Origin of the sequence: Nocardia aurantia (assembly GCF_009604425.1) — a bacterium.
GTDB lineage: Bacteria > Actinomycetota > Actinomycetes > Mycobacteriales > Mycobacteriaceae > Nocardia > Nocardia aurantia.
In genome coordinates this window covers 170106-225591 of record NZ_WEGI01000002.1, presented here as the reverse complement: position 1 = coordinate 225591, position 55486 = coordinate 170106, and the positions used below count along the sequence as shown (strand labels likewise).

Sequence of the window (55486 nt, the reverse complement as noted above, 5' to 3'; positions counted from 1 at the left end):
AGCGCCAGCTCGAGGGCCTTGTCGCGGTCGTAGGCCTGTGGTGGCATCGTCTGATCCCCTTTTCGACTGGTGGGTCTGGAGTCTGGTTGCCGCCCACGCTAGCCGGTGGCACCGACAAGTTCTGGCGGCAAGCTTAGACGAACATCTGTTCGAGGCAAGCGACGCGCCTCGCCGATATCTGAATTCGCCGGCGACCCGTGCGCTACCTGCGGGCGGCCGCCGGTGCGGCGGGCACGATGCGATCGGTGCGCAGCATGGACTGGGCCTGTTTGAGCACCCGCAGCGCGGGAGTGACCTCCACGCCGACGATTCCGTCCAGCGCGCCGAGCCGCTCGGTGAGATACCGGTAGAGATGCGCGGTGTCCCGGCAGACGATGGTGGCCACGATATTCGTCGGTCCGGTGGTGGCCGCCACATAGGCGGTCTCGGGATGGCCCGCGATCGCGGTGCCGACCGCGTGCAGGTCGGCCGGATGGGTCCGCAACCACAGGCTCGCGCGCACGGCGTATCCCATGCGCTCGATGGCGAAGTCGACGTCCAGGTACAGCACCCCGGCCGCGGTCAGCTCGGCCATCCGGCGCGCGACTCGGGTTGCGCTCCAACCGGTTTCGGCGGCGAGCCGGGCGTAGGAGGCGCGGCCGTCCCGGGCCAGCACGGCCAGCAGTGTCTCGTCGTCCGACAGGTCCACCGTCACGTCGGGATCGGCCCGATCGGCCTTCAGCCGCCGGCTGGCGCCCAGTTCACGCAGTTGCTCCGGGGACAGCAGGCGGCTGTAGCGCGGCCACTCCTCGTCCAGCGGGAAGCGATGGATGATCTCGTGTGCGATCATCCCGGTCACCTGACTGGCCCGCGGCAGGGTGTCGAGCAGCAGCCGATCCCGTTGCTCCAGGGTGCGCGGCCGGCTGACACAGGTGACCTCGGATCCGGTGGACAGGAGTTGCACCCAGGCGACATCGGGTAGCCGCGTCAGTGCCTCGGCCAGTCGCAGCGCCTTGTCCGGTGTGGACTGCAACCGCAGGATCCAGCTCGGGCTGCCCAGCGGCACCGTGTTGACCAGTCCGGACACGTGGATCATGCCGCGCCGCCGGAGTGCCCCACAGCGCCGCGCGGCGGTCTGCTCGGAGACGCCGAGGATCGCGCCGAGTCGCGCGAACGAGATTCGCGGGTCGGTGACCAGGCCGTGCACGATCTGCTTGTCGAGCAGGTCCAGCACGGAGGATTCGTTGACAGTTTCGATGTTCATAGGAGGAATCGATCGGGATCTTCGCGGCGACTGGGCGGATATTCGAGCGTATCGCAACCTTGGGTGTCGATATCCATCGAACGATACTCGCCGGCCCTCGGCCGGTTCCCGATTCCGGAGGTTCCCGTGCGGAAATGGCTTCCCCTACTCGCGGCGTGCCTGGGCACGCTGATCCTGCTCATCGACATCACCATCGTGAATGTCGCCCTTCCGGCCATCTCCGCCGATCTCGGCACCGGCCTGTCCGGATTGCAGTGGGTGATCGACGGATACGCGCTCGCGCTGGCGGCGCTGCTGCTGGTATTCGGTTCGCTGGCCGACCGGTTCGGCGCGAAACCGGTGTACCTGGCGGGGCTGGCGATGTTCGCTGTGGCCTCGCTGGCCTGCGGGATCGCGCAGTCGTCGGCGGTGCTCGTGGCCGCGCGGGTGGCGCAGGGCGTCGGCGGCGCGGCGATGCTGGCGACCACCCTGTCGCTGCTGCACCTGACCTACACCGGCCGTGACCGCGGCATCGCGTTCGGTGCCTGGGGCGCGGTGGCCGGCGCGGCCGCCGGTATCGGCGTGGTTCTGGGCGGCGCGCTGACCGATCTGCTGTCCTGGCGCTGGATCTTCTTCGTGAACCTGCCGATCGCGGCGCTGGCGATCGGACTGTCGGTGGTGGCGTTCGCGGCCTCGCCGCGCCGGCCGGGGACCGGTGTCGACGTGCCGGGCATGCTGACCTTCGCGATCGCCGCCACCGCGTTCACCTACGGCATCATCCGCGGCGGGGAGAACGGCTGGACCGACACCCGGGCGCTGCTGACGCTCGGTATCGGCGCGCTGGCGACCGTGGCCTTCGTGCTGATCGAGATGCGAAGCGCCGCAGCGATGTTCCCGCTGACGCTGCTGCGCAACCGGGAGTTCACCGCGACCCTGATCGCCGCGGCGGCCTTCAACTTCGCCGCCTTCGCCAGTGTCCCGCTGCTGTCGCTGTGGCTGCAACAGCAGTTGGGGCTGTCGCCCCTGCGGGCCGGTCTCGCGATGCTGCCGCTCGCGGCGACAGCGTTCCTGGTGGCCGCCCTGTACAGCCGCTTCCTGCACGATCTGGCGCCGAAGTGGACCGTCGGCGGCGGCCTGCTGGTGATCGGCGCGGGGAGCGGTCTGCTCACACTGATCGGCGTCGGATCTGATTGGACCGCACTGCTGCTCGGCTTCACGATGATCGGTGTCGGGGTCGGTGTCATGGCGCCGTCGCTGGTCTCGGTCGGCATGGCGGCGGTGCCGCCGCAGCAGAGCGGCATCGCGGCGGGCGCGGTCAACACCACGCGGCAACTCGGCCTGGCGCTGGGAGTCGCGGTGCTGGGCACCGTGTTCCGTGGCAGCGCCGGATCGGCGCGCCGGATTCCGCTGTCGCAGTTCGTCTCCGGACTGGATGCGGCGGTCGCTGTCGCGTCCGGGGTGGGTGTCGTGGCGGCGGTCCTGGTCTTCGCGCTGTTCCACCGCCGCGCACGGACTCCGGAAGCTGCCGCCGCGGTACCGGTGGGATAGCACCGCACGGTGACCGGAGGAACGAGTCACCGCAGCGGCAGCTCCCAGTCCTCGTCCTCCGGCCCGCGCGGACCGAAGATCCGCCGGTCGGCGGCGGTGATGGCGATGTCGTTGATGCTCGCCTCGCGCCGCGACATCAGGCCCGCCGGGCTGAACTCCCACAGTTCGTTGCCGTAGCTGCGCCACCACTGCCCGTCGGCGTCGTGCCATTCGTACTGGAAACGCACGGCCATCCGGTTCTCCCGGAAGCCCCAGAGTTGTTTGCGCAGTGCGTAATCGAGTTCGCGGTCCCATTTCCGGCGGAGGAATTCGACGATCTCGGCGCGACCGGTGACGAATTCGTCCCGGTTGCGCCACACCGAATCCTCGGTGTACGCCTGCGCGACGGTCTCCGGATCCCGAGTGTTCCAGGCGTTCTCGGCGGCGCGCACCTTGACGCGCGCGGAGTCCGGATCGAACGGGGGCAGGGGCGGGCGGGTCATGGTGTCCTTTCCGGGGGAGTGGGCGGAGCGCGAATCCACTTGCCGTGCGGCGCGATCCAGTGGGTGGGCTCGAAGGCGACGACCACGATCAGGACCGAAAGGCCCCGGCCCCGATCACGCGGATCGGGGCCGGGGGCCTTCGGGTGGATACGCCGGTTACGCCGTGGTTCCGGACCGGGTCAGGTCCATCCCCGGCGCGGCGCCGGTGACGACCGTGGCCGCCGGGACCACCGTGCCGCCGCGACGGCGTGACCGCAGTCGCCGCTCCAGCACCGTCGCCAGCTTCGACAGCGCCCAGTTGAGCACGATCATGACCACCGCGACCACGATCAGCGAGGGCACCGTGTTCTGTTGTGCCGCACCGAGTTGCTGACCCTGGCGGACGATCTCCTGGAAGGTGATCTGGTAGCCGAGCGCGGTGTCCTTGAGCGCCACCACCATCTGCGACACGATCGCCGGCAGCATCGCCGTGATCGCCTGCGGCAGCAGGATCAGCCGCATCAACTGGCCCTTGCGCATCCCGAGCGCGACCGCCGCCTCGGTCTGGCCCTTGGGCAGCGACCGGATTCCGGAGCGGACGATCTCGGCGACGACCGAGCCGTTGTAGACCGTCAGCGCGATCACCACCGCGGTGAGCGCCAGCTGATCGGGGACGATCAGGTTGTTCTGTGCGAAGTAGTTGTACAGGAAGATCATCAGGATCAGCACCGGGATGGCCCGGGAGATCTCGACGACCACGCCGGCGACGATCCGCACGCCGAGATGGTCGGACAACCGGGCCAGGCCGAAGATCGTGCCGATGACCAGTGCGAGCACGATCGACAGCACCGCCGCGATGATGGTGCCGCGCAGGCCCGGCAGCAGATAGGTCTGCCAGACCTCGCCCTCCAGGAACGGCTTCCACTTCGCCGCGGTCAACTGGCCGTTGTGCTGGAAGGCGCGCACCACCACCCAGGCGATCGCGAGGATCACCACGGCCGCCACGACCGAATAGATGTTGTGCCGCAGTCGCGTCCGGGGTCCGGGCGCGTCGAACAGGACGGAGGCGTCGGAACTCATCGCTTCACCTCGTATCGCTTGGCCAGCCAGCCGAACAGCAGACCCTGCGGGAGGGTCAGCACCACGAAGCCGAAGGCGAAGATCGCGCCGATCACCAGCAACTGAGCCTCGGATTCGTTCATCGTGGCCATCAGGTTGGCCGCCTCGGCCACGCCGATCGCCGAGGCGATGGTCGAGTTCTTGGTCAGGGCGATGAGCACGCTGCCCAGCGGCGCGATCACCGACCGGAAGGCCTGCGGCAGCACCACATGTCGCAGGTTCTGCCCGAAGGTCAGGCCCAGCGACCGGCCCGCCTCGGACTGCCCGAGCGGGACCGTGTTGATACCGGCGCGCAGCGATTCGCAGACGAAAGCGCCCGTGTAGATGCTCAATCCGAGCACCGCGAACCGGAAGTTGTTGGTGTCCAGGAACTTCTGGCCGCCACCACCGGCGAGTTTGATGTGCAGGGTGGTGTACAGACCCAGTGAGCAGAAGACCAGGATCAGGGTCAGCGGCGTATTGCGGAAGATCGTCACGTACGCCGTGCCGAGCCAGCGCGCCACCGGCACCGGTGACACCCGCATCGCGGCCACGACGGTGCCGAGGATCAGGGCTCCGATCGCCGACAACACGGTCAGCTCGATGGTGGTCCAGAATGCGTGCAGCAACTGGGAGCCGTACTTGGAGAGCAAGTCGAACACGGCGGCCGTGCCCCTCCGATCGTCATGGGCTCGGGAGGGGCGGCGGCGCCGCCCCTCCCGAAACCGGAATCAGTAGCGGTCGACCGCCGGGGCCGGGGCGGTCTGGAAACCGGTGCCACCGAACTCCTGGTCCAGATCCTTCTTCCAGGTGCCGTCCTTGACCATGGCCTCGATCGCGTCGTTGACCTTGTCGCGAGTGGCCTTGTCGCCCTTCTTGATTCCGACGCCGTACTTCTCGGTGGTGAACGACTTGCCGACCACCTTCAGCGCGCCGGTGGACTGGGCGGCGTAACCGGCGAGGATGATGTCGTCGGTGGTGACCGCGTCGACCGCGCCGGACTTCAGCGCCTCCACGCACAGCGAGTAGGTGTCGTACTCCTGCAGCGCCACATCCTGGGCGTAGTTCTTCTGGATGTTCTGCGCCGGGGTCGAACCCTTCACCGAGCAGAGCTTCTTGCCGCCCTTGAGCGACTCCGGACCGGTGATGTCGGTGTTGTCCTTACGGACCAGCAGGCCCTGGCCGGCGATGTAGTACGGGCCGGCGAAATCGACCTTCTCCTTGCGGGAGTCGGTGATCGAGTAACTCGCGATGACGAGGTCGACCTGACCGTTCTGCAGCAGCGTCTCGCGCTGGGCCGACGGTGACTCCTTGAAGGTGATGCCGTCCGGCTTCACCCCGAGCTTGTCGGCGATGTACTTGGCGACGTCGACGTCGAAACCGGAGAACGAGCCGTCCTTGTTGCGCAGGCCGATGCCGGGCTGATCGAACTTGATGCCGATGGTGATCTTGCCGTCCGCGGCCTTGTCACCGGCGGACTTGGAGCTGCCGCCACCGCAACCGGCCACGGCGAGGGCCAGGGCCAGGCCGCCGATACCGAAGCGCAGCGCGCGAGTGATCCTCATCTGATGTGTTCCTTCTCTCTCGTGGAGTGTGCGGAGGGACCGCCGCGGGGTTCGTCGTTCACGATCGTCAGTGGCTGAGAATCTTGCCGAGAAAATCCTTCGCCCGATCGGAATTCGGAGCGGTGAAGAAGGTTTCCGGGTCGCTGTCCTCGACGATCTGCCCGTCCGCCATGAACAGCACCCGTTCCCCTGCCCGACGTGCGAAACCCATCTCGTGGGTGACCACGAGCATGGTCATGCCCTCTTTCGCGAGTCCGACCATCACCTCGAGCACCTCGTTGACCATTTCCGGGTCCAGCGCCGACGTGGGCTCGTCGAACAGCATGACCTTGGGGTTCATCGCGAGCGCTCGGGCGATCGCAACACGCTGCTGCTGACCGCCGGACAACTGGGCCGGGTACTTGTCCGCCTGATTGGCGATGCCGACCCGATCGAGCAGGGCCAGCGCCTCGGTACGCGCCTTCTTCTTGTCGATGCCGCGCACCTTCACCGGCGCCAGCATGACGTTCTCCAGAATCGACTTGTGCGCGAACAGGTTGAACTGCTGGAACACCATGCCGACCTCGGTACGCAGGCGGGCCAGCGCGCGGCCCTCGGCCGGCAGGTCGGTCCCGTCGATGGCGATCGTGCCGGAGTCGACGGTCTCGAGCCGATTGATGGTGCGGCACAGGGTGGATTTGCCGGAGCCGGACGGCCCGAGCACGATCACCACCTGCCCTCTCGGGACCTCCAGATTGATGTCCCGCAGCACGTGCAGCTTTCCGAAATGCTTGTCCACGGCGCGCATCGAGATCATGGGAGGCGCGTCGGCAGCGGTGGCAGCGCCGGATATCGCGTCGGCAGCGTCGGTCATGGTCCATGACCTTAGGGTGAAACGGACAGATTTGCGCAATTTCCAGAAGTGGAGACAGTACCCGTTCGCGTGAGTTTAACCTGAACTTGACATTGGTGATCCACATCACGCATCACCGGCGGGCGGGTCCGGCGGTGGAACAGGGGATTTCCGCGCCCGATACCCTGGACCGGTGAATTCGTCCAGCGCCTCGTCGCCGAGTGTCGTGCGGACCTACGAGGTGCGCACCTACGGCTGTCAGATGAACGTGCACGACTCCGAGCGGTTGTCGGGCCTGCTCGAGGACGCGGGATACGCCAAGGCCGGGCCGGGGGCCACCGCCGATCTGGTGGTGTTCAACACCTGCGCGGTCCGCGAGAACGCCGACAACAAGCTGTACGGCACGCTCGGCCACCTCGCGCCGATCAAGGCCGAGCGGCCCGGGATGCAGATCGCGGTCGGTGGCTGCCTCGCCCAGAAGGACCGCGACACGGTCGTGCGGCGGGCGCCCTGGGTGGACGTGGTGTTCGGCACGCACAACATCGGCTCGCTGCCGGTGCTGCTGGAACGGGCCCGGCACAACCAGGCGGCACAGGTCGAGATCCTGGAGTCGCTGGAGGCGTTCCCGTCCACGCTGCCGGCCAAGCGGGAGTCGGCGTACGCGGGCTGGGTGTCCATCTCGGTGGGCTGCAACAACACCTGCACCTTCTGCATCGTGCCGTCGCTGCGCGGCAAGGAGGTCGACCGCCGGCCCGGCGACGTGCTCGCCGAGGTGCAGGCGCTGGTCGACCAGGGCGTGCTGGAGGTGACGCTGCTCGGTCAGAACGTGAACTCGTACGGCATCAACTTCGCGGATCCGGAACTCGCCGAGGGGCAGCGCGACCGCGGCGCGTTCGCGAAGCTGCTGCGGGCCTGCGGGGGCATCGAGGGCCTGGAACGCGTCCGGTTCACCTCACCGCACCCCGCGGAGTTCACCGACGACGTGATCGAGGCGATGGCCGAGACCCCGAACGTCTGCCCGCAGTTGCACATGCCGTTGCAGTCCGGTTCGGACCGGGTGCTGAAGGCGATGCGGCGCTCGTATCGCAAGGAGCGCTACCTGGGCATCATCGAGAAGGTGCGGGCCGCGATGCCGCACGCCGCGATCACCACCGACATCATCGTCGGCTTCCCCGGCGAGACCGAGGAGGATTTCCGGGAGACCCTGGACGTGGTGCGGCGGGCCCGGTTCACCAGCGCGTACACCTTCCAGTACTCGATCCGGCCCGGCACCCCGGCCGCGACGATGCCCGATCAGGTGCCCAAGCAGGTCGTCCAGGAGCGCTACGACCGGCTGATCGCCCTGCAGGAACAGATCTCGCTCGAGGCCAACCAGACGCTGATCGGAGCCGAGGTGGAATTGCTGGTCGCCGAGGGTGCGGGCAAGAAGAACGCCGCCACCGCCCGGATGAGCGGCCGCGCCCGCGACGGCCGGCTGGTGCACTTCCGGCCCGGCCCGGCGGCCGAGCCGGGCGGGTCCGCGATCCGCCCCGGCGATCTGGTCCGGGTCGAGATCACCGGCGCCGCACCACATCACCTGATCGCCGACGGCGACGTGCGCGGCCACCGCCGCACCCGGGCCGGCGACGCGCACGAACGCGGCATCACGCCGAAGACCGCGCCGATCGGGGTCGGCCTGGGCCTGCCGCGGATCGGCGCCCCCGAGCCCGTCCCCGCGGTCACGGCGGGTCCGGCCTGCGATTCCGGTTGTTCCGCGTGAACCGGTCCCGCGTGCGCCCGCCGCGACCGAGGATGTGACGTCATGGCCGAACACGACTCCGGACGAGACGCCGATTCCGCACCCGACGAACCAGAGCCGAACGAGGAGAAGATGAAACCCGCCGAGAAGCAAGCCTTCGAGCAGTTCCGCGGCGATCTCGAGGCGGTCGAGCGCAAGATCGCGGGCGAGATCGACCCGGGTTCGCGGGCGATGGTGGTCGCGGGTGCCGTGTTCGTGCTGCTGCTGTCGCTGATCCTGCCGCACGCGGGCCAGACCCGCGGCCTGGACATCCTGTTGTCGGACCACGTCGCGGCCGCCGACCACATCGGGCTGCCGTCGCGGGTGTTCCAGTGGTTCGTGCTGGTCTTCGGCATCGGTTTCTCGGCGCTGGCGCTGGTCACCCGGCGCTGGGCGCTGGCCTGGGTCGCCGTCGCGGGTTCGGCCGTGGGCAGCGTGTTCGGCGTGCTGTCGATCTGGCATCGGCAGACGCCCGGCATCGGCAACTATCACGGCGCCGGACCGGGCATCGGCCTGATCCTGGGGACGATCGCGATCATCGTCCTGACATTCCACTGGATCAGGGTCGTCTGGGCGCGTACCGCCATGCAACTGGAGGCCGAGGAGCGCCGCCGCGCGGCCGCCGTGGCGGCCGAGGAGGAATACCGCCGCCGGTTGTTCGGCGACGGCAAGCAGGGCGGCGAACAGAAATAGGACATATCGCCCCGGCCCGCCACGGGCCGGGACGACCGGGTCTCAGCGCTGGCTGACCGCGCCCTCGGCGGCCTCGGCCCACTCCCGCCACTGCTTGGCCTGTTCCAGGGCCTTCTCGGCATCGCGGGTGCGGCCGGCGGCCTGGGCCTTCGCGGCCTGCTCCTCGAACTGCGCGACCCGCTCCCGGAACTGGGCGGCACGCGCCATCGCCTCGGGATCGCTGCGCCGCCACTGCGCGTCGACCGCGTCGCGGACCCGCTTCTCCAGCGCGCGCAGCCGGCCCTCCAGCTCCTGGATTCGCTCGCGCGGAACCTTGCCGAGCGCATCCCACTTCTCCAGCAGGTCGCGCAGGCCGGCGCGGGCGGCGTCGAGATCGTGCGCCGGGTCGATCACGCCCTCGTAGGAGCGCAGCAACTCCTCCTTGGCGGTGGCGTTGTGCTCGAATTCGGCGTCCCGCTCGGAGGCGGCGGCATTACGGGCGGCGAAGAACACGTCCTGCGCACTCTTGAACCGCCGCCACAACTGCTCGTCGGCCTCGCGCGGGGCCCGGCCCGCGGCCTTCCACTCGGTCAGCAGGTCGCGGAACACCGCGGCCGTACCCGCCCAATCGGTGGAGCCGGACAGCTCCTCGGCCTGCAGGCAGAGTTCCTCCTTGCGGGTCTTCGCCGAGGCCCGCTCGCGGTCCAGCTCGGCGAAGTGCGCGCCGCGGCGCCGGTTGAACGACTCCCGGGCCTTCGAGAATCGCCGCCACAGCGCGTCGTCGACCTTGCGGTCCACGCCGCGGATGGTCTTCCACTCGTCCAGGATCTCCCGCAACCGATCGCCCGCGGCCTTCCACTGGGTGGAGTCGGCGGCGATCTGCTCGGCCTCGGCGACCAGCGTCTCCTTGCGCTCGGTCTGCTCGTGCCGGGTGCGTTCCTTCTCCTCCTTGGCGTGCGCGGCGGCCTCGTCGGAGTGTTCGATGATCGCCTGCAACCGGCGGCCCAGCCCGTCGATATCGCCGATGACCGCGGCGGTCGGCAGCGATTCGGCCAGCGCGATCGCGGCCGTCTTCGCTTTGCGGGCGTCGGTGCCGGCCGCCAGGCGGGCCTCCAGCAGTCCGACCTCGGTGGCCAGATCGTCGAACCGGCGGCCGAAGTGCGCGAGGCCCTCGGCGGCGTCGCCCGCCTGCCAGGAACCGACGATCCGTTCGCCGTCGGCCGTCCGCACCCAGGCGGTGCCGTCCTCGTCGACGCGACCCCACTTCGCGGGATCGCTGCCGGTGGGCGCGCTGACCGGCACCGGATGCTCGGTCGCCGGGCCCGGGACGGGCTTCACGGCGTGTGGTTTGGGGGATTCGGGTTTACGCGTACCGGGCTTCGGGGTATCGGATGCACGTGGCGTGGTTTCCGCGTGACCGGCGGCGTCGGCGGGAGTGGGCCGGTGCGCTGCGGGGTTGCCGGAGTGCTCTGCCGTGCCGGTGTCCGGGTGGGTAGCCTTCTCGATTCCGTTGTTGTCGGTCATCGCTCCTCGTCCCTGCCGCGCGTCACGGCTGCCTGGTTACGCCCTAGCTCACCCCATTCAACCAGGTGAGTGGCGGAATTGCCGTGTCTTGTCCACGGTGGCGCTGTGCCTGCGGCGTTGCCGGGTGCGGTTTGGGTGGCGGATCCCGGCCGTGGTGACCCGACCTTGATCGGGCCGCCATCGGATGGTTATGTCCGGGGGTGGCGCGCCGATCGTGCGGCTCCCGCCGTTTTTCGGCCGTCGGCGACACCCGCCGGACCGTCGTCCGGCCACTGACCGGGCCGATTCCGATCGGACCGGCGTCCGAAGTTCGCTCCGGCGGGCATCCCGTCCAGAGGGATACCGGCCCGGCGCGACGATCGCGGCGGCCCGTCACCACGCCGGGCCGGGCCGATCCGCGGGCGATTCGAACTGCCGCTTCGGCGGTGGTGATCGGCCCGCTACCGTGGACGGCGTGTTTGCTGCCGCCGTGCTGATTCCGTCACCCCCCGTCCTGGTTCCCGAACTGAGCGGTGGCCTGCCGGATCGCGATCCCGGCCACCCGGCGGCGCAGGTGCCGCCGCTGCGGGCGGCGGTGCTGGCGGCGGGCCGGGAGTTGGCCGAGGCGGCGGTGCGCTGGACCGTCGTCGGCGTAGCGGACCTGGGCCGGGCCGCCGACGTGGTGGCTGCGGGACGGTTCGGCGAACCGGTCGGCACGGGCCAGGACGCCGGTGTGGTGGGTGCGGGCCGGGTCGCCGGTGTGGTGGGTGCGGGCCGGGTCGCCGATGTGGCACGCGTGGATCCGGTTGCCGACGCAGCGAGTCCGGATCGGGACGGACAGGCGGCGGACGCGAGCTACGGCCCCGGTACGGTCGGCACGTTCCGGGGCTTCGGCGCGGATGTGCGTGCGGCCCTGTCGGATTCCGCGCTGACCGGCACGATGCCCGCGGATCCCGTTGTCCCGCTGCCGATTCTGATCGGCGGCTGGCTGCGCGGGCAGGTCGCCCCGCATGCCACGGCCGACGCCCGCCTGATCGACGCCGCCGCGACCGCCGAGCACTGCCGCGCGGCCGGCGCCGCGCTGCGTTGCGAACTGGACGCCGATCCCGCTCCGCGCGGCGTCCTGATCGTGGCCGACGGCGCCGCCACCCTGTCCACCGCCGCGCCGGGCTATCTGGACGAGCGGGCCGCCGGCGTGCAGGAACGCCTCGACGCCGCCCTCTCGGCGGGTGATCGCGCGGGCCTGGCCGCCCTCGATCCCGCCCTGTGTGCCGCACTGGAGATTTCCGGTCGCGCCGCGTATCAGGTCCTCGCCGGGCTGTTCGACGCCGACCCGAACGTGGACACCCGCTACTGCGCGGCCCCCTTCGGGGTCGGCTACCACGTGAGCGTGTGGACCGAGAAGAATCCCGGCCCGGCGAGCGGATCGTGAGCGAGAGCGAACACAGTGCGCCCGTCCCGATCGCGGTGGTCGGGCCGACGGCGGCCGGGAAGTCCGATCTCGCACTGGAATTGGCGCAGCGGCTGGACGGCGAGATCGTGAACATCGACGCCATGCAGCTGTATCGGGGCATGGACATCGGTACCGCGAAACTTCCCGTCGAGCAGCGCCGCGGCATTCCGCACCACCAGCTCGACGTGCTCGACGTGACCGAGACCGCGACCGTGGCCACCTATCAGGCCGCCGCGGCCGCCGATGTGGCGGCGATCCGGGCCCGCGGCCGGGTGCCGGTGATCGTCGGCGGTTCGATGATGTATGTCCAAGCGCTGCTGGACGAATGGGATTTCCCGGCCACCGACGCGCGGGTGCGGGCCAAGTGGGAGGCGCTGCTGGCCGAGGGCGGGGTCGAGGCCGTGCACGCCGCGCTGCTGGCCGCGGATCCGGTGGCCGCCGCGACCATCCTGCCCACCGACGGCCGTCGCCTGGTGCGCGCGCTGGAGGTGGTCGAGTTGACCGGCCGCCCGTTCGCCGCGTCGCAACCGCGGATCGGCGAGCCGCGCTGGGGCACAATCATTCTCGGAGTCGACCGGGAAACCGCCGAACTGGACGACCGAATCCGGCGGCGGACCGCGGCGATGTTCGACGGCGGTCTGGTCGGGGAGGTCCGCGGACTGCTCGATCGCGGCCTGCGCGAGGGACAGACCGCACGGCGCGCCATCGGATACGCACAAGTCCTCGCGTACCTGGACAACGAATACGACCTGAACCACGCGCAGGAGCGCACGTTCATCGGCACCCGCCGCTACGTGCGCCGGCAACGCTCGTGGTTCCGGCGCGACCCGCGCGTGCACTGGGTGTCCGGGGCCGATCCGCAACTGATCGGCACCGCGCTGAGCCTGGTGCGCGCGCTCGGCGCACGTGACACCCCCACGGAGTAGACGGGACGAGGCCGGCAGTGACGACGCGCAACGCCGCGGTCGCGGAGTGGCAGGCATACCTCACCAACCGGAATCGGCGGCATCGCGACGGCCGCTTCCTGATCCAGGGCCGCGACGCGATCGCCGCGGCCCTGCACCACGGCTGGCCGGTGCAGACGCTGGTCTACCGGCTGGGCGCGCCGGCGTTGCCGGGCTGGGCCCGGGACCTGTTGGAGGCGGGTGCCGTGCCGGCGGTCGGCCTGGTGCCGGAGCTGATGGTCGAACTCGCCGAGAACTACGGCGCCACACCGGAACTGGTCGCCGTCGCGGCCATGCGATCGGTGCGGGCCGACGAATTCCGGCCGCTGTCAGCGCGGTCGCCGGTGATCCTGGTGGTGGAGCGCCCGGAATCGCCGCTGCGACTGGGCGGCCTGATCCACACCGCGCACGCCTTCGGCGCCGGTGCGGTCGGCGTGTGCGGACCCGGCGCCGACGAATACGACCCGCAGTGCGTGCGGGCCTCGGCGGGCTCGTTGTTCGCGCTGCCGGTGTTCCGGATGCCGGGCCCGGCCGCGGTACGCACGTTGCGGGACCGGCACGCCCGGCCCGGCGCCGACATCCGGATCGTCGGCGTGACACCGGAGGACACGCAGCCGGGGGACACGCGGCCGGTGGACGAACTGGATTTCACGGGTGGCACGATCGTGGTGCTCGGCGAGGCCGATCTCGGCGCCGCCTGGCGCGCGGAGTGCGACGAGCTGGTGCGGTTGCCGGCCGCGGGCACGCTCGCGGCGCCGTGCACGGCCTCGGTGGTGTTGTACGAAATATCCCGGCAGCGACTGGCGTTGCGTCGCGGGTAGCGGCCCGCGATCGGTGGCGGTATCGGCGGAGGAGCGGAGATGGCGGACCAGGAGACGGGTGTGGAGTTCACCAAGGGGCACGGCACCCAGAACGATTTCGTGGTGCTGCCGGACCCCGACGCATGGCTGGACCTGCGCGCCGACCGGGTCGCGGCGCTCTGCGACCGGCAACGCGGGCTCGGCGCCGACGGCGTGCTGCGGGTGGCGCGGGCCGGGGCACTGCGCGAGACCGGCGTGTTGGCCGAACTGCCGGACGGCGTGCAGCCCGACCACTGGTTCATGGACTACCGCAACGCCGACGGCTCGATCGCGGAGATGTGCGGCAACGGCGTGCGCGTCTTCGCCCACTATCTCGTGACGAGCGGGCTGGCGGCGGGCGACACCTTCGTGGTCGGCAGCCGTGCCGGCGCGCGCCCGGTGATCGTGCACTCCGCCGACGAGGTGCTCGGCGACGTCACGGTCGGGATGGGCCCGGTGGTGATCCTGGGCGAGTCGACGGCGACCGTCGCCGGTCGCGCGCTGCCGGGACTCGGCATCGACGTCGGCAACCCCCATCTTGCCTGTGTGGATCCGGAGCTGACCGCCGCCGCGCTGGCCGCGCTGAACTTCGGCGTGCCGCCCGGCTACGACCCGGAACTGTTCCCGCACGGCGTCAACCTGGAGATCCTGACCGCGATCGACGAGAACCGCGCGGTCGACATGCGGGTCTACGAACGCGGCGTCGGCGAGACCCGCTCCTGCGGCACCGGTACCGTCGCCGCGGCCACCGCCGCCCTGCTCCGGGAGGGTTTCGACCTGGAATCCGGGACCGGCGAGGTCCGCGTCCGGGTGCCCGGCGGCGACGTCACGGTCACGCTGGATCGTGGGCGCGCGCAGTTGCGCGGCCCGTCGGTGCTGGTCGCCTCCGGCCGCCTGGCCGGCACATGGTGGTTCGACGCCTGAGTGCCCGGTTCGGCTCATCGAGAACTCACGTGCGCGGTGTCGGTACCTCGTGGGACCATGGGAGGCGTATGAGGAAATCGGAAACGTATCAATTCACCCCCGCCGACGAACTGCCCGCCGACGAGTTCGGCCGTGCCCACGAGTCGGAAGGCAGTGTGCACGAGCCCGGCGGCTGGGCCCTGGAGTCCGACGACGACTCCGATCGTCACGACTGGGAGCCCACCGTCGGTGAGCTCCAGCTCGACGAGCGCAGCGCACTGCGCCGCGTCGCCGGGCTGTCCACCGAACTCGCCGACGTCACCGAGGTCGAGTACCGGCAGCTGCGCCTGGAGCGCGTGGTCCTGGTCGGCGTCTGGACCGAGGGCACCGCGGCGCAGGCCGAGGGGAGCATGTCCGAACTGGCCGCGCTCGCCGAGACCGCGGGTTCGGAGGTCCTGGACGCGCTGATCCAGCGCCGCGACAAGCCCGATCCGGCCACCTACATCGGCTCCGGCAAGGCCGAGGAGCTGCGCACGGTCGTGCTCGACTCCGGCGCCGACACCGTGATCTGCGACGGCGAGCTGACACCCGCGCAGCTGGTCGCGCTGGAGAAGGTCGTCAAGGTGAAGGTGGTCGACCGGACCGCGCTGATCCTGGACATCTTCGCCCAGCACGCCACCTCCCGCGAGGGCAAGGCACAGGTCTCGCTGGCCCAGATGGAGTACATGATGCCGCGGCTGCGCGGCTGGGGTGAGTCGATGTCCCGGCAGGCCGGTGGCCGCGCCGGCAGCAACGGCGGCGTGGGCCTGCGTGGTCCCGGCGAGACCAAGATCGAGACCGACCGCCGCCGCATCCGCGAGCGAATGGCCAAGCTGCGCCGCGAGATTCGCGAGATGAAGACCGCCCGCGACACCAAGCGGTCCCGGCGTACCGCCAGCGGCATCCCGCAGGTCGCCATCGTCGGCTACACCAACGCGGGCAAGTCCAGCCTGATGAACGCGCTGACCGGCGCCGGCATCCTGGTGCAGGACGCGCTGTTCGCCACCCTGGATCCGACCACCCGGCGGGCCGCGCTGGAGGACGGCCGCGAGGTCGTGTTCACCGATACGGTCGGCTTCGTGCGGCATCTGCCCACCCAGCTGGTCGAGGCGTTCCGCTCGACGCTGGAGGAGGTCACCGGCGCCGATCTGCTGCTGCATGTCGTCGACGGGTCCGACGCGCTGCCGTTCGAGCAGATCAAGGCCGTCCGCGAGGTGGTCACAGACGTACTGCGCGAATCGGGCACGCCCGCGCCGCCGGAGTTGCTGGTGGTCAACAAGATCGACGCGCTGGCCCCGGTCGACCTCGCGCATCTGCGGGCGCAGTTGCCGAAGGCGGTGTTCGTGTCCGCGCGGACCGGTCGCGGGCTGGAGGAGTTGCGCGAGACGCTGGAGGAGTACCTCGGCGGGCTCGATGTCGAGGTCAGCGTGCTGTTGCCGTACACCCGCGGCGACCTGCTCGCGCGGATCCATTCCGACGGCCGGATCGTCGACTCCCATCACGAGGAGGGCGGCACCCGGCTGCGGGCGCGGGTCCCGAAGTCGCTCGCCGCGGCGCTGACCGAGTACGCGCACGCCGGTACCGCCGGCCGGGACTGACCCCCGGCAGTTTCACAGCCTTGGGCCTGGCCGAGCCCGGGTGCCTGGGGGTTCGGCAACATTCCGCCCGACGGCCGGGCGATCCTGGATTTCGCGCGGCCGACGGTCGAGCCCGGCACGCCGATCGTGCCGATGGCGACGATCCGTTCGACATCGTCGTCGACGGCCGGCATCCGGCGACGTGACCGGCAACGGTGGCTGCCCGTCGACCGGCAGTCCGCGGTACGCGGCGGGCCGGTGAGAGGTTTACCGGCGTTCAGGCCGAGTGCCGGGTTCACTGCCGGGCGTTTCCCCACTTCGATACCGATTCGGAGACTCGAAGTAAACGACGATTCGTTTTCGATGTACGGTGTCAAGGGAGAGTCAGCCGCGTAGGAGGTTGTTGTGGACCGCACCCTGTTCGAACCCGAACATGACCTGTTCCGAGAGTCGTATCGGAAGTTCCTGGAACAGCATGTGGCGCCGAATCACGCTCGCTGGGAGGAGCAGGGCGTCGTCGACCGCGACCTCTGGCTGGAGGCCGGTAAGCAGGGCTACCTGGGCATGGCCGTGCCGGAGGAATTCGGCGGCGGCGGCGTCGAGGACTTCCGCTACAACGCGGTGATCACCGAGGAGACCGCCCGCGGTCAGTACTCCGGCCTCGGTTTCACCCTGCACAACGACGTCATCGCCCCCTACCTGCTGCATCTGGCCAACGACGAGCAGAAGCAGCGCTGGCTGCCCGGTTTCTGCGCCGGCGAGATCATCACCGCGATCGCGATGACCGAACCCGGCACCGGTTCCGACCTGCAGGGCATCCGCACCCGCGCGGTCCGCGACGGCGACGACTGGGTCCTCAACGGCGCCAAGACCTTCATCACCAACGGCATCAACTCCGACATCGTGATCGTCGTCGCGCAGACCGATCCCGACAAGGGCGCCATGGGCTTCTCTCTGCTGGTCGTCGAGCGCGGCATGCCCGGCTTCGAGCGGGGCCGCAACCTCGACAAGCTCGGCCTCAAGGCCCAGGACACCGCCGAACTCAGCTTCTCCGACGTCCGCGTCCCCGCCCGCAACCTGCTGGGCCAGGAGGGCATGGGCTTCATCCACCTGATGCAGAACCTCCCGCAGGAGCGCCTGTCGATCGCCGTCATGGCGGCCGCCGCGATGGAGAGCTGCCTCGACATGACCGTCGAGTACGTCCGCAGCCGCAAGGCCTTCGGCAAGCCGATCGGCGCCCTGCAGAACACCCGCTTCGTCATGGCCGAACTGGCCACCAAGACCACCGCCGTGCGCGTCCTGGTCGACCGCTTCATCGAACTGCTGAACGCCGGCAAGCTCACCGCCGAGGAGGCCGCCATGGCCAAGTGGTGGAGCACCGAGGAGCAGCTCGACCTGATCAACCGCTGCCTCCAGCTCCACGGCGGCTACGGCTACATGAAGGAATACCCGATCGCCAAGGCGTACATGGACGCCCGCATCCAGACCATCTACGGCGGCACCACCGAGATCATGAAGGAGATCATCGGACGGTCGCTGAAGCTGTCCTGAGTCCTCTCCGATGCGATACCCGGGCGGTCCGCCGCCCGGGTATCGCCTTGTCCGGCAACCGATCTCAGGCCGGGAACCAGGCGGGATCGGGACGGCAGGTGAGGTCGGCGGCCGGGAGGGTCCCGGTCGCGAAATACATGTTCACGATGTCGTTCACGCAGGGGCTCAGGCCGTTTCGGAAGGTGCCGTGGACGCGGGTGTCCGCCAGCGTGATCAGGCGGGAGTTCGGCAGATCCCGGTGCATCGCAACGCCTTCCGGGTAGGCGGTGCGGGTGTCGCCGGTGGCCTGCAGGATCAGTGCGGTGGCCTGGTTGCGGACCCGCGTCGGCGGTTCGGGTGGATCGGGCCAGTAGGCGCAGGCGGTGATGTTCTGGGCGAAGGGGCCGAACACCGGCTCGGTCGCGCGGACACTCTCGATGTTGAACAGGTACCAGGCCGGGTCGCGGGGCGCGGCCTTGTCACCGCAGAGCACCGCGGCCATGCCCGAAGTCTCCAGGGGCACAGCGCCGTTGATCTTCGCCTTCAGCCGTCCCATGTCGATCGGCAGGCCCGCCAGCTCGTCGGCGACCGCCCGGAGGGCCTCGGCGAGGTCGGCGTTCAGCTTCGGGTTGGACAGCATCGCCAGCAGCATCATCGGCACCGTGTGCTCGTCGATGAGATAGCCGTCGGCGTAGAGCGGATGTCCGGCGGCACGGTGGATCAGATCCTCGACGGTCACCCGGACCTGCGCGGCGGTGCCGCCGAAGTGGTAGTCGGCGTCGTGGCGGGCGGCCCACATCGCCCAATCGTCCAGTCCCGCTTCGTTCACCGGGCCCATGGCGTGGAACAGTTCGAAACCGCCGAGATCCGGATCCACCGCACTGTCGAGTACGACGCGGTCGGTGCGGCCCGGAAACAGTTGCGTGTACACGGATCCGAGATAGGTGCCGTAGGAAACGCCGAAATAGTTGAGCGTGCGCTGCCCGAGGACGCCCCGGATGACGTCCATGTCCCGAGCGGTGTTGCGGGTACTGATGTTCCGGGCCTTCTCCGCGTCCACCTGACACGAGGCCGCCAGGGCGGCGGCCAGGGTGGTGTCCCGCGCGTATCCGAAGATGTCGAAACCGGCCGCGAAAAGCATTGTGGGCAAAGGTAATGCGCAATCCACCCGCTCCGAACGGCCGATGCCGCGGGGGTCCGTCCCGATCAGGTCGTACTCGGCCCGGACCTCCGGGGAGAACACCGCCGCGAAGTTGGCGAGCATGCGGAGGCCGGGCCCGCCCGGCCCACCGGGATTGGACAGCATGATGCCCCGCCGCCGGGCCGGATCCGCAGCCGCGATCCGGGAAATCCCCACGGTCAGCGTCCGGCCGTCCGGATGGGCATAGTCGAGCGGTACGACGACGCCCGCACACCGGGCCCCGGCCTGATCGAGAACCGTATCGTCACATGGCTTCCAGTCGAGCTGCTGGTGATAGAACCGCTCCAGGCCCGCTGGCGCGCCGTCACCCGGGTCGGCGAGCGCCGTCCGCACCGGAAGGGTCACCCCCACGACGAGCACCAGCGCCAGCAAGCGAACCCACCGCACCATCTCCCGCAGCCCCCTTCTCGTACCCGGCGAAACGAACCGGCGCACCGGTTTCCGGGCACTCACCCTACAAGCCGGAGGCGATCGTCCGCTCCCGCCCGAATCGGTGGCTGGACGACCGCGACCGCACCTGATTCGGTAGCGGACCCGTTCGAGGGCTGTGGCTAGGATCGGGCCATGAGCCGGTTCTCCAGCTGCCGCCCGAATCTGGAAGTCCGTGACATGTCGCCGACCGTCGAATTCCTGTGCGCGGTCCTGGGATTCGAGGTCGACATGACGGAGCCGGACATGGGTCTGACGTTGCTGCATCGAGACGACGTCGGATTGGCCGTGGTGCGCACGGAGAATCCGGCTGCCCGGCGGGCACCGCCTGGCCTTCGGCGAGCGACTGGACCCGGCCCCGTAACGGGCGGTGTTCCCGCGCTTCGCAGCGCGGGAACACCGGAGCCGTGCCTATTCGTCGAACTTCTCAGCAGTAATCGGGTTCGTGCTCAGAGAATTCCGCCGAGTTTCTCCACCATCTTGCGCGGGTCCACGCCGAGCTCGTGGAGCAGCGCTTCGTGGTGTTCGTGGTCGACGTGGTCCGGCAGTATCTGCGCTGCCTGCCGGGCGGCATCGTGACCGGCCTCGACCCGGATGTGATCCACCACTTCCTGACGGTTGAACTGCATCACTCACCTCCAGAGATCGTTGGACGTGCTCCGAATGGTGCGTTCGATACGCCGCTTATGCTACCGCAGCGCCGATTGTCCGAATTTGTGTTCGCGCTGATCGTTCCGTGTCGACGAAGCCCCGGTCGGAAGGATGATTTCTCTCTTTCACGGGCTTTCGGGTGGCCGCTGTGACGTTGCGAAGGTGTTGTAATCCGGGATATCGGCCGTATTTCGGTCGCCGTCTTTTCGAACTGTCTCCGCCACGGTCCGATTCGGTCCGTTCGGATCTATTCGGTTTCCGGCTCGGAAATCCGTAGTTGTTGCGGCCGAGCATATCTGGCAAGGTGGACGTCGATATGCCGTTGGTTTCCCGGATCGCTCGCGACAGTCTCGAGGGTTTGTCCGTCGGTGACGCGCTGGGCGCCCAGTTCTTCGTCCCGGGCCGTTCGCTGCCCGAACTCCGGGCCGGTCGACCGCCGGCGGCGCCGTGGGAATGGACCGACGATACGGAAATGGCCTGTTCGGTGTTCGCGCACGTACACGCCGAGGGCCGGATCGACCGCGACGGGCTGGCGGCGACCTTCGCGGACCGCTGCGAACCGTATCGGGGCTACAGCGGTGGCACGGTCGCTGTGCTGCACGAGATTCGGGACGGGCGGCCCTGGGCGGACGCCGCGGGCGCGTTGTTCGACGGGCGCGGATCCTGGGGTAATGGCGCCGCGATGCGGGTCGCCCCGCTCGGGGCGTACTTCGCCGGAGATCTCGATCGGGCGGCGGCGCAGGCGGCGTTGTCGGCGGAGGTGACGCATCGGCATCCGGAAGCGATCGTGGGCGCGATGGTTGTCGCCTCCGCGGCGAGCTGTGCGGCGGCCACTCGCGGAAAACCCTGCGCACCAGCGGAACTGCTGCGTGCCGTCGAGCCGTATCTGATCGACGGCCGGACCGCGACCGGGGTCCGGCGGGCCGGGCGGCTGCTGGGGCGATCGGTGGCCGAAGCCGCCTACGAACTGGGCAACGGTGCGCAGGTCAGCGCCCAGGACACCGTGCCGTTCACGTTGTGGGCGGCGGCGACATTCTTCGACGACTATCCCGCCGCGGTCACCGCTTGTGTCGAGGCGGGCGGCGATGCGGACACGACTGCCGCGATCGTCGGTGGAATCGTCGCCGCGCGTACGGGTATCGGGGTGGCGGGGGGAGTCTGCGGGATTCCCCTGGAGTGGTTGTCGGCGCGAGAGTCGTTGCCGGCCTGGATCTCCGAGGACGGCGACCGGTGAGACGCCGGTCCGGGTGAGCGGCCGGTACGGGTCGGCGGGATCCTGCGTTGCCGGTCATGTTGCCGGGCATTCTGCTCAGTGAACCGGACGGGATGCGTCACATCCGGGCGTCGGTACGCGGTAGAACTTGTAGCATGTCGTCATGCGTTCGCGTGCTGTGCATTTCGTGGGAAGTTTTCCGGCCACGAGCACGGACGCGGCGATGAAAGCCATGGCGGACAGTGCCGGTCCGCTGCTGGGGACGGTGCCCACCGGCGAGGCACGGCGTTTCGAGTACTACGTGCGGCCGATCCTCGAGGAGTTGGTCGACCGGGGAGTGCTCGAGGTCGCCAAGGCGGGACAGTGGCGGACGCTGCGCGATCTGCCGAAATATCGTGTCCCGCAAGGGAAGCCGCTCAGTGGTGACCTGATGGAGCTCGGGTATTCCCGGGAGGCCGCCGAGGCGGTGCCGGTGTTCTCGGCGCTGCGCGAGGCGTGCGGACTGTCCGGCGCGGTGCTGCAGATCGGGATGCCGACCGATCTGAGTCTCGCGGTCATCGCGCTGCGGATGCGCGGCCTGTGGTCCGCCCGGAAACCGTTCGCGGCGGCCACCGTTCGGGAGATCGCCGCGATCCGGCAGGTCGCCGGGGACGACGTGGTGATCCAGCTCGAAGCCACCGCCGAATTGGTGTCGATGGCGATGACCCAGCCCCTGCATCGAGCGGTGGAACGGCGGCTGGGCCACGGACGGGGCATCGCGGCACTCGCCGCGGCGGCGCCGGAGGGCACGCGGTTCGGCGTGCATCTGTGCCTGGGTAGCCTGCACAACAAGGGTTTACCGCTGCGGACCACTCGGCCACTCGTCGATCTGGCCAATTCCATTGCGCGGCAGTGGCCTTCCGGACGTGTATTGGAATATGTGCACGCGCCGTTCGCCGCGGGGGACCGGCCGCCGAGCATCCGGGACCGGTTCTACGCGCCACTGGCCGACCTCGCCCTGCCGGCGGGCACGAAATTCCACGCGGGTTTCGTCCACGACACACCGACCGAGGAGCAGCAGCGGCGGACGTTGCGCTCCATCGAGAACGCGCTCGGCCGCCGGGTCGACGGCGTCGCCTGCGCATGCGGACTCGGCCGTCGTCCCCGTGCCGTCGCGGACACGCTCATGGCCCGGGCGGTCGCCCTCGCCGGTGCGTGATTTCCGGATCGGCCGGCGCGGCCCGCGGAACCGTTGCGCGGGAAATATGAAATCGAATACCGCCATCACATGTGGCTATGGCCGATCGTGTTATCCGGAAATTGGCCGGGATGTCGACGCCGTAAAGCGAGTGATTACGTATGGTCGATATTCGGTGCGAGTGAAGGAGACGGGACGATGCGGGAAGCGATGACGGGTGCGTCCGGAATGGTCAATGCGCGGGACCTGGGTGGCCTGCGCACCACCGACGGGCGGCAGGTGCGCCCCCGCCGGGTGGTCCGGGCGGACAGCCCGACCGAACTGGATCCGGCCGGGCTGGAACATCTGGTGGACCATTTCGGACTGCGCACCGTCCTCGATCTGCGCAACGTCGAGGAAGTATCCGTCGACGGCTGTGGTGAACTGCGCGATCGGGTCGCCCGGTATCGCAATCTGCCCGTGCACGGCCCGGATCGGCAGCGGCTGGATCTGACCAGCGTGAGTCCCGACGGCAGCATGCTGCATCGGTACATCGGATATCTGGCGGAGAGCCCGGACACGATTGTCGCGGCGCTGACCGAGCTGGCCGATCCTGGGGGTCTGCCGGCGCTGGTGCACTGTGCCGCCGGTAAGGACCGCACCGGCGTGGTGGTCGCGTTACTGCTCGGCGTGATCGGGGTCAGCGAGGAGGAGATCATCGCCGACTACGCGGAGACGGCCGCCAACGTGGACCTGCTGCGGGCACGGGTCGGCCGCGCCCGCACCGCGCACGCACGCGGGACCGCGGTGGCCGAGCTGCCGGACTGGGTGTTCGCGGCCGAGGCCACCACCATGCGGCGATTCCTGGAGCACATGTCCGCGCAGCACGGTGGCGTGGTCGCCTGGACCACCGCGGCCGGACTCGAACCGGCTGTACAGCAGCGGCTTTCGGAGATCCTGCTCGAACCCGCGCACTGATCGCCCGCTCCGGGCAGGCGTATCCGGTCCGGGGGCCATCACGCCGGTGGCACCCGGACCGTTCCCGGACGACCGGCCGAGGGGAGAGCCGGTCAGGATCGGCGCAGTCGCCGGGGGTCGGTGACGCCGAGGCGGGCGACGACCGCGGTGGTCGCTGCCCGTCGTACGCCGGGGTCGGTGTAGGATCGCGATCCGTCCCGGAGTCGTTGCGCCAGATCCGCTTCCGAATCGCACCCCAGCTCGGCCAGCAGGTCGTGGACGTGGGCGGTGGCCGTGTCGCCCGCGCGCAGTTCGCGGGTCGCGATGGACAGCAGATTGCCGCAGATGCGCAGCAGATACCGCTGCCGCTGGGCTTCGGCGGTCAGCGCGGGGGCGATCTCTTCCGCCAACGTCCGCCCGACCAGCTCCAGGATCTCGGTGAGAGCGGGCCGGTCCTGCACGGTGGCAGCGGGTTCCGCCGGATCCGGCAGTACCACCGACTCGTCCAGCAGGCCGAGAACCAGCAGCAGATCGTATTCGGATTCGCAGACCCGCCGTCCGATCGCGGCCAGCTCGATCGAGCGCTCCTCGCCGCCGAAATGCCGCTGGGCCTGAAACCTGCTGAGCACCAGCCACTTCAGCGTACCGAACACCTCCCACCACAGCAGTTCGGCCGCGTCGGGCCGCACTCCCGCGGTGGACTCGTAGCCGTCGAGCAGCGCGTCCCGTTCGCCCAGGCCGCCGACCGGCGTCGGCGCGCCGAAACGCCAGGCGCGCACGCACAACCAGCCCAGATCCTCGATCGGATTGCCGATGTGGGCGAGCTCCCAGTCCAGCACCGCCCGCACCCCGGACGGATCGATGAGGAAGTTGCCGAGCCGGAAGTCACCGTGCACCAGGGCATTCGGGCGGGCGGCCGGTGCGTGGTCGCGCAGCCACCGCAGCCCCATCTCCACCGCCGGGCGGGGATCGGCCAGATCACGGTAGATCCGTTCGACACTCGCCACCGGATCGCCGTCGTCGAGCATGTCCAGATCGTCCAGCGGGGTGCGATGGATCAGGCCCAGTACCCGGCCGAGTTCCGCCACCAGCCCGGGCCGTAGCTCGTCGAACTCCGGATCTCGTTGCAGTTTCCGGGGAATCGACTCGCCGTCGACCAATTCCATGAGCAGATACGGCGCGTCGATGCCGGGAGCGGTGTCGCCGTTGCCGAGGACGCCGGGGACCGGGACGCCCACGGTGGCGGCCGCCCGCAGGCAGGCCGCCTCGGCGCGCATCCGGCGCGCGTCGCCGTGTCCCGGGGGATCGCGGCGCAGGATGGCTTGCCGCGCTGCGCCGGTGTCGTCGCGGGCCGTGATCGCGTAGACCTGCCGGCTCGCGCCGCCGGTGAGCTGCCGCGCCCGCACCTCGGTGAGCGTGGCGCCCAGCGCCGCGCCGAGCACCGCGCCGACCCCGTCGGCGAGACCGGTGGCCGCCGGGGATTCCGGCGTCACTTCCATGGAGCCGCCCCCGGATCGCGCAGCAGGCGGCGCGCGGTCGACATGCGGTGCACCTCGTCGGGGCCGTCGTAGACGCGGGCGTAGCGGGCCTGCCGGTACATCCGCTCCAGCGGGGTGTCCGCGGTGAGCCCGAGCGCGCCGTGCACCTGGATGGCGCGGTCGATCACGTTGTGCAGCATGCGCGCACCCCAGAACTTGATCAGCCCCACCCGGATCCGGTAGTCCTCGCCGGCGTCCATCGCGCGGGCGGCGTCGAGGGTCATCAGCCGATGCGCGTGGATATAGGCCGCGGATTCGGCGATGTAGCGCTGGATCTCGCCCTTCTCGGCCAGCAGCGAACCGTGCGCGAACCGGGTGTTGGCCCGTTCGCACATCAGCTCGTAGGCCCGCTGAGCCTGCCCGAGCCAGCGCATGCAGTGGAAGATCCGGCCCGCGCCGAGCCGGTCCTGCGCCACCGCGAAGCCGCGGCCGCGCTCGCCGAGCAGATTGGCCGCCGGGACCCGCACATTCGTGAGCCGCACTTCGTAGTGGTCGCTGGGATCGTGACCCATCGTGGGAATGGAGCGCACGATCTCGAATCCGGGGGTGTCGGTCGGCACGATGATCGCGCTGACGGCGGAATGCCTCGGGGCGGAATCGGGTTCGGTGCGCGCGAAGACCGTGCAGTATCCGGCCTGCGCCACGCCCGTGGTGAACCACTTGTGCCCGTTGATGATCCAGGTGTCGTCCACCAGCTCCGCGCGGGTGGCGACCAGAGTCGGATCAGAGCCCGCGACCTCCGGCTCGGTCATGCCGACCGAGGGCAGGGTCTCGCCGGAGACGATCGGCGGGATCCAGCGGGCGCGCTGCTCCTCGGTGCCGTGCCGGTACAGCATCAGGGTGTCCTGCATGGACACCGAACCGACCGCGAGCTGGCCGAACTCCGAGCGGCCGATGATCTCGTTGAGGTAGACGAAGTCGAGGAACGGCACTCCGCCGCCGCCGACCTCGGCCGGATGGCCGAGCGCCCACAGGCCGAGTTCCTTGGCGCGGCCGCGCAATTCGTCGAGCGCGGCGGTGGCCGCCGCGTCCTCGGCAGCCAGGGCGCGCTCCGCCGGGATGACCTCCTCGTCGATGAACGTCCGCATCCGCGTGGACAATTCGGCGATGTCGCCGGTGGCCCGGCCGATCGTGGTCATCACCGCTCCCCGGTCCGCACGGGCACGTCGCGCAGCGGCTGCGTCGCGGCCGAGTCGACGTATTCCTCGATGCGCTCGATATGCCCGTCGCGCACCCGCACGAACAGGCAGGCCGCGACCTCGAGCGGTCCGTGCCCCGGCAGCGTGCCGCGCAGCACGTGCTGCTGGGCGAACCCGTCGGGCAACAGGTGGCGCCGGATGTCCTCGTAGCGAAGGTTTTCCACCGTGCGCTGCAGCCAGCCCAGCACCTTCAGATTCTCGGTGACGGTCTCCTCGGTGCCCTTGTCGTTGTGCCAGATCCGGGCATCCGGTGCGTACAGCTCGGTGAGCGCCGCCCTGTCGCCGGCGCTGACGGCGGCGAAGAAGCGATCGGCCAATTCATTCATACGAGGCGGACCTCCTGCGGGGGTTGGGATTTCGAGCGTCGATCAGTCGGCGGTGGATCCGGGTACGTCGAGCCCGAGGGCCGCGACGGACATCTGGTCGAGGGTGTCCAGCAGGGCATCCTCGTCGGCGTCCTCGCCCTGGATCAGCCAGAGATACAACGAGTGGTCGACCATCGCGGCGATGGCCCGCGCGGCCAGTTCGGGGTCGAGCGACCGCCGGACCAGGCCCTCGTGCTGCCAGCGGGCGATGGCCTGCGCGGTCCGGTCGGTGATGACGCGGCGGTGCTCGTGGCGCAACCGGCGGAAATCCTCGTTGAAGGTGGCGACCTGTTCGACGATGGCCATCAGCCGGGCGTTGCGCCGGTAGGCCTCGTAATACGCGCGGTTGGCGGCGATGAGCCGGGCCGCGGGCGAGGGGGCGGTGGCGGCCGGGCCGCGCCGGTGCATCTCCTCGAACAGGCGGGTGCTCAGTTCGCCGAACACGTCCTCCTTCGACTCGAAATACCGGTAGAAGGTGCCGTAGGAGACGTTGGCCTCGGTGGTGATCAATTCCACCCGGGCGTCGAGAAATCCGACGGTTTCGAACACCTTCCGTGCGGCATCGAGTAACGCGTCACGCGTCTTGCGGCCTCGCGGTGTCAGCGTGTCGACCGCCATGGGAGAGCTGTTGACAGATGACTTCGGCATGGATCAGACTATCCCGTAACATGACATGACTGTCAAGTCAGGTTCAGCGCAGGAAAGGCCGGCGATTACGGCGCCGGTGGAAGGGACGATCATGAGCCGATCCAACCAGAAATACGAATTACAGGGAATCAATCATCTGGCGCTGGTCTGTTCCGACATGCGGCGCACGATCGACTTCTATTCGGGCGTGCTGGGCATGCCGCTGGTGAAGACGATCGAGTTGCCGGGCACGCTGGGCCAGCATTTCTTCTTCGACTGCGGCGGTGGCAACACCATCGCATTCTTCTGGCTCGCCGACTCGCCGGATGCCACCCCCGGCGTGGCGGCCCCCAAGGGCCTGCCGGACGAGGGTGAACTGGCCAGCGCCGTGGGCTCGATGAACCATGTGGCCTTCGCGGTGCCGCCGGAGAAGTTCGACGAGTACTACGAGCGGGTCCGGTCCGAGGGCATCAAGGTCAGCCGCATCCTGAACCACGACGACAGCCGCGCCGGTGTGGCGGCGCACGTGCACCCCGGCACCTTCGTGCGGTCCTTCTACTTCCAGGACCCCGATGGCATCGTGCTCGAATTCGCCTGCTGGACCCGTACTTTCACCGATGCCGACGTCTCCCACGAGCCGAGGACGGCCGCCGATCGCCGGGTGCCGACGGCCCTCTGATTCGGCGCCGGCCCCGAAATCCGTACCACCCGAGAGGAATTCCCCATGCCCCGTTTGCGTGAAGTACCCCGTGCCGAAGTCACCGACGAGCGGATCCTGTTCTTCTACGACCGGTTGTTCGGCCGGGACAAGGATCCCGCGGTCGACCACGGCACCATTCACGCCACTCCCGGTGACTGGTGGACCGTGTTCGCCCAGTCGCCGGCGGTGTTCCGGCACGCGGTGAAGGGTTTCTCCGTGTACCGCAACGCGACGCTGGATCCGGTGCTGCGCGAATTGGGACAGTGCCGGGCCGGATATACCCGCGGCAGTCAGTTCGTCTTTTCCCAGCATTCCAAGCAGATGCGTTCCCTCGGTGTCGCCGAGGAGAAGATCGCGGCTGTTCCGCATTGGCAGGTCAGCGAGGCCTATTCCGAACTCGAACGCGCGGTGCTGGCCTATACCGACGGTCTGGTGTACGACGGCGGCCGGGTGCCCGACGAGGTTTTCGCGGTACTGAAGGCCCATCTGAGCGATCCGGAAATTCTGGAACTCACCTACATCACCACCATGTACGACATGCACGCCACCATCTGCCGCGCGCTGCGGCTGGAATTCGACGATCGCCCCGAGGTGATCGAGGAGTTCCGGGTGCCCGAGGGCGTCGAGGTGCGCGACCTGTCGGCGGATCTGTCCGGCGAATGAGCCCGCGGCCGCCGCACCGCGCGGTGCGGCGGCCGGCGCCGCTCAGAAGTACTGCGCGCCGCCGTCGACGCTCAGATGCTCCGAGGTGATGAAACTCGACTCGTCCGAGGCGAGGAAGGCCACCGCCGCGGCGATCTCCTCCGGCTCGGCGGCCCACTGCGGCACGAACGGCGTGCCCATGGTCGCCAGTGGCGGGTTGGTCTCGGTGGCCCGCTCCAGCGCGCCCTGCATGTCGCCGGACCCCATCGGGGTGTTCACCCCGCCGGGATGGATGCTGTTGACCCGGATGCGGTGCCGGCCGAGTTCGGCGGCGAACGCGCGGGTCATGCCGGTCACGGCGTGCTTGCTGGTGGTGTAGTGCACCATGAACGGCTGCACCTTCTTACCGGCGTACGAGCTGATCAGGATGATCGAGCCGCCGCCCCGGGTGATCAGGTGCCCGGCCGAGACCATCACCGTGTTCCAGACGCCGGTCACGTTGATGTCCATGTGGTCCCGGAAGATCTCCGGCGTGGCCTGGTCCCAGGTGGTCGGCACGCAGATGCCGGCGTTGGCGACCACCACGTCGAGGCCGCCGAGATCCGCGACGGCGCCGTCGACCAACGCCCGCATACCCGCCAGATCGCGCACGTCGCCCTGCCGGGCGATGATCTTGCGGCCCTCGGCCTCGACCAGGCGGATCGTCTCGGCGAGGTCCTCGGGCGTGGGGGAGTCGTAGGGCACGTTGGGCAGCGGCCCGGCGAGATCGATGCCGATGATGTCGGCGCCCTCGTGAGCCAGCCGTACGGCATGGGCCCGGCCCTGGCCGCGCGCGATGCCGGTGATGAAGGCTACTTTGCCGTCCAATCTTGCCATGAGCAGATCCAATCTCGTTTTCAGCCAGCGAGAAGCTTACTTCTCACAAGTAAGAATATAATTACCGACGGGCTGGTCTGCTACTGCGGCGGGCCGGGGGACTCCGTACCGAACAACACGGCCAGCACCGCGCGCATGGTCTCCGGATCGCCGGTCCGGTCCCGATCCAGCAGCCACTGCTGCTGCATCCCGTCCAGCAGCGCCAGCACGGCCACCGCGGCGGCATGCGGGGTGAGGCCCGACGGTAGCCGCGCACCCCAGCGCTCGGTGTAGCCGCGGGTCATCTCGTCGAGCACCTGCCGGTAGTGCGCTCGGAAGTGTTCCCGCGCCGGGTGATCCGCGACCACGCTCTCGGCCATCAGCACGCTGTACGCCTGCGCGTAGGCCGGATGCGCGCGATTGTGGGCGACCACCGCGGCCAGTTGGGCCGGCACGTCCTCCTGCAACCGGTGCGGCGGCAGATCCCCGCGGCCCACCTCGACGGTGCGTGCCAGGATGGCGGCCAGCAGCCGCTGTTTGTCCGGAAAGTAGTGCAGCACACCCTGTCTGGTGAGGCCGACGGCGCGTGCGACGGCGTCCAGCGAGGTGCCGCGGTAACCGCGCTCGGCGAACATGGCGAGCGCGGCCCGCAGGATCTCCTCGCGCCGGTCGCCCGCCCGGTCGGCCGTCACGGCAGCGGGGCCGGCCGGTAGCGGGCCGTCGGCTGCCCGGGCCGCACCACCAGTTCGGTGCCCGGCTCGCCCGTGCGCAGCAACCGCTCGATCTCCACGGCGACGGTGTCCGCCGACAGCATCGGAATGCCCGCCGCCCGGAACCGATCCCGGCCGCCCTCGGTCAGTGGGGTGTCGACCAGGCCGGGGCAGACCGCGCCGAGCCGGATGTTCTCCGCCGCCAGCGTGCCCGAGAACGCGCGGACCAGGCCGATCACCGCGTGTTTGGTCATCGTGTAGACGGGGTCCTGTGGCACGCCCTGGAGCGCGGCGAGCGAGGCGGTCACCACGACCGAGCCGCCGCCGTGGCGCCGCATCACCGGCAGCGCCGCGCGCAGGCCCCACACCACCGCGTGCTGGTTGACCCCGACCACGGCCCGGTACCGGTCGAGATCGAGGGTGGCGGGATCCTTGTCGACCGAGTTCATGCCCGCGTTGAGCACCAGCATGTCCAGCCGGTCGCCGGCGGCGGCCACCGCGCGCTCCGACAGCGCCGGATCGGTGAGGTCGCCGACGACGGCCTCGGCGCCGATCCCGGCCGCCACCTCGGCCACCCGCTGATCGCGGTCGACCAGCACGCACCGCACCCCGGCGCTCGCCAGCCGCCGGGCCACCGCCGCGCCGATCCCGCCGGCCGCGCCGGTGATCACCGCAGTCTCGCTCATGGTTCTCCTTCGTCCGGGCAACCCGTTTCGGAGACTACCTACCTACAGGTAGGTAGGTAAAGCGGGGGCCCGGTGACCGGCGGGATGTCGCGGTGCGGGCGGTCCACTACCGTACTGATTGTGATCTCCGTCGCCACCTGGAACGTCCTGCATCGCGTGCACGCCGAGAACTGGTACGAGGAGGTGGCCGACCGGTGGCCGGACGAGCCCGCGCGGATCGCCGCCGTGACGCGCTGGGTGGCCGGGCGCGACGAGCACGTGGTGGCGTTGCAGGAGGTCAGCGGTGATCAGCTCGCGGCGCTGCGAGAGGCGTTGCCGCACAGGTCAGTACACGCGTTGCGCTATCCGCGGGTGCCGCGCTCGCGGCGGATCGCGACGGCGCTGCGGGACCGGGACGAACATCTGGTCGTGCTCACCGAGCCGGGCAGCCGCCTGATCACCGCGACCGCCTTCGCCGACGATCCGGGCAAGGGCGTCCTGGTCGTCCGCACCGGCGGCCTGACCGTGATCGCCACCCACGTCACCGGCGACGGCCGCCGCGGTGGGCAGTTCGCCCGGCTGGCGGAATTGGCCACGGCGGCAACCGGTCCCACGGTTGTGCTGGGCGACTTCAATGCCGACCGGGAGACGGTGGCGGCGGGGCTGGGCACCGGCTTCGCGGTGGCGGCGCTGCCGGATCTCGTGCCGACCCGGCCCCGCGGCGGCGGGACGAAATCCGAGTTCATCGACCACGTGGTCACCGTCGGCGCCACCACGACCGCGATCGCGGTGGAGGATCTGCGCGGCGTCTCGGACCACAACCCGGTGCGGGCCACCGTGGTGCCGGACTGACCTCAGTTCCGCGGCACCGCGGTACGTCCCGTCACGATCAGCAGAATCTCCTTGGTGGACAGGGTGATCGGTGCTCCGTCGCCGAGCACGACATCGGAATCTTCGGCCCGCAACCGAACTCCGCCGAGATCGACCCCGAAGTAGGCGAAGGAACGCTTGCCGCCGTTGCCCAGCACGGTGGCGATGCGATCGGCCGGGGCGGCCGGCAGGCCCAGCGGTTCGGTGACGTCGAGGCCGTGGATCACGTCGTGGCTCAACGCTCCCGCGGCCCCGCCGCCCGGCGGCCGCCACGGGTGGTGGATGTTGTCCCGCAGTGCGGCAAGCAGTTCGGGGTCGCTCATGCGCGCGGTGTCGGCGCGCGCGGCGCGGTCGGCGTACCGGTCGAAGGCGAACCGGGCCGCGATCATCCCGCGCAGGAACTGCCAGGTGGAGGTCCGGTAGGCCATGGTCACGTGCGCGACGACCTCGCGCACCCGCCAGCCGGCGCACAACGAGGGCGCCGCCCACTGTTCCGGGGTGAGGCCGGCGAGCAGTCCGGCGAGTCGTTCCCGCTCGGCGACGGTGTGCTCGCGCAGCCGGGCGGTGTCCTGATCGGTGCTGGTCATCGGTGTCCGTTCCTGGTCGAGGAATGTGATCACCTCTGATACGAACGGGACCGCCGATACTCATCGGTCCGCGCGGAGATCACCCGCGCGGGGCCGGGACCGCGGGCAGGCCGAACTCCGCGAACCGGTCCGCGGTGCCGAGGAAGGTCACCTGCTCCGCGATCGCGCCGCCCCGGGTCGTGATCGCCAGCAGCGCGAACGGCCGCGGCACCCCGGCCCCGTCGAGGCGATACTGGCCGAACCCGATCGAGCCGTTCATCGCGACCTCGATCAGCCGATCGCCCACGCAGGCGTCGGCGGCCGCGAACACCGCCACGATCGTCTCGCGGCCGGTCAGACGCCAGGCCAGCGGCGGCATGCCGGACTCGGCGTCCTCGCACAGCAGCGCCGCCAGCGCCGCGACATCGTGGGCCTCGAAGGCCGTCACGTAGCGCCGGATCAGGTCGCGATCGGCGCGATCGGCCGGGTCGGGCGCCTCGGCCGGCGTGGTCCGCGCGGCGGCGAGGGTGGCGCGGGCCCGCTGCAGGGCGCTGTTCACCGCGGCGGCGCTGACGCCGAGCATGTCCGCGGTCTCGCTCGCCGTGAATGCGAGCACCTCGCGCAGGACCAGCACCGCCCGCTGCCGAGGGGGCAGATGTTGCAGGGCCGCGACGAAGGCCAGCCGCACCGATTCGCGCTGGGCCACCACCTCGGCCGGATCCCGGGTCGCGATCAGCGCCGCGTCGGGCATCGGCTCGATCCAGCGGTCCGGGGGGAGCGCCGAGCCGGGATCGAAGCCACCGGCGACCGGGCCGTCCCAGGTCAGCATCCGGCGGGTACGGCCGCGCAGCAGGTCCAGGCAGATGTTCGTGGCGATCGCGTGCAGCCAGGTCGACAGCCGCGAGCGCGCCGGATCGAAGGTGTCCAGGCGCAGGTAGGCGCGCAGCAGGGTTTCCTGGACCGCGTCCTCGGCGTCGGCGGCCGAGCCGAGCATTCGATAGCAGTACCCGGTCAGCGGAATCCGGGCGGCCTCCAGCGCGCCGGGTTCCGTCGCCGCCGCTCCTGTCGATGCGCTCACCGCTTCATGCTCGCACCGGTGCCGGGCCGCGCGGGAACGGGGCCGGTGCGAGCAGATCGGCGCGCATCCACTGCCGCCGGGCGACCTGATTGCCGCGGGGCGACCTGATTGCCGTGGGGCGAGACGGTGGCCGTGGGGCGAGACGGTTGCTGTCGGGCGACCCGGTGGCCGTGGGGCGAGCCGGTTGCTGTCGGGCGACCCGGTGGCCGTGGGCGACCCGGTTGCTGTCGGGCGACCCGGTGGCCGTGGGGCGACCCGGTGGCCGTGGGGCGACCCGGTTGCCGGCGCCGACACGGTCGGGGCGGGGGCGACACGGTTGCCAGGGCGACACGGTCGGCGGCACCGGGCCGGAGCGTGGCGTCGACCGTGTCGCCCCCGCGAGGCCCGATGGCGCGGGCGGGCGGGGTATGGCCGCGTGGCGATCCTCCGGTGGAGGTCCGAAGCCGTTGCCCGACAATCGATCCGATCGGCGGCGTACTCAATCCGCTTCGGCGGGCGACCATTCGGCGACGAGGTCGAGCAGTCCGGGGAAACGGGTGTCGAGATCCTCGATACGGACGTGGCTGCGCCGCTCCAGGCCGTACTGCCGCTGCCGGATCAGCCCGGCGTCACGCAGCGCCTTGAAGTGATGGGTGAGTGAGGATTTCGGCCGGTCGATGCCGAACCAGCCGCAGGGATGGTCGAATTCCTCGGAGTGCAGCAGTAATTCGCGCACGATGTACAACCGCAGCGGTTCGCTGAGCGCGCCGAGGGCGGTCTCCAGCCGGATGTCCTCCGGCGCCGGTTCGGGCAGCGGATCCGGCAGATTCGCCGGTCGCGGAGGGACCGCGAACCGATGGGCGGCTTTCGACGGCATGGTGTTCCTCCGATCACAGTAAGTACGACTCCCATCGTACTACTGTTAAGTTCGACTCCACTCGAACAAGTACGAGTTTATTCGAACAGAGTGGGAGTGATCGTGACGACGACGGAAACGACTGTGGTCCGGACCGCGGGCACGCCGGTGCGCACCATGTGGCTCGCGGCCTGGCCGGTGGCGGCGGTCTTCGTGCTGTCCAATGCCGCGACGCCGCTGTATGTGTTGTGGCAGAACCGGATCGGCTTCTCCAAGGGCATGCTCACGGTGGTCTTCGCCTGTTACATCGCGGGTCTGCTCGGCTCGTTGCTGGTGTCCGGGGTGGTGTCCGATCGCTGGGGCCGTCGGCCGGTCCTGCTGCCCGCGCTCGCCTTGGCGCTGCTCGCCTGCGTGATCTTCGCGACGGCCGGCAGCGTGGCGGCGCTGCTGGTCGCCCGGTTGTGCACCGGGGTCGCGGTCGGCGCCGCGGTCTCGGCCGGGATGGCCGCTGTCACCGATGTCGCGGGGCCGCAACGGAAATCGCAGGCGGCGCTGCTCGCCTCGTGTGCCATGGTGTTCGGCGCCGGCGCCGGGCCGCTGTTGTCCGGCATCGTGTCCGAGACCCTGCCCGCCCCCACCGTGACCGTCTTCATCGTCGAGGCGGTGCTGCTGCTGACCGCGGCGGTGGCGGTCGCCCGGCTGCCCCTCGGCAGGCCGATGTCCGGTGACCTCGGCAGGCCCGCGCCCGTCGGCGTCGGCGGGCCCGCGCCCGTCGCCACCGGTGCGTGGATCCGGGTTCCGCGCGTGCCCGCCGGCCGGGGCCGCGAACTCGCGCTCGGCATCGCGGTATTCGCGCCGGGTATCACCGCGACATCGTTCGTGCTGTCGCTCGGCCCGGCCCTGCTGTCCGGGCTGCTCGGCGTCACGAGCCGAATCCCGGCCGGCGCCATGGCATTCGGCATGTTCCTCACCGCCACCGCCGTCCAGTTCGCGGTCCGCCGCGTGCGCCGCTCACTGATCATGATCGCGTCGGCCGTGGCCACCACGGCGAGTACGGCCACGCTGGTCGCGGCGGTTCGCACCGAGACCGTCGCCTGGCTCGTCGTGGCCGCCCTGCTGGCCGGCGCGGGTCAGGGGCTGGGCCAGTTGGGCGGGCTGTCGCTGCTCAACGCCACCGTCCCGGCCGACCGCCTGGCCGAGGCCAACGCGGCTTTGAACATCGGCGGGTATCTACCCGCCGGTCTGCTCCCGGTGGTCGCCGGCTACCTGGGCGATGCCGCCGGAATTTCTACCGCCACAACCATTTTCGGTGCTATCGTCGCCGTCGCGGCCGTTCTCGGCGGATTCGCCGTATGGCTGACGCGCGCCGGTGTGAGGCGCGAACCCGCCGCGGGTGGGCGAGATCCGAGGTGAGTTCCCGGGTCTCGTGCCGCATTGCCCTTCATCACCGCGGTGCGCCGAGCCCTGGCGTACCACCGGGCCGGTACGGCGGATCGTCGGCGCCATCCCGGCTCGGCCGCTTGCCGCCGGATCCGGCCGCCGCCGAGCCCGCCCGGATGCTGTACGACTGCCCAGTGTTAGCCTGACGGCCATGCCCACCCGGCGACGAGGCGCGAACGACACGACCACCCGGCGCGAGCTGCTCGACGCGACGGCACGCATCATGATCGCGGACGGTTACGCCGCCGCCAGTGCGCGACGGGTGGCGGCCGAGGCGGGCGTCAAACCCGCGCTGGTGCACTACTACTTCCCGACCATGGACGATCTGTTCGTCGCGGTGCTGCGCGAGGGCACCGAGGGGCACTTCGGCAGTCATCGGCGGGCGCTCGCCGGGCCGCGGCCGTTGCACGCGCTGTGGGAGCTGGCCAAGGACGCGGAGCGCAACTCGCTGATGGTGGAGTTCTTCGCACTCGCCAACCACCGCAAGGCGATTCGCGCCGAACTGGTCGCCTACGCCACCCGGTTCCGCGAGGTGCAGCTCACCGCGCTGACCTTCATCCTGCGGCAGTACGGCGTGAACATCGAGGAGTTCCCGCCGGTGGCCGTGTCGCTGCTGTTGTCGACGGTGACCACCATCCTGGTGATGGAGTCGAACATGGATCTCACCCTCGGTCACGAGGAGACCATCGCGCTGATCGAGCGATACCTGGACGGGCTGGAACCGCCGGTGGCGGCGGACGGCGGCGCCTGAGTTCTGTTGTCCACTCGTACAGCGAACCCCTTCCCTGGACGCTGCTGGACTGCTACTCTCGATTTTCGGTAATCCGATTACCGGATTTGCGTAAGGTGAATCCCCTAATTCGAAAGCAGTGGTCTCCGCACCGGTCGTGCCACCGGATCGGCGGAGGCCCGTCTTCCCCTGCCGGGAAAGGCTGGACAGCACATGACCGATCTGGCATCAGTCGACTACTTCTCCGATCCGGATGTCGCCCAGGATCCGTACGAGTACCTGGCGTACCTGCGCGCGCGGAATCCGGTGTTCCGGGAGCCGCACCACGACGTGGTGGCGGTGACCGGTTATCAGGAGGCGAACGAGATCTTCCGCGACGCCGAGCACTTCTCCGCGGCGATCTCGATCGGCGGGCCCTTCCCCCCGCTGCCGTTCCGGCCGGCCGGCGACGACATCACCGCGCAGATCGAGGAACACCGCCATCTGTTCCCGATCAACGAGCACATGGTGACGATGGATCCGCCCGACCACACCCGCACCCGGGCCCTGCTGGCCAAACTCCTGACGCCGAAGCGGTTGAAGGAGAACGAGGAATACATGTGGCGGCAGGCCGACCGTCAGCTCGACGAGTTCCTGGCCGCGGGCCGTTGCGAATTCCTGGACGAGTACGCGAAACCCTATGCGACGCTGGTCATCGCGGATCTGCTGGGCGTGCCCGACGGCGATCGCGACGAATTCCGGTCCGCGCTGTCCGGGCACGAGGAACCGGGCAGCCGGGTCGGCGCGCTGGACCACGAGCCGGTGGGCCTGAACCCGCTGGAGTGGCTCGAAGGGCGATTCGGCGCGTACATCACCGACCGGCAGCGGCAGCCGCGCGAGGACATCCTCAGCGTGCTCGCCACCGCGACCTATCCGGACGGGGCGAAACCCACTGTCGCCGAACTGGTCCGGCCCGCCACCTTCCTCTTCGCGGCGGGACAGGAGACGGTCACCAAACTGCTCAGCGCGGCGGTCAAGGTGCTCGGCGAGCAGCCCGAGTATCAGCGGGTGCTGCGCGAGGACCGTGGCCTGGTGGGCCAATTCGTCGAGGAGTCACTGCGTTTCGAGAGCCCGACCAAGGTGGACTTCCGATTGGCCAAGCGGTCCACTCAGGTCGGCGGCGTGGACATTCCGGCGGGCACGGTGGTGATGTTGTGCATCGGCGCGGCCAATCGGGACCCCCGGAAATTCGAGAATCCGGACGAGTTCCGGCTGGACCGCCGGAATTCGCGCGAGCACATCGCCTTCGGCCGCGGCATCCACACCTGCGCGGGCGCGCCGCTGGCCCGCGCCGAGGGGCAGGTGACGCTGAACCGGCTGCTCGACCGGGTCCGCGACATCGCCATCGACGACGGGGCGCACGGCGCCGGGCCGGACCGCGGCTACCGCTACGAGCCGACCTTCCTGCTGCGCGGCCTGCGCGACCTGCACATCACCTTCGCGCCGCTGGGCGCTTAGCCACGCGGAATGTGCACGGGGACAACGCGTTCCCGGTGATTCAGACCGCGGTGGGCAGCAGGTCGCGGAATCCCGCGGCCCCGGGCTGGAACTCGCAGCAGCGGAACAACTCCGGGGCCGCGGGCGCCTGCTGCCCGGCCACCGACAGCGCGCGCGCCTTGAACGCCTGGGCCGCCCGGCTGGCCCGGTGCTGCACCGGGTCGAACCGCGCGCCCAGGTCGCCGAGCGGCCGGTCGCCCCAGAAGGTCACCTGATCGATCAACTCGTGGTCGAAGACGTCGAGCAGGCCCGCGCGGACCCGATGGTCGGCGGCGAACAACTCGGTGTCGATGGCGAGCGCGTTCGGCATCGGGCTGCGCACCCGTGACGCGAACGCCGACTCCAGGTCGACGACCCGCACGCCGAGGATCTCCAGCGGCCGGGTGTCGGCGTGATCGGCCACGATCGCCGTCACCTCCCAGCCGGACGAGGCCCGGTCGAACAGCCAGCCCCCCGCGTACCGGACCACGTCCGCGACCGCGGGCGCCAGCGCGACCAGTTGGTACCGGCGCCGATGCTCGCGGGCCACGGCGACCGCGCGGGCTCGGGGATGGGAACGGGTGCGAGGGCCGGAATGGGCAGCTCGGGACATCTGACTTCCTTCTGGTCGGGCAGCGGTGACCGCCGCAGAGTGACGCCGTTGCGGTGGGTGAACCGTCGGCCACGAGACAACCAGATGTTTGCCCGCTGTGACAAGGGTCTCAGCGAAACTTTTTTGTCATCGACTGCCGGAACTCGTTCCGGCACGCGGTACGGGCTACCCCACGGCCGCCGAGATCAGCTCCGCCGTCCGCCGGCGAAGCTCGCCGCGAGCGGCGGGATCGTAGGCCTGCGCGTCGGCGCGGGCCGGTTTCCGGCCGTTGAAGTACGCGCCGTTCGGCACGTCCTCGGTGATCAGCCGGACGACCGCGTCCCCGCCCTCGTCGACCGTGCTCAGCGGCGAACCGCCGAACTCACGCACCATCGTGGTGTCCATGTAGGTGGCCGGATGCAGCGCGGTCACCATGACGCCGGCGGGCCCGAACTCCTCGGCGAGGTCGAAGGTCGCCATGATCAGCGCGAGCTTGCTGCGCATGTACGCGGCCGCCCCCGAGTAACCGTGCTCGAAGTTCAGATCCCCGAAATCCAGCGCCTGCTGCCCGATCGAGGCGACGTTGACCACCCGCGCGGGCGCCGCGGCGATCAGCAGCGGCGCCAGCTGGCGGACGAGCCGGACCCCCGCGAGATAGTTGACGGCGAAACGCAATTCGTACCCGTCGGCGCCGAGTTCACGCGCCGAATCCGGCGCCCCGAACCCGACACCGGCATTGTTGATCAGCGCATCGAGCCGATCGGTGACCGCGCCCACCTCCCCGGCGAGCCGATCCACCTCCCGCAGCGACCCGAGATCGGCGATCAGCACCTCCGGCTCCGGCCCCCCGGCGGCCAGGATCTCCGCGCGCACCCCCGCACCACGCTCCCGATCCCGGCCGTGCACGAGCACCCGCGCCCCCGAGCGCGCCAGCCGCACCGCCAGATGCCGCCCCAGCCCGTCGGTGGAACCGGTGATCAGAATGGTCTTGCCGGGCATGTAGCCTCCTCGCCGTCATTCCGCAACCCGACGAACCGGATGGTTCGCACCCGAGCCTACTCCCGCGCCCGACCGGCCGGAATCGGCTGTGCGGCAGAGCTACTGGCGGCTCAGTGGAGCTCGCCGGCGCGGGTACGCGCCCCCGTGCCGGACGCCCGGTCTCGATGGCGCCCGCTCGCCTCGGCCGCGTCGACCAGCAGGTCGTGCAACACCCGGGCCGGGGGAGCGGCCTGCGCGCTGTTCAGCGCCACTTCGGTGAACGCCTCCGACAGTGCCGCGGCGGGAGCGAGCCGGCCCGCCACGAAACTGCGGCCACTCAACTGTGCCCGCCATTCTCGGAAGCCGGAAACGGTGCGGCGCAACGACGCTCGGTCGGCGGCGGGCAGACCGGGGAGGTATGCGCTCAGCAGTCCGCGCTGGGTGGCCCGCCGAGCCCGGAAATCACCGGCGAGGTCGAGCGCGCCGCCCATTTCCCGCACGATCGACGAATACACCGGTCGCCGGGCGCTTCCCGACGCGATGAGGCCGGCGCGCACGGCCGCTGAGGTCTCCTGTCGCAAGGCCTCCGGGTCGGTCGCGGCATTCGCCGACAAGGTGATTCGCGCCGGAGGGGGGCCGATCGTGATCCGTCGCGCCGGAGTGTCCGTGAAGACCCGGGGCCGGACGGCCGCGGACGCCGGGGCCGGCTCGGTATCCCATTCCAGCCGGGTCGTCTCGCCCTCCGGCAGCGCCGCGATCCCGATCGCGCCGAGCACGATCATCGGATAACGCGGCAAGACGTCGTCCACCGCCGCGACGATCTCGAAGAGGACCTCGTCGGGCACGGCCGGAGTGTCGAATCCGAACGCCGTCACACCGTGCCGCTCGGCGAGCTCTCGTACCAGGCGTGCCGCGACGGACTCGCCGGAGCGCGGCGGCACCGGCTCCGCCGTTCTCCGCCCGGGCCGGTCGGATCTGCCCGCGGGACGCGCGGCCGGCCGGCCGGGACCGCGGGGAGACGTCTCGGCGGAGCCGTCGCGCGGGGCGGTGCCGGCTGCCCCGTCCATCGCCGGGCCGGTAGCCGGGCCACGTGCCGTATTCCATGGGGTGCGGCCGGTGCGTCGCTCGGTCGTCGCATCGGACCAGGACGGCGTGGTAGGCGCGGGTATTTCCGCGGCAGGCGCGGCGCCCGCGGCGCCCGAGACGCCCGGCTCGTCGGATTCGCCGGCGCCGGTAGGGTTTCCCGTCGCCGGGGAGTCGGACTCGTCCGGCGCGGAGTTCCGATCCGAATCCGCCGCTCGGCGTGATCCGGAATCGGCATCGGCACCGGCCGGTCCGGCGTGGCGGGCACCGCCATCGTGTTCCGAAGGCGCGAACCGATCACCGGAACCCGGCGCGGAAATTCCGGCCGGATTCCCGATGGTGCCGGCCGGGGCGGACGGCGTGGACGACGCGGTGGTCCCGCCCGTCGGCGCGGACCCGGACGGCGAGTTCATGACGGTGATCGGGGCGGTGTCGTTCGAGTACCGGGGAGCGATGGCCGACTGCGAGATCGGGCTGTCCCGGAGATGCCGCCCGCCGATCAGGTCCTGATTCTCGAAATTGTCCGCCAGTTGGCGGAGATCCGATCCCGATTGCCGCGCCACCTGCGCCAGGTCGTTCAAATTGGTTCGCGTCTGCTGATATTCGGGCACGTAACTGTCGGCGAATGCCTTGCCGGTGTCGTCGTTGCCCCACGGCGCGCCGCCGGCCTCCAACGCCGACAGCAAACGCTGGACGGCAGTGTACACCTCGGCGCCGATCCGATCGAACGCGGCGGCGTGGTCCCGCAACGCGTCCAGGTCGGCCGAAAACTGCTCACCCACCGGCGTCCTCCCCTCTCGCATCCATTGTGGCGCGGCTCCACCATTTCCCGTCCGTGGGCAGCGCCGGCTCACCAGCCGTGGGAAGATCGAATCTCCGGAGGAAAATTTCAGGTGGGTGGTCGGTGCCCGAGCAGCAGCCGGGAGATGCGAGCCACCTGCTGGCCGAAGTTCCCGGAGCAGTCCGCGATCTGGTGATCGGGCACTGGCCCGCGACCAGCGTTCCCGGGATGCGCGGCAACGGTGACGCCTATATGCGGGCGAGTGCCGATCTGAAGAACTCCGCGGATGAATACGAAGCGCGGGGCGCGCTGGCGGAACAGGCGCTCACCGGTGCGAGCAGGGAAGGTCTGGCGCAACGTAATCGCAGCGTCGTGAAAGCGATGCGCGATCAGGCCGCGGTGTGTGAGGGTCTGGGCCGGCAGTGCTACGACACCGCCGATGCCACGCTCGAGGTCCAGCACCAGCTGATCGTCACCGGCATCATCCTGGGGGCGCAGCTCGCCTACGATGCGCTGTTGTTCTTCCAGGGCGGCGGCCTGAAGGCGCTCAACGACCGTATCGCGGCCGAGGTGGCGATGCGGGAGGCGGTCGAGCAATTGGCCGTCCGGACCGGCGAGGAGGCCGCGGCCGGAGCGGTCCGGCGTGCCGCCCTGCGGGGGCCATCCACGCGGCGAAGATCGGCGCCCTCACCAGCGGCCTGACCAGCGTGGGCGCGCAGGCCTGGGATATGGCCGACGGTATCCGGAAGGACTTCGACTGGGGTTCGTTCGGCGAAATGCTGGTGGCCGGCACGGTGGGTGGTGTCGCGGGCGCCGAAGTGGGCCGTCGCCTGGCGCCGGTCGTCATCGAACGCCTGTCGGGGCGGGCGACCACCGTCCTGGGCCGGCTCGTGACCCATGTCGGCGGCACGGTGGTCATCGGTGGCGCCGGCGGTGTCACGGGCGGTGTGGCAGGTGTCGTGCCCTCCCTGATCATTCATCACGGCGACATCCACAGCCTCGGGGATGTGTACCGGCAGGTTCGTGCGGCGGTCGTCACCGGTTTCGGCGGAGGTTTCGTCGGGGCGGCGTTCAGTTCGCTGCGGGTCCACCAAGCGGGCCGGGCCGCGATGCGCGACGGATTCGACACGGATGTGGCCGCCCGGCAGCGTGCTTTCGGCACGAAGATCGACGCGTTGCTGCGATCCGGCGCGGTGCCCGAGATCGAGGTGATCAAACAACCCAGGACGCCGGGCGATTCGGCCCGTCTGGTGGAGCGGCTGGTGTTCCCGGACGGCACCGCGGTGATTCACAAGGTGGTCGCGGATCCGCAACACGCGCACGCCGAATACCTCACCTCACTCGTCGGCGACGCGGCCGGCGCCAACGTGCCCGCGGTGCATGTCGTCGGCCGCGACGTCTACATGGAAGTGGCGCCCGGTGAGACCGCGGTCGCCGCCTATCCCCGGGATTGGTCTCCGCACGAACGATTCCTGAACACGCCCGCCGGGGTGCGGCTGGGAGTTCTCGATGCGCTGGTGCGACCACTGGATCGCAACAGCGAGAACTGGATGGTGGCTCCCGACGCGGATGTGTGGGCGATCGACAACAGTCTCGCCTTCCACAATTCCGAGTACGCGGACAGGAGGATGAGTCCGTTCGCGGAGCACTTTCTGGAGCGCGCACCGGACGGCAGTGTCGTGTGGAGGGACCATTCGCTCACGTCGGCCGAAGTCCAGGAGGTGCGGGCCCGGGTCGAGGATCTGCGGCCGGCCTTCGTCGCCGCCGGCCGTACGGACTGGCACGACGTGGTGCTGCATCGGCTGGACGCGATGGCCGACCACTCCGTCGACGTCGTCGCCGCCCGTCGGGCGGACGGCCCGCCACCCCCGCCCGCTCATACCCTCGCCGAAAATGGTTCGTCCCCAAGGAATTCGGAGGATCCTCGCACCGGTGCGCGGCGGGATGTCTCGGCCGGTCCGGTACGTGACCGCCCGGCCCTCGCCGGCGAGGACGGGCCGCCCGGGGGGACCGGCCGTTCGGCCGGACCGCGACCGGCCGACGCTGCTCCGGCAGAGGAGACACCGGGGAACGCGCAACCGCGACAACCACGGCCCGAGACCGATGCACCGCCGGACGCGCTGCCGGTCGAGCCGGAGCGAGTCGTGGATCGTTCCGCCTTCGATGAATCCCTCCGCGATGGACCGCCGACCCGGCCGTTGCCGCGTGAGGAACCGGAAGTCGTTCCGCCGGAGGAGGATCCGCATACGCCGCGGCCGGCGCCCGATGCGCCCGGGATGACGATGAACTATCGGCATCCGGACGGCGGTCACGTCGAATTGGTACTGACCACTCCCGACGGCGCCCGATTGCCGTTGCGACTCATTCCCGGTCGCGAGTACGTCCTCGGCCGCGGACCCGGCGCCGTGCTGCACGGCGTCGCCACCGAATACGTCTCCAATCGGCACGCGGTCATCAAGGTGGACGACGCCGGCCACGTGTTCGTCCGCGACGAGAATTCGATGAACGGAACCTTCGTCGACGGAAAGCAACTCGTCGCCGGCGGCTGGGTTCGCGTGTACGACGGTCAGGATCTGCGACTGAGCCGCCATCTGGAAGTCGGTCTGCATTTCCAGCGGCAGATGACCGAGGTACGCCTGTTCGGCGACGAGGGTCCGAACCTGAAAATCTATCGGAACCAGGAGATTCCGATCGGCCGGGCCATGGTCCACCCGGACGCGTCCGGGCGATCCATGATCTCCGCGAAGCACGCCGTGCTGGGTATGGACGACCTCGGCCGGGTATGGATCAAGGACGTCGGTTCCAAGAACGGCACCCGGGTCAACGGCGAGAAACTGGTCACCGGGCAACCGCGCTATCTGGAGCCCGGCGACTCGGTGCGTCTCGGAGGTTATTCCGGCGAGGCGGAATTCCTTCCGCCCGGAGCGTCGCGGGACGCGAATCCGGTCCGGTTCCTGATCCGCGGTGCGGACGGCGTCGCGCTGTCGGCCCGGCTGGAGCCGGGACAGTGGGTCCACGTCGGCACCGATCCGAGAAGTCCGTTGGCGGAGCAGTTGGGAGGAGTCCGCGGAGTGGCTCCGCGACATGCCGTCGTCGGTCTCGACCACGACGGCCGGTTGTGGGTTCGCGCGGATCGTTCATCCGACGGTGTCTGGGTCAACGGGGACCGGATCGAGACGGGGCAGCGGGTCAGCATCACCGAAGGGGACAATGTCGGATTCGGCCCCGACTTCCGCGGCACCGCCCATCTCGGTGCCGACGCCCATGTCCCGGCCGCGGAAATCCGCTTCCTCGATTCGTTCAACGGGTCGATCCGGTTGGAGCCGGGAGACGAACACACGATCGACCTCCGGAGCCTGCACGGCGACGCCGGCCCGATCAACCTGCAGTACGTGAACGGCAAGCCCGTGGTCATACCGAATCCAGGAGACGAGATCATCCTGGGTCGAGATCTCGACGGCCGGATGTGGATCCGGAGCCAGGATCCGCAGTTGCTCTCCTACGAGGTCAAGGTCGGCGACGAACTCCTGACTCCGGGAGAGAAGCGCTATCTGAATCCCGAGGACCGACTCACCTTCGGCAGAAACGACGCCGAATTGCGTGTGGCTGGTGCGGATCCACTGGTTGTGCGCCTGACCGACGACGAGCACGCCACGCCTCTCGTGTTGCGTCCCGGAGAGGAAATGCGGATCGGCCGCACGCCGGGCTCGCTGCTCGCCGACCGGCTCGCCGGCCACGATTCGGTGCTACCGCACCACGCCACGGTCTATCGCGACGTTTTCGGTGACGTCATGCTCCGGGCCGAACCGTCGGAGGGCGGTACCTGGGTCAACAACGTCCGGGTCGATCCGGATACGCCGGTGAAGTTGCAGCCCGGGGATCGGATCCGATTCGGTGACTGGGCCGGTGCCGCGTTGTTCGACGGCGAGGGTGGCCGCACGGTCGTCCGAGAGTCGATCGGGGTGAAACTCAACGGGCGCCACGGCGATCTGGCCCTGGATCTGGTACCCGGCGGCGAACCCGTGCTGTTCGGCCGGGGCGCGCCCGATTCGGTTCTGCCGCAAGATCTGCCGCGGATCGGTGAGCTGTCCCGCAAACATGCCAGCATGGGCGCCTACTCGTCCGGCAGAATCTGGATACGCGACGAGGGATCGTCCTACCACACATTCGTCAACGGGATTCGGATCCCGCCGGACACCAAAGTGATCTTGAAACCGGGCGATCACGTCGTGTTCTCCGATCCGGATGCGTTCGAATTCACCGTGTCCTATCCGCCGGTCGACGGCGGCCTGTTTCTGAACGTGATGGACCGGACTCCTCAGACCGCCGGCATGGTGGAGCAGCTTGCCCGCATCCCCGCCCGCGTCTACGCCAGGGTCAGCGAACACATGAACGCGGTCCCCGGCGGCGGTATCGTCATCGGTAACCGGCAGATGCTGGATCTTCCGGGTAGCGACAGCTTGCGGGGCTCGACACCGTACGGCCGAAAGCCCGGCACGAGCTGGAATACGGTCCGGGGCGTATACCTGGGCGGTCCCCGCCGGATCCTCATCAACTCCGGTGGTTCCGGTGGCAGCTCCAATGTGGTGTGGCACGAATTCGGGCACGCCGCCGACGCGGCCCACGGTACCGGTGGCCGATGGCTCAGCGACGGACCGGAATGGATGGCGATCCACAACGATATGATGCAGAAACTACCGCACAGACCCGGCTGGAACTCTTACTACAAGATGCCCAGCGAAGCGTTCGCGGAGGCGTTCACCGCCTGGATGCACGGAGGCACGAAGGAGCTGAAGAAATTCACCCTCGGCGATGCCCGCCTCGCCGCCTCGATGAAGGATTATTTTGACAGCGTATTCGGATGACACCAGTCCCCCCATGCTCGCCGAGGACGGCGTGACCGTCCTGCTGCACCTGCGCGGTCGTACCGAGGACGGCGTCTACTACAGCGGTTACGAGGAATTCCGTCCCGGCGATCCGGAATACGACGAGATGCTCCCCGCGGCACGGGAGAACCCGATCTCGACCGAAGAACCGGAACGCCCCGTCGACGCCGCGACCCTGGCCGCCATCCTGCAGGACAGCGGCCTGGATCCCGACGAGTTCACCAAGGAGTAGTTCGCGCGGTCTACTCGGCGGGCAGGCCGAATTCGGCGCGGGCGGCGGCGGGGACCAGGTCGAGGTATTCGCCCGGGTGTTCGGCGATCACCTTGCGGACATAGGTGCAGTGCGGGAGGACGGCCAGGTGGCGGCGGCGGGCGTCGGACAGTGCCGCGGCGACGAGTTGTTTCGCGAGGCCGCGGCCGCCGAACGCGGAGTCGATCTCGGTGTGCGTGAAATCTATGGTGTCGCCGGACAATTCGTACTCGGCGAAGCCGGCGGGGGCGCCGTCGTCGGTGATCTCGTAGCGGTTCGCGCCGGGATTGTCGTGGATGTCGGTGCTCATCGGATGCTCCTTCACGGGGTGTCGGGGTGACGGGGCCGGACCGGGTGGCGGCTGACGATCGAGATCCGGTTGAACGCGTTCATCGCGATCACCACCCAGCCGACCGCCGACAGTTGTTCGGGGGTGAGCTGTGCGGCGGCCTCGGCGTAGTCCCGGTCCTGGGTGTGGTCGTCGGGCAGCACGGTCAGCGATTCGGCGAGGGTCAGCGCGGCGCGCTCCCGGTCGTCGAACAGCAGGGTGTCGCGCCAGGCGGGCAGGGTCGCGAGGCGCTGTGCGGTCTCGCCGTGCCGCAGCGCCTCGCGGGTGTGCAGGTCCAGGCAGAACGCACACCGATTGAGTTGGGAGACACGGATGTTCAGCAACTCGACCAGGCGGCGGTCGAGACCGGCGGCCTCGGTGGCCTGCCGCACGGCCTCGGCCACCTCGAGCTGGGCATGGTACGCGGCCGGATGCTGCTTGTCGATGTAGGTCCGGGCGGGGGTGGTCGTGACCGTCTCGCTCATCACAGCACCCGCTGCCCGTACATCTCGCCGAGCGGGTCGGCGATCAGCTCGATCCGGGCGCCGTCGGGGTCGCGGAAGTAGACCGAGACCCCGCTGTGCCGCTCGTAGGCGACGCCGGCCGCGTCGAGCCGGCGCACCGCCGCCTCCCACTGCGCGGGCTCCACCGAGATCGCCATGTGGTGCAGGCCGCCCAGCACCTCGCCGTAGGGGCCGAGGTCCAGGCCCGGGAAGTCGAAGAAGGCGAGCAGGTTGCCGTTGCCGATGTCGAAGAAGAAGTGCGACGACCCGACGTAGTCCCGGTTCTCGATCAGTTCGGTCAGCGGGAAGCCCAGCAGATCCTGATAGAACCGGATGGTTCGTTCCACGTCACCGCTGATCAGCGCGGTGTGGTGCAGGCCGCGCGCGGTGGACGCGCCGCGCTCGGCCGCGGGCCGCAGGTAGGTCTCGCGCAGCCGTTGCCGGTCGGTCGGTGTATCGGACATCTCTGCCTTTTCTCGGGTGCGGATACCGTCCATCATGGCCGGTGCCGATGAACGGACCGGTCAGAGCTGGACCGTGGCGTGCATTTCCCACACCAGGATCTCGGCGGGCTCGGTCGCGGTGACCCGTTGCCCGCCGGTGGCGGTGAACCGCACCGCGTCGCCGGTGGCCAGCGGCCCGCTGCCCTCCAGCGTCACCGCGCCGCGCGGCACGAACAGGTGCAGGAACGGCGCGTCCGGCAGCGTCACGGACTGTCCGGGCGCCAGGCGTGCCGCGTGCAGGGCCGCGTACGAGTTGCGGATGCGGATCGCGGCGTGGTCGGCGTGCTCGGGCATCCCCGACGCGACCGTGACCAGCCCGCCGGACAGCAGCTCGGCGTCGATCTCCAGCTGCTCGTACCCCGGCGTGATCCCGGCCTCGTCGGGCACCACCCACATCTGCACGAAGTGCACCGGGTCGCGGTGCACGTCACCGCCGAGCCGCCAGGAGTCGTTCTTCTCCGAGTGCATGATGCCGCGCCCGGCACTCATCCGCTGCGCCAGTCCCGGGTAGATCACCCCGTTGTTCCCGGTCGAATCCTGGTGCACGAGAGAACCTTCCAGCACCCAGGTGACGATCTCCATATCGCGATGCGGATGCGTCTCGAACCCGGTCCCGGGATCGACGATGTCGTCGTTGTTGACCAGCAGCAGCCCGTGATGGGTGTTGGCCGGGTCCTGGTGATGACCGAAGGAGAAGGAGTGCTTGGAGTCCAGCCAGCCGAACTCCGACCTGAACCTGTCCGCCGCGCGGCGGACGTCGATGGTGGGGGTCGCGCCGATGGTGGTCATGTGCCGTCCTCGCTGTCGGTGATCCGGGCCGCTTCGACGGTCCGGATGATTTGGTTTCCATGTCCACCAACAGGGGTGCGGCGGGAACTATTCCGCCGGCTCGCGGGTTGCTATCGGTGCCGTCGTCGGTATCACTTGTGCCGAGGGGGTCATCATGGCTTTTGCCGCGCGCCGATCGGGGGAGCTGGGCAGCCGGTGCGACGAGGCTGCGCGGCCGGAGAACCGGTCAGAGGACGCGATCGTGGTCGCCGCGCTGGAGAAAAGTGGGTTTCACCGGCCGCCAATGCAGGTGCTCGACCTTGCCCGCGAGACGGTGGGGAATCATCGCGGCCTGCTCGACCGCCTGCGCGAGGCGTGAACGTCCGCCATCCGGAGGGTGGCGGCGATCGGGCAGCGGGCCGGAAGCCGTCCGGGGTGTGGGGTGCCATCGGTATCGCTCCGCCTCGATGGCACCCCGGCTCACCGCCGGGTGGGCGGCGGCGTCGTGCCGGCCGCCGGGCGGTGGATCAGGGCAGGACCTGGGGGACGACGACCGGGTCGACCGCGCCGACGATGCCGCCGATGAGCGCGCCGAGGACGGTCGGCACCGGGTCGGTGAAGGAGCCGGTGGCGGAGCCGATGGCCGCGCCGGTGACGGCGCCGTTGAGCACCGGGTCCGGGTACTGGGCGTCGGGGTTGGTGGCGACCTCCAGCGGGATGCCGCCGGAGACGGTGTCCGCGGTGGCGGCGGCGTTCGCGGAACCCGCGAAGAGGGCGGCCGCGGCCAGCGGCAGGGCGCCCGCGGTCAGGATGCGAGCGGTCGTGGTGGCCAAAGATTTACGAGCCATTGTCTTCCTTGTCTTCCGAACGTTCTTCCGGCAAAACTCGAATCGAACACCGCCGTCGAAAAACGGTGTACCGGAGTAGATCCAGGTGCCGGAAGGTCTGTCAACCGAATCCGATCGGGATGTGAGGTGAATCACGTTGACATGTCGGAAATCCGCTCGTCGATGGCCGGGGCGGGGCGATTGCGGGTATTCGCACACGAAATTCACAGTGCGTCAACAGTTTCGGTCGTGATGGCGCACAATGGCCAGCGGCCGCCGAAAGTCTCTGCGCGGGTGCGGAACCCGTCGAGCGTGGACCGGGCGGCGGCAGGATCGCGGCGTGGCGCGGATCGGCGGGGACGCCGGTCGGTTCGGGTGCGGCCGCCGTGCCGGGATTTGCGGGCCGATGGCCGGCCGGGTGCGGTAGCGTCGCGGTGTGGGGCCCGAGCCGATTCCCTACCGCGAGCATCCCGTGCGCGGGGTGCCCGGGGCGCTGGTGTGGCGGCGGCGGGTGTCCGGGGCGGCGCTGGTGCTGCCGGACGGGTGCATGGATCTGCTGTGGCTGGGGGAGCGGCTGGTGGTGGCGGGGCCGGACACCCGCGGATATCGAGTCGCGGCGCCGGCCGGTGCGGCGGTGCGCGGGATCAGGTTCGCGCCGGGCACGGCCCCGGCGCTGCTCGGGGCGCCGCCGGGGGAACTGCTGGACAGCCGGGTCGCGCTGTCCGAACTGTGGCCGGCCGATCGGGTGCGTCGCGCGGTGGGACTCGTTGCCGCGGAGGGTGATCCGTTGCGCGGGCTGGCCGAGATCGGGCGGTGGCTGACGGCGGACGCCGGTCCGGTGGATCCGGTGCCGGAGCGCATCGTGCGGTCGTTGCGCGGCGGCGCCTCGGTCGCGGCGACCGCCGACGCCGCCGGATTGGGCGCGCGCCGGCTGCATCGGCTATCGCTGGCGGCCTTCGGATACGGGCCGAAGACGCTGGCCCGGGTGCTGCGCCTGCAGCGCGTGCTGGCGCTGGCCGACCGCGGAATCCCGTTCGCGGAGTGCGCGTTCCGGGCCGGATACGCCGATCAGCCCCATCTCGCGCGGGAGGTGCGGGCGCTGACCGGCCGGCCCTTGCGGGAGTTGCTCGGTCAGGACAGCGGCGCGTAGAGGTCGACGCCGTTGCCGTCCGGATCGTGCACGGTCGCGTAGCGCTGACCCCAGAACGCGTCGAACGGCGTCAGTTCGCCGTGATATCCGGCGGCGGTCAACTCCGCGTACCAGCTGTCGACCGCGGCGGGATCGGGGCAGCGGAAGGCCAGATTCATCCGGCCGGCCCCGCCGCGCCAGGCCGGATGGAAGGAGCGGATGGTGGCCTCGGTGTCGAGGGTGAACCGGAACCCGCCGGGCAACTCGGCCTCGCGGTGCCCCGGATCCTCGCCGAACCGCAGCCCCAGCCGGGTGTAGAAGTCCACCGACGCGTCCAGGTCGGCCACGACCAGGCCGATCACATCGAGTTGTGCTGTCATGCCGATCACCGTAGATCGGGCGGGCCCGGGCCGTCTTGAACGAATCGGACACCGGCGCAGCGCCCGGAATTCCGGCGCAACCACCGGCGGTCCGGATGAATCCGCAGGTCCGGGTCTCGACGCCGATGCCGGAGGCGGCGTAACCGGGCGCACCGAAATCCGATACCGGCCGGAAACAGACCGCTGGAACCGTCGATTCCACAGCACCGGCAGCACGAGGGCGAAGGGATCGACCAGGATGGGAATGCCGATCACGCCCGCCCGTAACACCGCGGTCACGGCGGGGAGACCCGCCCGCAACGGCCGCTGCCTACCGTCCGGGACCATGAGGACGGCCGGGCACGGGGGCCACGACGTGCGGCGGTTGCGCGATATCCTGCGCGCCGCCGTTCGCGGTGGCAGTTACCCGCGCGGCCTGTTGCCGAGCGAGGCCACGCTGATGGCGGCCCACGGCGCTTCCCGCGCCACGGTGCGCGCCGCCCTCGCGCTGCTGCGCACCGAGGGGCTGATCGAGCGCACCCAGGGCGTCGGCACCCACGCCGTCGTCGCGCCGGTCGAGACCTCGTTGCCCGAGGCGCACGGCGTGATCACGCCGGCCCACGACAGCCTGTTCAACCAGCGGATGCGGCCGCGCGAGCTGGACCGCTCGGTGCTGCCCGCCCCGGACACCGTCGCGCGGCGACTGCGGATCGCCCCCGGCACACCGTGCCTGCGCCTGGAATACGTTGCGCTGCATCAGGACGAGCCGATCGCGATCGCCACCAACTACGTGCTGTTCCCGGAGGCGGACAAGCTGCGGGACACTCCGTTCGTCTCGGACTGGTACCGGCTGCTCGCCGATTCCGGTGTGGCGCTGTCGGACTCGGAGTTCGTCTTCGACTGCGAGCCCGCGGACGCCACGCTGGCCGCGGTGCTGGGCATCCGCGAGGGTACCCCGCTGATGGCGCTGGAACAGCTCATCTACGACCTCGACGGCAGGCCCTTCGACCTCGCCTTCATCCACACCCGCGGCGAACGCTTCCGTTTCGTCTCCCGCGGTACCAGCCCGACGCTGTCGTAACCGCGTCCCTCCCGGTATTCGTCCCGCGCGGCGCCCGCCGCGCAGAAAGGTCCGGTCATGTCCGAAACACCCTCTCTACCGGTGACTCTCACCGATGCCGCGGCGGCGCTGCGGGCCGGCACGGTGACCTCGGTGGAGCTCACCCGGGCCGCCGTCGGCGCGGCCGACCGGCTCGACGGCGCGCTCGGCGCCTATCTGGCGCGCTTCGACGACTACGCCCTGGAACGCGCCGCGACGGCCGACGCCGAACTCGCCGCCGGTCACGACCGCGGCCCGTTGCACGGAATCCCGTTCGGGGTCAAGGACATCATCGCGATGGCCGAGGGCCCGACGACGGCCCAGAGCCTGATCCTCGATCCGGCGTGGGGCGCCGGCAAGGACGCCCCGGTGGTGACCCGGCTGAAGGCGGCCGGCGCGGTGATCACCGGCAAGTCGACCACGATGGAATTCGCGGTGGGCATGCCGGATGTCACGAAACCCTTTCCGGTGCCGCGCAATCCATGGGATCCGGCCACCTGGCCGGGCGGGTCGAGCTCCGGCGCGGGCATCGGCGTCGCGTCGGGCATGTTCCTGGCCGGGCTCGGCACCGACACCGCGGGCAGTATCCGCATCCCGGCCGCGTTCTGCGGGGTCAGCGGGCTGATGCCGACCTTCGGCCGGGTACCCAAATCCGGTTGTGTGCCATTGGGTTACAGTCTCGACCACATCGGCCCGCTGGCCCGCAGCGCGCGCGACTGCGCCGCGGTGCTCGCGGCGATCGCCGGTCCGCACCCCAGCGATCCGGACTGCGTGGACGCCCCGTTCACCGTCCCGGACTGGATCGGCGACCTCTCGGGCGTCCGCATCGGCGTGGTGCGGGAGGGGCACTTCCCCGAAATCGGTGACCCGTCGGTGGATTCGGTGTTCGAGGCGGCCGTCGCGGTCCTGGCCGCGGCCGGTGCGACCGTCACCGAGGTGACGCTGCCGTACCGGCAGGAGATGATCACCGTGGACATGATCACCATGGGCTGCGAGGCGCTGGCCTATCACCGCACCGACCTCTCCGCCCGCTGGGACGACTACTTCCTGGCCACCCGGGCCATGCTGGCGATCGGCGCGCAGGTTTCCGGCGCCGATTACGTACAGGCGCAACGGGTCCGGCGGGTCGCCCAGGACGCGATCGGCCGGCTGTTCGACACCGTCGATGTGCTGGTCTGCCCCACCGCCTCCACCGGCGCGCCGACCTTCGAGTCGATCACCGGCCCGGACGGCGCACCCGACATCGGCACCCTGTTCAGCCTCATCCACACCCCGTACTGGGACACCCTGGGCAATCCGGTGCTGGCCGTGCCGATGGGGTTCACCGGCGCCGGGCTGCCGCTGTCGCTGCAACTGGCCGGCCGGGCCTTCGCCGAGGCGGAGATCCTGCGCGTGGCCGACGTCTTCCAGCAGGCCACCACCTGGCACCTGCGCACCCCCGAAACCGTCGTGGCAGGAGTACCGGCATGAGTGAAACCGTCAAGACCCTCCTGGAGCTGTCCGCCCTGCCTGCCTCGGAGGCCGAGATCGCCGCCTACGCGGCGGGTTTCGAATTCCAGCGGGCCGGGGTCGACGCGCTGTACGCGGTGCCGGAGGCACGATACGCGAGCCCGGCGCTGCACTTCCGGGCCGCGGCGCGCATCGTCGACTGGGCGGACTGACCGGTCAGCGGTCGCCGTCCGGACGCTCCGGTTCGTCGAGCAGCCGCCGATGCAGTTCGGCGGTCATCCGATGGATCGCCCGCGTCAGCTCGGTGTTGGTCTTGAGCTCCAATTCTTGTTCCCGGAAGTCGTGATCGGCCTTCAACTGCTGGAATTCCGCCTGCCGGTTCTGGCCGATCATGACGAAGGTGGACAGGAAGATCGCCTCCAGCGACACCACGAGAGTCAGTGTGGGCCAGGGGTTCTTCTCGGCGAACAGCATCCAGACGGCGAAGCCCGCGGCGTGGATGTACACGAACATCATGGAGCCGGCGAATTTGGTGATCCAGTCCGCGACCCGCAGTTGCAGGCTGGCCGCGCGGCGGTCGCGCAGCTTGACCACCGCGGGGTGCTGATCTCGTTTCGGTGGCGGGGGCGTGGTCATGCTCGGTCTCTCCTCACGGTCGGCCGGTGCCGAGGTCGCGCCGGATCCTAACCGCGTGGCGGCGCCGCCGCCGGTCGATCTGCCCTGCCGGGGCGTCGGGGCCCACGCGTGCGAGCATGGGTGCGGACCGCCGAACGAGCCGAGGAGACCGGATGAGCACCGCATCGGAGTTGAAGGCCCGGGTCTGCGCCGAGATCGAGCGGCACGCCGCCGAGATCGTCGCGCTCTCCGACGACATCATGCGCCATCCGGAGACCGGCTATCGGGAGACCCGCACGGCCGCGATCGTCGCCGACCGGTTCACCGCGATGGGCCTGTCCCCGCAGACCGGCCTGGCCCGCACCGGTGTCAAGGCCCGGCTGCGCGGCGGCGCGCCGGGGCCGACCGTCGCGATCCTCGGTGAGCTGGACAGCCTGCTCATCCCGGACCACCCGTACGCCGATCCGGTCACCGGGGCCGCGCACGCCTGCGGGCACAACGCGCAGATCGCCTCGATGATCGGCGCGGGCCTCGGCCTGCGCACGGTCATCGGCGAACTCGCCGGTGACGTGGTGCTGTTCGCCGTCCCGGCCGAGGAGTGCGTCGAGGTGGGGTGGCGAATGTCGTTGCGCGACAACGGCGAGATCCACCAGACCACGGGCAAGGCCGAACTGATCCGGGCCGGCCACTTCGACGACGTCGATCTGGCGATGCTCACCCACACCGGCGTGGACACGCCCCCGATCGCCTTCGGCATGCGCGGCAACGGTTCTCTGGTCAAGCGGGTCCGCTTCCACGGCCGGGCGGCGCACGCCGGCGGCATGCCGTGGGCCGGGATCAGCGCGTACAAGGCCGCGACGGTCGCCATCGCCGCGATCGACGCGCACCGGGAGTTCTTCACGGACGCCGACGCGGTCCGGGTCCATCATCTGATCACGCATTCCGGCGATTCGGTCTCGGCGATCCCGGCACGTACCGAGCTGGAGATGATGATCCGGGCCCGCACCGTCGAGGCCATGCGCGACGCCTCCGAGCGGGTGGATCGCGCGCTGCGCGGCGGCGCGCTGGCGATGGGCGCGGATGTCGAGATCACCACGGCCGTCGCGTATCTGCCCTTCCGCGACGACGAACCCTTCGCGGAGGTGACCGCCGTGAACGCGACCGAACTGCTCGGCGCCGACGCGGTCGGGCGCATCCCCGACCTCACCGGCGGCTCCACCGATATGGGCGATCTCGGCGCGGTGATGCCGGTGGTACATCCGCTGGCCGCCTCGGGGTGCGCGACCCCGTTCCACGGCAACGCCTACTACACCGCCGATCCGGTGGCGGCCGCCGTGGTCCCGGCGAAGGTGATGGCGTGCACCGTCGTCGACCTGCTCGCCGACGGCGCGGCCGCCGCCCGCTCGGTCATCGAGCGCAGCGGGCCGAAGC

General features: G+C 70.0%; 57 protein-coding genes (2 of these 57 only partly in view). 27 read left to right on the top strand and 30 right to left on the bottom strand.

Annotated features, from left to right (window positions below):
- Positions 1 to 47, bottom strand: partial view of a recombinase RecA gene (recA, locus tag NRB56_RS04450; RefSeq protein WP_153339222.1) — the 5' portion only. It extends 997 nt beyond the left edge of the window; only the first 47 of its 1044 coding nucleotides appear in the window; the start codon lies at positions 45 to 47; the stop codon falls past the left edge of the window.
- Positions 48 to 202: 155 nt separating this feature from the next.
- Positions 203 to 1243, bottom strand: coding sequence for an Lrp/AsnC family transcriptional regulator (locus tag NRB56_RS04445; RefSeq protein WP_153339221.1), 1041 nt, complete (start codon positions 1241 to 1243; stop codon positions 203 to 205).
- A 126-nt stretch (positions 1244 to 1369) separates the two neighbouring features.
- Between NRB56_RS04445 and NRB56_RS04440 the strand changes: the two genes are divergently transcribed.
- Positions 1370 to 2770 carry a DHA2 family efflux MFS transporter permease subunit gene (locus tag NRB56_RS04440; RefSeq protein ID WP_319942542.1) on the top strand — a complete coding sequence of 467 codons (1401 nt, stop codon included), beginning with the start codon at positions 1370 to 1372 and terminating at the stop codon, positions 2768 to 2770.
- Between the two features lie 26 nt (positions 2771 to 2796).
- On the opposite strand, the gene NRB56_RS04435 is transcribed toward NRB56_RS04440, so the two are convergent.
- The 5 genes from NRB56_RS04435 to NRB56_RS04415 form a co-directional block, all read right to left on the bottom strand.
- On the bottom strand, positions 2797 to 3252 hold the full coding sequence (locus NRB56_RS04435; RefSeq protein ID WP_153339220.1) for a nuclear transport factor 2 family protein: 456 nt from the start codon (positions 3250 to 3252) through the stop codon (positions 2797 to 2799).
- A 156-nt stretch (positions 3253 to 3408) separates the two neighbouring features.
- Positions 3409 to 4311, bottom strand: a complete 903-nt coding sequence (locus tag NRB56_RS04430; RefSeq protein ID WP_153339219.1) for an amino acid ABC transporter permease — start codon at positions 4309 to 4311, stop codon at positions 3409 to 3411.
- A complete protein-coding gene (locus NRB56_RS04425) occupies positions 4308 to 4991 on the bottom strand; it encodes an amino acid ABC transporter permease (protein WP_319942541.1) in 684 nt (227 codons plus the stop codon). Before NRB56_RS04425 ends, NRB56_RS04430 begins: the two co-directional genes overlap by 4 nt.
- Before the next feature lie 69 nt (positions 4992 to 5060).
- Positions 5061 to 5894 carry a glutamate ABC transporter substrate-binding protein gene (locus NRB56_RS04420; protein ID WP_153339218.1) on the bottom strand — a complete coding sequence of 278 codons (834 nt, stop codon included), beginning with the start codon at positions 5892 to 5894 and terminating at the stop codon, positions 5061 to 5063.
- A 67-nt stretch (positions 5895 to 5961) separates the two neighbouring features.
- Positions 5962 to 6690 carry an amino acid ABC transporter ATP-binding protein gene (locus NRB56_RS04415; RefSeq protein ID WP_194290740.1) on the bottom strand — a complete coding sequence of 243 codons (729 nt, stop codon included), beginning with the start codon at positions 6688 to 6690 and terminating at the stop codon, positions 5962 to 5964.
- 229 nt (positions 6691 to 6919) lie between these two features.
- On the opposite strand from NRB56_RS04415, the gene miaB reads away from it, so the two are divergent.
- Both miaB and NRB56_RS04405 read left to right on the top strand, forming a co-directional pair.
- Positions 6920 to 8485, top strand: a complete 1566-nt coding sequence (gene miaB, locus NRB56_RS04410) for a tRNA (N6-isopentenyl adenosine(37)-C2)-methylthiotransferase MiaB (RefSeq protein ID WP_319942540.1) — start codon at positions 6920 to 6922, stop codon at positions 8483 to 8485.
- A 42-nt stretch (positions 8486 to 8527) separates the two neighbouring features.
- Positions 8528 to 9196, top strand: a complete 669-nt coding sequence (locus tag NRB56_RS04405) for an Rv2732c family membrane protein (protein ID WP_153339216.1) — start codon at positions 8528 to 8530, stop codon at positions 9194 to 9196.
- A gap of 42 nt (positions 9197 to 9238) precedes the next feature.
- Here the strand turns inward: NRB56_RS04405 and NRB56_RS04400 are convergent, their stop codons facing one another.
- Entirely contained in the window at positions 9239 to 10699 is a 1461-nt protein-coding gene (locus NRB56_RS04400) for a DUF349 domain-containing protein (RefSeq protein WP_153339215.1), read from the bottom strand.
- A gap of 454 nt (positions 10700 to 11153) precedes the next feature.
- Here NRB56_RS04400 and NRB56_RS04395 point away from each other — a divergent pair, with 454 nt between their 5' ends.
- The 6 genes from NRB56_RS04395 to NRB56_RS04370 all read left to right on the top strand — a co-directional run bounded on the left by NRB56_RS04395 (position 11154) and on the right by NRB56_RS04370 (position 17984).
- Positions 11154 to 12110, top strand: a complete 957-nt coding sequence (locus NRB56_RS04395; RefSeq protein ID WP_153339214.1) for a class III extradiol ring-cleavage dioxygenase family protein — start codon at positions 11154 to 11156, stop codon at positions 12108 to 12110.
- A complete protein-coding gene (miaA, locus tag NRB56_RS04390; RefSeq protein ID WP_319942539.1) occupies positions 12107 to 13057 on the top strand; it encodes a tRNA (adenosine(37)-N6)-dimethylallyltransferase MiaA in 951 nt (316 codons plus the stop codon). The genes NRB56_RS04395 and miaA overlap by 4 nt, the downstream gene beginning before the upstream one ends.
- Positions 13058 to 13074: 17 nt before the next feature.
- The gene (locus NRB56_RS40035) at positions 13075 to 13896 is read left to right on the top strand and encodes a TrmH family RNA methyltransferase (RefSeq protein WP_319942538.1); all 822 of its coding nucleotides are present in this window, start codon (positions 13075 to 13077) and stop codon (positions 13894 to 13896) included.
- A 60-nt stretch (positions 13897 to 13956) separates the two neighbouring features.
- Positions 13957 to 14838, top strand: coding sequence for a diaminopimelate epimerase (gene dapF / locus NRB56_RS04380; protein WP_319942642.1), 882 nt, complete (start codon positions 13957 to 13959; stop codon positions 14836 to 14838).
- Positions 14839 to 14906: 68 nt separating this feature from the next.
- On the top strand, positions 14907 to 16454 hold the full coding sequence (gene hflX / locus NRB56_RS04375) for a GTPase HflX (protein ID WP_194290722.1): 1548 nt from the start codon (positions 14907 to 14909) through the stop codon (positions 16452 to 16454).
- Positions 16455 to 16838: 384 nt separating this feature from the next.
- Entirely contained in the window at positions 16839 to 17984 is a 1146-nt protein-coding gene (locus tag NRB56_RS04370) for an acyl-CoA dehydrogenase family protein (RefSeq protein ID WP_319942537.1), read from the top strand.
- A gap of 64 nt (positions 17985 to 18048) precedes the next feature.
- On the opposite strand, the gene NRB56_RS04365 is transcribed toward NRB56_RS04370, so the two are convergent.
- The gene (locus NRB56_RS04365; protein ID WP_153339212.1) at positions 18049 to 19554 is read right to left on the bottom strand and encodes an alpha/beta hydrolase; all 1506 of its coding nucleotides are present in this window, start codon (positions 19552 to 19554) and stop codon (positions 18049 to 18051) included.
- Positions 19555 to 20042: 488 nt separating this feature from the next.
- Positions 20043 to 20222, bottom strand: a complete 180-nt coding sequence (locus tag NRB56_RS04360; protein ID WP_153339211.1) for a hypothetical protein — start codon at positions 20220 to 20222, stop codon at positions 20043 to 20045.
- Positions 20223 to 20560: 338 nt separating this feature from the next.
- Between NRB56_RS04360 and NRB56_RS04355 the strand changes: the two genes are divergently transcribed.
- From NRB56_RS04355 to NRB56_RS04345, 3 genes are all read left to right on the top strand, one after another.
- Positions 20561 to 21478: an ADP-ribosylglycohydrolase family protein gene (locus NRB56_RS04355; RefSeq protein ID WP_153339210.1), complete on the top strand. Its 918-nt coding sequence runs from the start codon at positions 20561 to 20563 to the stop codon at positions 21476 to 21478.
- Positions 21479 to 21620: 142 nt separating this feature from the next.
- Positions 21621 to 22655, top strand: coding sequence for a hypothetical protein (locus NRB56_RS04350; protein WP_153339209.1), 1035 nt, complete (start codon positions 21621 to 21623; stop codon positions 22653 to 22655).
- 177 nt (positions 22656 to 22832) lie between these two features.
- A complete protein-coding gene (locus tag NRB56_RS04345; RefSeq protein ID WP_194290721.1) occupies positions 22833 to 23591 on the top strand; it encodes a tyrosine-protein phosphatase in 759 nt (252 codons plus the stop codon).
- A gap of 92 nt (positions 23592 to 23683) precedes the next feature.
- Here the strand turns inward: NRB56_RS04345 and NRB56_RS04340 are convergent, their stop codons facing one another.
- The 4 genes from NRB56_RS04340 to NRB56_RS04325 are packed head-to-tail and all read right to left on the bottom strand — an operon-like array spanning position 23684 to position 27320.
- A complete protein-coding gene (locus tag NRB56_RS04340) occupies positions 23684 to 25069 on the bottom strand; it encodes a phosphotransferase family protein (RefSeq protein ID WP_153339207.1) in 1386 nt (461 codons plus the stop codon).
- Positions 25060 to 26247 (bottom strand): acyl-CoA dehydrogenase family protein, encoded by a 1188-nt coding sequence (locus NRB56_RS04335; RefSeq protein WP_153339206.1) that lies wholly within the window; start codon positions 26245 to 26247, stop codon positions 25060 to 25062. The genes NRB56_RS04340 and NRB56_RS04335 overlap by 10 nt, the downstream gene beginning before the upstream one ends.
- Positions 26247 to 26633, bottom strand: a complete 387-nt coding sequence (locus NRB56_RS04330) for a nuclear transport factor 2 family protein (RefSeq protein ID WP_153339205.1) — start codon at positions 26631 to 26633, stop codon at positions 26247 to 26249. Before NRB56_RS04330 ends, NRB56_RS04335 begins: the two co-directional genes overlap by 1 nt.
- Positions 26634 to 26675: 42 nt before the next feature.
- On the bottom strand, positions 26676 to 27320 hold the full coding sequence (locus tag NRB56_RS04325) for a TetR/AcrR family transcriptional regulator (protein WP_153339204.1): 645 nt from the start codon (positions 27318 to 27320) through the stop codon (positions 26676 to 26678).
- Positions 27321 to 27411: 91 nt separating this feature from the next.
- Between NRB56_RS04325 and NRB56_RS04320 the strand changes: the two genes are divergently transcribed.
- Both NRB56_RS04320 and NRB56_RS04315 read left to right on the top strand, forming a co-directional pair.
- Positions 27412 to 27978 (top strand): VOC family protein, encoded by a 567-nt coding sequence (locus tag NRB56_RS04320; protein WP_153339203.1) that lies wholly within the window; start codon positions 27412 to 27414, stop codon positions 27976 to 27978.
- A 45-nt stretch (positions 27979 to 28023) separates the two neighbouring features.
- Positions 28024 to 28662, top strand: a complete 639-nt coding sequence (locus NRB56_RS04315; protein WP_153339202.1) for a carboxymuconolactone decarboxylase family protein — start codon at positions 28024 to 28026, stop codon at positions 28660 to 28662.
- Positions 28663 to 28704: 42 nt separating this feature from the next.
- On the opposite strand, the gene NRB56_RS04310 is transcribed toward NRB56_RS04315, so the two are convergent.
- From NRB56_RS04310 to NRB56_RS04300, 3 genes are all read right to left on the bottom strand, one after another.
- A complete protein-coding gene (locus NRB56_RS04310) occupies positions 28705 to 29517 on the bottom strand; it encodes a mycofactocin-coupled SDR family oxidoreductase (protein WP_153339201.1) in 813 nt (270 codons plus the stop codon).
- Between the two features lie 80 nt (positions 29518 to 29597).
- Entirely contained in the window at positions 29598 to 30188 is a 591-nt protein-coding gene (locus NRB56_RS04305; RefSeq protein WP_319942536.1) for a TetR/AcrR family transcriptional regulator, read from the bottom strand.
- Positions 30185 to 30892: an SDR family oxidoreductase gene (locus tag NRB56_RS04300; RefSeq protein WP_153339200.1), complete on the bottom strand. Its 708-nt coding sequence runs from the start codon at positions 30890 to 30892 to the stop codon at positions 30185 to 30187. The genes NRB56_RS04305 and NRB56_RS04300 overlap by 4 nt, the downstream gene beginning before the upstream one ends.
- A gap of 120 nt (positions 30893 to 31012) precedes the next feature.
- On the opposite strand from NRB56_RS04300, the gene NRB56_RS04295 reads away from it, so the two are divergent.
- A complete protein-coding gene (locus tag NRB56_RS04295; protein ID WP_319942535.1) occupies positions 31013 to 31723 on the top strand; it encodes an endonuclease/exonuclease/phosphatase family protein in 711 nt (236 codons plus the stop codon).
- Between the two features lie 2 nt (positions 31724 to 31725).
- Here the strand turns inward: NRB56_RS04295 and NRB56_RS04290 are convergent, their stop codons facing one another.
- The 3 genes from NRB56_RS04290 to NRB56_RS04280 all read right to left on the bottom strand — a co-directional run bounded on the left by NRB56_RS04290 (position 31726) and on the right by NRB56_RS04280 (position 34241).
- A complete protein-coding gene (locus NRB56_RS04290) occupies positions 31726 to 32328 on the bottom strand; it encodes a maleylpyruvate isomerase family mycothiol-dependent enzyme (RefSeq protein WP_153339199.1) in 603 nt (200 codons plus the stop codon).
- A gap of 79 nt (positions 32329 to 32407) precedes the next feature.
- Positions 32408 to 33385 (bottom strand): RNA polymerase subunit sigma-70, encoded by a 978-nt coding sequence (locus tag NRB56_RS04285; protein ID WP_319942534.1) that lies wholly within the window; start codon positions 33383 to 33385, stop codon positions 32408 to 32410.
- A 478-nt stretch (positions 33386 to 33863) separates the two neighbouring features.
- Positions 33864 to 34241: an ArsR/SmtB family transcription factor gene (locus tag NRB56_RS04280; protein WP_153339198.1), complete on the bottom strand. Its 378-nt coding sequence runs from the start codon at positions 34239 to 34241 to the stop codon at positions 33864 to 33866.
- 102 nt (positions 34242 to 34343) lie between these two features.
- Between NRB56_RS04280 and NRB56_RS04275 the strand changes: the two genes are divergently transcribed.
- The 3 genes from NRB56_RS04275 to NRB56_RS04265 all read left to right on the top strand — a co-directional run bounded on the left by NRB56_RS04275 (position 34344) and on the right by NRB56_RS04265 (position 37887).
- A complete protein-coding gene (locus tag NRB56_RS04275; RefSeq protein WP_319942533.1) occupies positions 34344 to 35633 on the top strand; it encodes an MFS transporter in 1290 nt (429 codons plus the stop codon).
- Between the two features lie 178 nt (positions 35634 to 35811).
- Entirely contained in the window at positions 35812 to 36411 is a 600-nt protein-coding gene (locus NRB56_RS04270) for a TetR/AcrR family transcriptional regulator (RefSeq protein ID WP_153339196.1), read from the top strand.
- Between the two features lie 192 nt (positions 36412 to 36603).
- Complete coding sequence (locus tag NRB56_RS04265; protein WP_153339195.1) at positions 36604 to 37887, top strand: cytochrome P450; 1284 nt, start codon at positions 36604 to 36606, stop codon at positions 37885 to 37887.
- Between the two features lie 40 nt (positions 37888 to 37927).
- Here the strand turns inward: NRB56_RS04265 and NRB56_RS04260 are convergent, their stop codons facing one another.
- The 3 genes from NRB56_RS04260 to NRB56_RS04250 form a co-directional block, all read right to left on the bottom strand.
- Positions 37928 to 38518 (bottom strand): hypothetical protein, encoded by a 591-nt coding sequence (locus NRB56_RS04260; RefSeq protein WP_153339194.1) that lies wholly within the window; start codon positions 38516 to 38518, stop codon positions 37928 to 37930.
- A 165-nt stretch (positions 38519 to 38683) separates the two neighbouring features.
- Complete coding sequence (locus tag NRB56_RS04255) at positions 38684 to 39496, bottom strand: SDR family NAD(P)-dependent oxidoreductase (protein WP_153339193.1); 813 nt, start codon at positions 39494 to 39496, stop codon at positions 38684 to 38686.
- A 110-nt stretch (positions 39497 to 39606) separates the two neighbouring features.
- Complete coding sequence (locus tag NRB56_RS04250) at positions 39607 to 41340, bottom strand: WXG100 family type VII secretion target (protein WP_194290720.1); 1734 nt, start codon at positions 41338 to 41340, stop codon at positions 39607 to 39609.
- Between the two features lie 122 nt (positions 41341 to 41462).
- On the opposite strand from NRB56_RS04250, the gene NRB56_RS04245 reads away from it, so the two are divergent.
- From NRB56_RS04245 to NRB56_RS04235, 3 genes are read left to right on the top strand one after another with little or no spacing between them, the layout of a single operon-like run.
- Complete coding sequence (locus tag NRB56_RS04245; RefSeq protein ID WP_153339191.1) at positions 41463 to 42041, top strand: WXG100-like domain-containing protein; 579 nt, start codon at positions 41463 to 41465, stop codon at positions 42039 to 42041.
- Between the two features lie 26 nt (positions 42042 to 42067).
- Positions 42068 to 46204 (top strand): FHA domain-containing protein, encoded by a 4137-nt coding sequence (locus NRB56_RS04240; RefSeq protein ID WP_153339190.1) that lies wholly within the window; start codon positions 42068 to 42070, stop codon positions 46202 to 46204.
- Positions 46185 to 46457, top strand: coding sequence for a hypothetical protein (locus NRB56_RS04235; protein WP_153339189.1), 273 nt, complete (start codon positions 46185 to 46187; stop codon positions 46455 to 46457). Before NRB56_RS04240 ends, NRB56_RS04235 begins: the two co-directional genes overlap by 20 nt.
- A gap of 10 nt (positions 46458 to 46467) precedes the next feature.
- On the opposite strand, the gene NRB56_RS04230 is transcribed toward NRB56_RS04235, so the two are convergent.
- From NRB56_RS04230 to NRB56_RS04215, 4 genes are read right to left on the bottom strand one after another with little or no spacing between them, the layout of a single operon-like run.
- Entirely contained in the window at positions 46468 to 46785 is a 318-nt protein-coding gene (locus NRB56_RS04230; RefSeq protein ID WP_153339188.1) for a GNAT family N-acetyltransferase, read from the bottom strand.
- A gap of 11 nt (positions 46786 to 46796) precedes the next feature.
- Positions 46797 to 47288: a carboxymuconolactone decarboxylase family protein gene (locus NRB56_RS04225; protein WP_153339187.1), complete on the bottom strand. Its 492-nt coding sequence runs from the start codon at positions 47286 to 47288 to the stop codon at positions 46797 to 46799.
- Positions 47288 to 47770 carry a VOC family protein gene (locus tag NRB56_RS04220; RefSeq protein ID WP_153339186.1) on the bottom strand — a complete coding sequence of 161 codons (483 nt, stop codon included), beginning with the start codon at positions 47768 to 47770 and terminating at the stop codon, positions 47288 to 47290. Before NRB56_RS04220 ends, NRB56_RS04225 begins: the two co-directional genes overlap by 1 nt.
- A 60-nt stretch (positions 47771 to 47830) precedes the next feature.
- Positions 47831 to 48598 carry a pirin family protein gene (locus NRB56_RS04215; protein WP_153339185.1) on the bottom strand — a complete coding sequence of 256 codons (768 nt, stop codon included), beginning with the start codon at positions 48596 to 48598 and terminating at the stop codon, positions 47831 to 47833.
- 154 nt (positions 48599 to 48752) lie between these two features.
- Here NRB56_RS04215 and NRB56_RS04210 point away from each other — a divergent pair, with 154 nt between their 5' ends.
- Entirely contained in the window at positions 48753 to 48956 is a 204-nt protein-coding gene (locus NRB56_RS04210) for a hypothetical protein (RefSeq protein ID WP_153339184.1), read from the top strand.
- 148 nt (positions 48957 to 49104) lie between these two features.
- On the opposite strand, the gene NRB56_RS04205 is transcribed toward NRB56_RS04210, so the two are convergent.
- Positions 49105 to 49425: a glycine zipper domain-containing protein gene (locus NRB56_RS04205; RefSeq protein ID WP_153339183.1), complete on the bottom strand. Its 321-nt coding sequence runs from the start codon at positions 49423 to 49425 to the stop codon at positions 49105 to 49107.
- A 415-nt stretch (positions 49426 to 49840) separates the two neighbouring features.
- Between NRB56_RS04205 and NRB56_RS04200 the strand changes: the two genes are divergently transcribed.
- Complete coding sequence (locus tag NRB56_RS04200; protein WP_319942532.1) at positions 49841 to 50554, top strand: helix-turn-helix domain-containing protein; 714 nt, start codon at positions 49841 to 49843, stop codon at positions 50552 to 50554.
- On the opposite strand, the gene NRB56_RS04195 is transcribed toward NRB56_RS04200, so the two are convergent.
- On the bottom strand, positions 50536 to 50913 hold the full coding sequence (locus NRB56_RS04195) for a VOC family protein (RefSeq protein ID WP_153339182.1): 378 nt from the start codon (positions 50911 to 50913) through the stop codon (positions 50536 to 50538). The genes NRB56_RS04200 and NRB56_RS04195 overlap by 19 nt on opposite strands.
- Before the next feature lie 325 nt (positions 50914 to 51238).
- Here NRB56_RS04195 and NRB56_RS04190 point away from each other — a divergent pair, with 325 nt between their 5' ends.
- Genes NRB56_RS04190 through NRB56_RS04180 form a run of 3 tightly spaced genes read left to right on the top strand, consistent with a single transcriptional unit; the run spans position 51239 to position 53652 of the window.
- Positions 51239 to 51973, top strand: a complete 735-nt coding sequence (locus NRB56_RS04190) for a GntR family transcriptional regulator (RefSeq protein ID WP_153339181.1) — start codon at positions 51239 to 51241, stop codon at positions 51971 to 51973.
- 57 nt (positions 51974 to 52030) lie between these two features.
- Positions 52031 to 53461: an amidase gene (locus NRB56_RS04185; RefSeq protein ID WP_153339180.1), complete on the top strand. Its 1431-nt coding sequence runs from the start codon at positions 52031 to 52033 to the stop codon at positions 53459 to 53461.
- Positions 53458 to 53652 carry a hypothetical protein gene (locus NRB56_RS04180; protein ID WP_153339179.1) on the top strand — a complete coding sequence of 65 codons (195 nt, stop codon included), beginning with the start codon at positions 53458 to 53460 and terminating at the stop codon, positions 53650 to 53652. Before NRB56_RS04185 ends, NRB56_RS04180 begins: the two co-directional genes overlap by 4 nt.
- 4 nt (positions 53653 to 53656) lie before the next feature.
- On the opposite strand, the gene NRB56_RS04175 is transcribed toward NRB56_RS04180, so the two are convergent.
- Positions 53657 to 54076 (bottom strand): DUF1003 domain-containing protein, encoded by a 420-nt coding sequence (locus tag NRB56_RS04175; RefSeq protein ID WP_153339178.1) that lies wholly within the window; start codon positions 54074 to 54076, stop codon positions 53657 to 53659.
- 152 nt (positions 54077 to 54228) lie between these two features.
- Here NRB56_RS04175 and NRB56_RS04170 point away from each other — a divergent pair, with 152 nt between their 5' ends.
- Positions 54229 to 55486, top strand: the 5' portion of a protein-coding gene (locus NRB56_RS04170) for an amidohydrolase (protein ID WP_153339177.1). 80 nt of this gene lie beyond the right edge of the window; 1258 of the gene's 1338 nt are visible here — the first part of the coding sequence; it begins with the start codon at positions 54229 to 54231; its stop codon lies off the right edge, out of view.

Coding starts and splice junctions, on each gene's coding strand:
- NRB56_RS04445 (WP_153339221.1), bottom strand. CDS start 1,243: ATGAACATCGAAACTGTCAACGAATCCTCCGTGCTGGACCTGCTCGAC.
- NRB56_RS04435 (WP_153339220.1), bottom strand. CDS start 3,252: ATGACCCGCCCGCCCCTGCCCCCGTTCGATCCGGACTCCGCGCGCGTC.
- NRB56_RS04430 (WP_153339219.1), bottom strand. CDS start 4,311: ATGAGTTCCGACGCCTCCGTCCTGTTCGACGCGCCCGGACCCCGGACG.
- NRB56_RS04420 (WP_153339218.1), bottom strand. CDS start 5,894: ATGAGGATCACTCGCGCGCTGCGCTTCGGTATCGGCGGCCTGGCCCTG.
- NRB56_RS04415 (WP_194290740.1), bottom strand. CDS start 6,690: ATGATCTCGATGCGCGCCGTGGACAAGCATTTCGGAAAGCTGCACGTG.
- NRB56_RS04405 (WP_153339216.1), top strand. CDS start 8,528: ATGGCCGAACACGACTCCGGACGAGACGCCGATTCCGCACCCGACGAA.
- NRB56_RS04400 (WP_153339215.1), bottom strand. CDS start 10,699: ATGACCGACAACAACGGAATCGAGAAGGCTACCCACCCGGACACCGGC.
- hflX (WP_194290722.1), top strand. CDS start 14,907: ATGAGGAAATCGGAAACGTATCAATTCACCCCCGCCGACGAACTGCCC.
- NRB56_RS04365 (WP_153339212.1), bottom strand. CDS start 19,554: ATGGTGCGGTGGGTTCGCTTGCTGGCGCTGGTGCTCGTCGTGGGGGTG.
- NRB56_RS04360 (WP_153339211.1), bottom strand. CDS start 20,222: ATGCAGTTCAACCGTCAGGAAGTGGTGGATCACATCCGGGTCGAGGCC.
- NRB56_RS04355 (WP_153339210.1), top strand. CDS start 20,561: ATGCCGTTGGTTTCCCGGATCGCTCGCGACAGTCTCGAGGGTTTGTCC.
- NRB56_RS04350 (WP_153339209.1), top strand. CDS start 21,621: ATGCGTTCGCGTGCTGTGCATTTCGTGGGAAGTTTTCCGGCCACGAGC.
- NRB56_RS04345 (WP_194290721.1), top strand. CDS start 22,833: ATGCGGGAAGCGATGACGGGTGCGTCCGGAATGGTCAATGCGCGGGAC.
- NRB56_RS04340 (WP_153339207.1), bottom strand. CDS start 25,069: ATGGAAGTGACGCCGGAATCCCCGGCGGCCACCGGTCTCGCCGACGGG.
- NRB56_RS04335 (WP_153339206.1), bottom strand. CDS start 26,247: ATGACCACGATCGGCCGGGCCACCGGCGACATCGCCGAATTGTCCACG.
- NRB56_RS04330 (WP_153339205.1), bottom strand. CDS start 26,633: ATGAATGAATTGGCCGATCGCTTCTTCGCCGCCGTCAGCGCCGGCGAC.
- NRB56_RS04325 (WP_153339204.1), bottom strand. CDS start 27,320: ATGCCGAAGTCATCTGTCAACAGCTCTCCCATGGCGGTCGACACGCTG.
- NRB56_RS04320 (WP_153339203.1), top strand. CDS start 27,412: ATGAGCCGATCCAACCAGAAATACGAATTACAGGGAATCAATCATCTG.
- NRB56_RS04315 (WP_153339202.1), top strand. CDS start 28,024: ATGCCCCGTTTGCGTGAAGTACCCCGTGCCGAAGTCACCGACGAGCGG.
- NRB56_RS04310 (WP_153339201.1), bottom strand. CDS start 29,517: ATGGCAAGATTGGACGGCAAAGTAGCCTTCATCACCGGCATCGCGCGC.
- NRB56_RS04300 (WP_153339200.1), bottom strand. CDS start 30,892: ATGAGCGAGACTGCGGTGATCACCGGCGCGGCCGGCGGGATCGGCGCG.
- NRB56_RS04290 (WP_153339199.1), bottom strand. CDS start 32,328: ATGACCAGCACCGATCAGGACACCGCCCGGCTGCGCGAGCACACCGTC.
- NRB56_RS04280 (WP_153339198.1), bottom strand. CDS start 34,241: ATGCCGTCGAAAGCCGCCCATCGGTTCGCGGTCCCTCCGCGACCGGCG.
- NRB56_RS04270 (WP_153339196.1), top strand. CDS start 35,812: ATGCCCACCCGGCGACGAGGCGCGAACGACACGACCACCCGGCGCGAG.
- NRB56_RS04265 (WP_153339195.1), top strand. CDS start 36,604: ATGACCGATCTGGCATCAGTCGACTACTTCTCCGATCCGGATGTCGCC.
- NRB56_RS04260 (WP_153339194.1), bottom strand. CDS start 38,518: ATGTCCCGAGCTGCCCATTCCGGCCCTCGCACCCGTTCCCATCCCCGA.
- NRB56_RS04255 (WP_153339193.1), bottom strand. CDS start 39,496: ATGCCCGGCAAGACCATTCTGATCACCGGTTCCACCGACGGGCTGGGG.
- NRB56_RS04240 (WP_153339190.1), top strand. CDS start 42,068: ATGGCCGACGGTATCCGGAAGGACTTCGACTGGGGTTCGTTCGGCGAA.
- NRB56_RS04230 (WP_153339188.1), bottom strand. CDS start 46,785: ATGAGCACCGACATCCACGACAATCCCGGCGCGAACCGCTACGAGATC.
- NRB56_RS04225 (WP_153339187.1), bottom strand. CDS start 47,288: ATGAGCGAGACGGTCACGACCACCCCCGCCCGGACCTACATCGACAAG.
- NRB56_RS04220 (WP_153339186.1), bottom strand. CDS start 47,770: ATGTCCGATACACCGACCGACCGGCAACGGCTGCGCGAGACCTACCTG.
- NRB56_RS04215 (WP_153339185.1), bottom strand. CDS start 48,598: ATGACCACCATCGGCGCGACCCCCACCATCGACGTCCGCCGCGCGGCG.
- NRB56_RS04210 (WP_153339184.1), top strand. CDS start 48,753: ATGGCTTTTGCCGCGCGCCGATCGGGGGAGCTGGGCAGCCGGTGCGAC.
- NRB56_RS04205 (WP_153339183.1), bottom strand. CDS start 49,425: ATGGCTCGTAAATCTTTGGCCACCACGACCGCTCGCATCCTGACCGCG.
- NRB56_RS04195 (WP_153339182.1), bottom strand. CDS start 50,913: ATGACAGCACAACTCGATGTGATCGGCCTGGTCGTGGCCGACCTGGAC.
- NRB56_RS04190 (WP_153339181.1), top strand. CDS start 51,239: ATGAGGACGGCCGGGCACGGGGGCCACGACGTGCGGCGGTTGCGCGAT.
- NRB56_RS04185 (WP_153339180.1), top strand. CDS start 52,031: ATGTCCGAAACACCCTCTCTACCGGTGACTCTCACCGATGCCGCGGCG.
- NRB56_RS04180 (WP_153339179.1), top strand. CDS start 53,458: ATGAGTGAAACCGTCAAGACCCTCCTGGAGCTGTCCGCCCTGCCTGCC.
- NRB56_RS04175 (WP_153339178.1), bottom strand. CDS start 54,076: ATGACCACGCCCCCGCCACCGAAACGAGATCAGCACCCCGCGGTGGTC.